We start from the raw sequence: 55,565 nt of genomic DNA, 5'->3' as shown, positions 1-55,565 counted from the left end.
CGGGCATCGGCGGCACGATGGTGTTGAGGTGCTCCGGGCGGTTGAGGGTGATGGTGGCGACCGGGCCGGCCGTCGTGTACAGCAGCGTCTCGAAGTCGGATTTGGCCATGCCCGAAGCGAAGCCGCAGCCCGACGCGGGTGTCAAGCGGCTGCGACCAAACTCAGCATTCGGCGGCCGCCCGGTGGCCGGACCGTCGCTTGAGCACCCACCCGACGAGCACGGCAAGCGCGGCTGCCGCGCCCGCGGCCAGCACGTACTTCTCGTAACGGAAAAATCCGTCGTAGATGGCTTCGATGTGGTCGCCGGCGAGATACCCGGCGAAAACCCAGATCCCGACCCACACGGCAGAACCCAACGCGTTGTAGGTCATGTATCGCCGCCAGCCCATTTGCGCCAGCCCGGCAGCGATCCCGGTGGCCTGGCGCAGCCCGTCGACGAACCGCCCGACGGGTACGACGATGTTGCCGCGCCTGGCAAAGAAGCGCTCGGTTGCGGCCAGCCGCTTCTCGGTAAGGCACACGTAGCGGCCGAAGCGCAGCACCAGCCGGCGGCCGCCGTACCGGCCGATCGCGTAGCCGACGTTGTCGCCACCGATGGCAGCCAGCAGTCCCGCCGCCAGCACCAGGAGCAGATGCAATTGGCCGACGCCGGCGTATACCCCGGCCACGATGAGGACGATCTGGCCGGGCAAGGGGATTCCCACGCCTTCCAGGCCGACCAGGACGATCACGGCCGCGTAGCCGTACCGATCGAGAAGCGGCGCAAGCGAGCCGAGGACTCCCGGCAGCGGCGACGACATGAGAACAAGGGTGCCCAAAGCACGTCGTCGCTAGACGTTACGGCGGTCACAGTCAGCCGCCCGTCTCCGCGGGGTCGATGACTTGCAGGACACCGCCGGTGACACCGGCGACGAACAGCCGCCCCGTGGTCGGGTCCACGCCCAGGGAGTACGGGTTTTGCACGGTCGGAATCCGCTGTAGTTCGCTGGGCGCCGGGCCGGACACGTTGTAACCGACGACCTCGTTGGTGCCCGAGGAGGCCACCCAGAGCCGGTCCCGAACCGGGTCGTACGCGATGCCGTACGGCGCACCGGGCTGTGCGACGTCGGCGACTTCGTGCGGCGTCGGCAGCGGGTCGAACACCCGGATCGTGTCGCCGCGGGTATCCGCGGCGATCATGTGCCCGTGCCGGTCGGCGACCAGATGAGTGGGACCGGCGCCGGCCGGAATCGAGCCGAGGATGCTGAGTTTGTCGGCGTCGTAGACGGTCAGGGTGTTCGTTCGCGCGTCCAGCACACCGACAGCGGTACCGAAAGCGGCGAGACCGGCGGGTTGGACGCGGTCGGTGAACACCTTCACGATGCGGTCGCCGCGCAGGACGCTGACCGTCCCGCCGAGTTCGTTGCCCACGAGCACCGTCCCGTTGGAGGCTGCTGCCGCGTCATGCGGGGAGGTGCCGGTGACGATCGCCGGCAACACTTTTAACTGTGGGGGTTTCCCCGTCAGCTCCACCCGCACAAGCGCGTTGTCGGTTTCCACCGGCACCAGGATCGGGCCGCCCGGCGCGGCCAACTCCAGGTGGCGCGCGGACCCGGGCAGGGGAGTACGGCTCACGATCGCGGCCGAGTCGGCATCGATCAACACGAGTTCGTCCGGGTCATGGGTGGCCACCGCAACCGTGCGGGTGACCTGGTCGACCGCGACGCCTTCCGGGCGTGCGCCAACCGGCACCATCCGCCCGGATGCCGTGGTGCTAGGCGCGTTCTGGGGTTCGGCCGCCGGTGGTAGCTGCGCGGTGGATGGCCGGGTTCCCTCGGTGGGCACCCCGGACGGCAGGATTCCCGTCGTCGTCGTGGCGGCACCGACCGGCGCGCCGGCGTGGTGACCACACGCGGCCAATGCCAGGACAACCAGAGCTGCAGCCATAGCTCGGTTCATCCGAGTGCAGTATCCGCCGATCGGGCGCCCAGCATCCGGTGCAGGAACGAGTACGTGAGCGCGGATTTGAACGCGAGCTGTTCGTTGTCGGCCGCCCCGCCGTGTCCGCCCTCGATGTTCTCGTAGTACCAGACCGCATGGCCCGCGGCCTCGAGCGCGGCCGTCATCTTGCGGGCATGGCCGGGATGCACCCGGTCATCGCGGGTGGAGGTGGTCAGCAGCACCGGGGGGTACCTGCGCCCCGCCGAAACATTTTGGTAGGGCGAGTACTTCGAGATGAACGCCCAATCGTCGGGGTTGTCCGGGTCGCCGTATTCGGCCACCCATGACGCGCCGGCCAGCAGCAGGTGGTAGCGCTTCATGTCCAGCAGCGGCACGCTGCAGACCAGCGCGCCGAATCTGTCCGGATATTTGGTCAGCATGATGCCCATCAGCAGGCCGCCGTTGCTACCACCCTGCGCGCCGAGTTGCTCGACGGTGGTAATGCCACGCTCCACCAAATCGGTTGCCACCGCGACGAAGTCCTCGGCCACCTTGTGCCGGCCCGCACGCATCGCCTGGGTGTGCCAGCCCGGCCCGTACTCGCCACCACCGCGGATGTTGGCCAGCACGTAGGTGCCGCCGCGGGCCAGCCACAACCGGCCCAACACCCCGCTGTAGCCCGGGGTGTTGGACGACTCGAAGCCGCCGTAGCCGTACAGCATTGTGGGACCGGGACCATCGCCCCCGTCTTTCGGGTCCGGTCGTACGACGAAGTAGGGAACTCGGGTCCCGTCTGCTGATGCCACGAAATGCTGTGCCACCGTGATGTTTTCGGCGTCGAAGAAGCTGGGCGCTGACTTGATCTGTTCCGGCGGCCCGTCCCCGGTGCCACGCAACAACCGCGACGGAGTGACGAATCCGCTGGAGTCGAGGAAGAATTCGTCGCCGGTATCATCGGCGGCGGCAATCACGGTGTTGGTCGAGGCGGGGATGCCGGCCACCGGTTCGCGTTGCCAGCTGCCCGGTGTGACGATTTCGACGCGGCTGGCCACATCGGCCAATGTGACCAGCAGCAGCCGGTCTCGGGTCCACGCGTAGTGGTACAGACAGGTGTGTTCGTCGGGCTCGAATACGACGTGCAGTTCCCTTGCCCCGCTGAGAAATTCGTCATAGTTGGCAGCCAGCAGCGACCCGGCACGGTAGGTGGTGGCAGCGTCGTTGGTCAAGGTCCAGTCGGTGCGCAGGTCGATCAGCAGCCACTCACGGTGCACCGAGACGCTGCTGGCGTCGGTGGGCACGTCGATCGGGATCAGTTCTGAACCCCGCAGCTCGTATCTATTCCTGTTCCAGAAGTCGACCGCACGAACCACGAAGGTGCGCTCGTAGCCCGGCGTTCGATCCCGGTAGGTTCCCGCGCTGACGTCGGTGTCCTCGCCCTCGAAGACCGTCTCCGCGTCGGCCAACGGTGTGCCGCGGCGCCACCGCTTGGAGATTCGCGGATATCCGGAATCGGTCATCGAGCCGGGCCCGAAGTCGGTGCCGACCAGGACGGTGTCCGGATCCTCCCAGCCGATCTGCGACTTGGCTTCCGGCAACTGGAACCCGTCGGAAACGAATTCGCGTGTCAGCATGTCGAATTCACGCACGATCACGGCATCCGAGCCGCCAGGGGAGAGACTGATCAGGGCGCGGGTGAGTTCGGGTTCGATGACCTCGGCGCCTGCCCACACCCATTTCCGGTTGTCAGCGCGGCCCAATTCGTCGACATCGATCAGTACGTCCCACTCGGGTGTGTCGGTGCGATAACTGTCCAGCGTCGTTCGGCGCCACAGCCCGCGCGGATTGGTGGCGTCGCGCCAGAAGTCGTACAGGTACTCCCCGCGTCGGCGCACGTAAGGAATCCGGGCATCGGTATCAAGCACCTCGAGGGCTTCGGCACGCATCCGCTCGAACTCCGCGTCGCAGAACTCGGCCTTGGTCGGTTGGTTGCGCGCGCGCACCCAATCAAGCGCGGCGTCACCGGTCACGTCCTCAAGCCACAGGTAGGGGTCCGTGCTGTCCGGGGCGGGCGCTGATGTCATTGGGGGCCGTTCGGTCGTTGGATGCCTTCGATCATGGAGGCCTTTTGGCTCGTGGAATCCTTTCGCTCGTGGAGTCCTCTCGCTCGTGGAGTCCATTGTGGCCTCGGCGGTAGTGTGAGTTGTATTACAGGACGTTGAAAAAGGAGCCAAGCCGATGACCGTCTTTGCACGTCCGGGTTCCGCCGGTGCGCTGATGTCGTACGAATCCCGGTACGGAAATTTCATCGGGGGTGAGTGGGTTGCGCCCGCCCAAGGCCGGTACTTCGAAAACCTGACGCCGGTAACCGGGCAGCCATTCTGCGAAATACCGCGTTCCGACGCGGCCGACGTCGACAAGGCGCTGGACGCAGCGCACGCGGCCGCCCCGGCGTGGGGCAAGGCCGCTCCGGCCGAGCGGGCCGCGATCCTGAACAAAATCGCCGACCGCATCGAAGAGAACAAAGCCGCGTTGGCCGTGGCCGAAGTCTGGGACAACGGCAAACCGATCCGAGAGGCGCTGGCCGCCGACATCCCGCTGGCCGCCGATCACTTCCGGTACTTCGCTGCGGCGCTCCGCGCCCAGGAGGGTTCGCTGTCGCAGGTCGACGACGACACCGTGGCCTACCACTTCCACGAACCGCTGGGTGTGGTGGGCCAGATCATTCCGTGGAATTTCCCGATCCTGATGTGCGCCTGGAAGGTGGCGCCCGCGCTGGCGGCGGGTAACGCGGTGGTACTCAAACCCGCCGAGCAGACTCCCGCGTCGGCGCTGTACCTGATGTCGCTGATCGGTGACCTGTTGCCGCCCGGCGTCCTCAACGTTGTCAACGGTTTTGGAGCCGAAGCCGGCAAGCCGCTGGCATCCAGCGACCGGATCGCCAAGATCGCATTCACCGGCGAGACCACCACCGGGCGGTTGATCATGCAATACGCCAGCCAGAACCTGATCCCGGTCACCCTCGAGCTCGGCGGCAAGAGCCCCAACGTCTTCTTTTCCGACGTGATGGCCGCCAACGACGACTTCCAGGACAAGGCGCTGGAGGGGTTCACGATGTTCGCCCTCAACCAGGGCGAGGTGTGTACCTGCCCGTCGCGCAGCCTGATTCAGTCCGACATCCACGACGAGTTCCTGGAGCTGGCGGCGATCCGGACCAAGGCGGTCCGGCAGGGCGACCCGTTGAACATCGAGACGATGCTGGGTTCGCAGGCCTCCAACGACCAGCTGGAAAAGATCCTGTCCTACATCGAAATCGGCAAGGAGGAGGGCGCCAAACTGATCACCGGCGGCGAACGCGCCGAATTGGGCGGTGACCTGTCCGGCGGCTACTACATGCAGCCGACGATCTTTACCGGCAACAACAAGATGCGGATCTTCCAAGAGGAGATCTTCGGGCCTGTGGTGGCGGTGACACCGTTTGCCGACTACGACGACGCGATGGGCATCGCCAACGACACGCTGTACGGGCTGGGCGCGGGGGTGTGGAGTCGCGACGGCAATACCGCCTACCGAGCCGGACGCGACATCCAGGCCGGCCGGGTGTGGGTGAACTGCTATCACGCCTATCCCGCCCACGCGGCGTTCGGCGGTTACAAGCAGTCCGGCATCGGCCGCGAGAACCACAAGGTGGCGCTTGAGCACTATCAGCAGACCAAGAACTTGCTGGTCTCCTACTCCGAGAAGGCGCTCGGGTTCTTCTGATGAGCGACCCCCCGGCGGGGCCGGCGGGCGCGGTGATCACCGGCGCCGCCGCCGACTTGCTGGCCCGCCTGCAGGACCGGCACGGGCCGGTGATGTTCCACCAGTCCGGCGGCTGCTGCGACGGGTCCTCACCCATGTGCTACCCGCGCGAGGACTTCCTGGTCGGCGACCGCGACGTCCTGCTCGGAATCCTCGACGTCGGTGCCGAGGGGGTGCCGGTGTGGATCTCCGGTCCCCAGTACCAGGTCTGGAAGCACACCCAGCTGCTGATCGACGTGGTCCCCGGACGCGGGGGCGGCTTCAGCCTGGAAGCGCCGGAAGGCGTCCGGTTCCTCAGTCGCGGCCGGGTTTTCACCGACGACGAGAAAGCGCTGCTCGAGGCGGTGCCGGTGATCACCGGAGCCGCGTACGAGCGGGGCGAACGGCCGTCGAATCGTGGCGGGGTGGTGGCGGTCGACGACACAGCTTCGGCGCCCGGGACGTGCCCGGCTCCACGCTGACACCGCAGTAAGGTCGGAAGGCGTGATTCCCCTTCCCCGTCCATGGCTGTTGGCCAGCGCCCTGCTCATCGGGAGCGCGGTCGGGCAGCTGGCGGGGGTGGCGTCCAGCGTGCTGGTTCACAGCCGGATCACGCCCGAAGTCATCATCACCCTGGTGGTCGGGATTCCCAGTGCGCTGGGGCTATTCGTAATCCTGTTTTCCGGGCGGCGATGGGTGACCATGGTCGGCGCGTTCATCCTGGCGTTGGCGCCCGGCTGGTTCGGGGTGCTGGTCGCGCTCCGGGTGGTGTCGGGTGCCTGACGGCGATCCACACGACCCCGCGTCCAATCCCGGTACCGCGCCGTTCGTACCCGATTTCAGTGACTCCGACGACACGGGCGAGCACTCGGTGCCGTTCGTGCCGACCTGGGATGACGACTCAGCACCCTTGGCGCCGTTGGCGCCGGCCGACGCGGGCACGAAGCCGGCCGATGAAGAGGCCGGCACGCCCGCGCCCAGGGTTGCCCAGGAATCGGCGACGGAGATCACCGCCGCGCCCGTCGCCGTTCCCGGCCGATACCAGTACGTGAAGTGGTGGAAGCTGCTGTCGGTGCTCCTCGGCGTGTGGTTCGCCGCGGCCGAGGTGGGCCTGAGTCTGTTCTATTGGTGGTATCACGCGATCGACAAGACGCCGCCGATGTTCGTGGTGCTGGTCTATGTCGTCGTGTGCAGCGTGGCCGGCGTGCTGCTGGCGATGGTCCAGGGCCGGCCATTGATCTCGGCGCTGGCGCTGGGCGTGATGTCCGGTCCGTTCGCCTCGGTGGCGGCCGCGGCACCGCTCTACGGCTATTACCACTGCGAGCGGGTGGGCCATTGCCTGGGCGGCGTGATTCCCTATTGAGCCCCGGCGTGGGAGGCCAAGCGGGTAGCGGCGGTGACCCGCGGTGTTGTTCGGTGAGAGGTTACCGCCCACTAGTGTGGGCTCGTGACTTCTCACTATGACGTCGTTGTCCTCGGGGCCGGTCCCGGCGGGTATGTCGCCGCTATCCGCGCCGCCCAGCTCGGTCTGAACACGGCGGTCGTCGAACCCAAATACTGGGGCGGCGTCTGCCTCAACGTGGGCTGCATCCCGTCGAAGGCGCTGCTGCGCAACGCCGAACTCGCGCACATTTTTACCAAGGAGGCCAAGACATTTGGCATCAGCGGCGAGGCGACCTTCGACTACGGTGTCGCATTCGACCGCAGTCGGAAGGTGGCCGAGGGGCGCGTCGCGGGCGTGCACTTCCTGATGAAGAAGAACAAGATCACCGAGATCCACGGCTACGGCAAGTTCACCGACGCCAACACCCTCGCGGTTGAGCTCAATGACGGTGGTACCCAGGAGGTCTCGTTCGACAACGCCATCATCGCCACCGGCAGCAGCACGCGGCTGGTGCCAGGTACCTCGCTGTCCACCAACGTGGTCACCTACGAGGAACAGATCCTGTCGCGCGAGCTGCCGAAATCGATCGTCATCGCCGGGGCTGGCGCCATCGGCATGGAGTTCGGCTACGTGCTGAAGAACTACGGCGTGGACGTCACCATCGTGGAATTCCTGCCGAGGGCGTTGCCCAACGAGGACGCCGAGGTTTCCAAGGAAATCGAGAAGCAGTTCAAGAAGCTGGGCATCAAGGTCCTGACCGGCACCAAGGTCGAGTCGATCTCCGACGCAGGCTCCGATGGCACCGATGGCTCGCAGGTCACCGTCGTCGTCAGCAAGGACGGCAAGTCCGAGGAACTCAAGGCCGATAAGGTGTTGCAGGCCATCGGATTCGCGCCCAACGTCGAGGGCTACGGCCTGGACAAGGCCGGCGTCGCCCTCACCGACCGCAAGGCCATCGGCATCGGCGATTACATGCAGACCAGCGTCAGCCACATCTACGCCATCGGCGACGTCACCGGCAAGCTCCAGCTGGCCCACGTGGCCGAGGCCCAGGGGGTGGTGGCGGCCGAAACCATCGCCGGCGCAGAAACTTTGGCGCTCGGTGACTACCGCATGATGCCGCGCGCGACGTTCTGCCAGCCGAACGTCGCCAGCTTCGGGCTTACCGAGGAGCAGGCCCGCGAGGAAGGTCACGACGTGGTGGTGGCCAAGTTTCCGTTCACCGCGAACGCCAAGGCGCACGGAGTGGGCGACCCCAGTGGCTTCGTCAAGCTGGTCGCCGACGCCAAGTACGGCGAGCTGCTGGGCGGCCACCTGATTGGCCACGACGTGTCCGAGCTACTGCCGGAACTGACGCTGGCGCAGAAGTGGGACCTGACGGCCAGCGAGCTGGCGCGCAACGTGCACACGCACCCGACGATGTCCGAGGCGTTGCAGGAGTGCTTCCACGGCCTGACCGGCCACATGATCAACTTCTGATGGGGAGCACGCAGGCCGGCCAGACTCTGGTCGGCGCCGTCGGCGGGCTGGCCGCGGGCTACGTCGTATGGTTGGCGGCGTTTTCGATCGTCGACGACAACGCGACGGCGGGGCAGTGGGATCCCACCCTGCTGATTCTGTCGGGTGCGCTGGCGGTCTGCGCCGTGCTGTGGGGCTTGTGGCAGCGGCGCCGTCGTCGCAATCAGTGGACGGCGTTCGCCTTCGGCGTGCCGATCCTTCCCGTGGCGCTGTCGCTGGCCGTGCTGGCAGACATCACGTTCTGACCTTGTGCCGGCTTAGTCGGCCGGCTTGTCCAACTGGATCTGGAGCGCCTTGATGGTCGCGGCCAGACCGTCGTAATGGGTTGCCAGGAAACAGAATTCGATCAACCTCGGCGGGTTGAGGTGAGCCGCCAGCCGTTGCCAGGTAGCGGCGGTGATCGAGCGGTCCAGGATCAGCTCGTCGGTCGCCTGCAACAGCGCCTGCTGCCGGGCGCTCAGCGCGTGGCCTTCCGGCACGGCGGGCCAGGCGAAGATCGCGGCCTGCAGCGCGGCGTCCAGCCCGGCCTGGCGTCCGATCCGGCGATGGTGCTGGAGTTCGTACTCGCACGATCGCAGCTGCCCGACCCGCAGGATCACCAACTCGGTGTCGGCTCGGCACAGCCGCCCCCGCAACAGCCGTGCACCATAGATCAGCCAGGCCCAGTACAGCCCCTGGCGACGGCCCAGCGTGGTGAATAGGTGCATCTCCGGCACCCGCATCGTGCGCGCACCCAACTTGGCGAACACCCAGTTGATCGGGCCCAGTTGGCGCAACCCGCCCGACGGGATGCGCGCGACATGGTCCCCGGTCACGGTTGCTTCACGAGATAGGGAGACACCGTGCTGCGGTGTTCGTCTATGTCCAGCGCGCGGCCCAACGCGGGGAAGGCGCGCTGCGGGCAGTTGTCGCGTTCGCAGACCCGGCAGCCCGCGCCGATCGGTGTCGCTGCGATGTTGGGATCCCCCGACAAGTCGAGTCCTTCCGAGTAGACGAGCCGATGCGCGTGGCGAAGCTCGCAACCCAGCCCGATCGCGAAGGTCTTGCCGGGCTGACCGTAGCGGGCCGCGCGCAGCTCGACGGTGCGGGCCACCCACATGTAGTTGCGGCCGTCGGGCATCTGGGCGATCTGGACGAGGATCTTGCCGGGGTTGGCGAACGTCTCGTAGACGTTCCACAGCGGGCAGGTGCCGCCGCTGGACGAGAAGTGAAAACCCGTGGCGGACTGGCGCTTTGACATGTTGCCGGCCCGGTCGACCCGGACGAACGAGAACGGCACGCCCCGTATGGAGGGCCGTTGCAGCGTCGACAGCCGGTGCGCGATGGTCTCGTAGCTGACCGAGTAGAACGCCGACAGCCGCTCGACGTCGTAGCGGAAGTTCTCCGCGACGTCGTGGAACTGGCGGTAGGGCAGCACGGCCGCGGCCGCGAAATAGTTGGCCAACCCGAGCCGGGCCAGGGTGCGTGACTCGTCGGACGTGAACTTGCCCTCTTCGACCATGCTGTCGATCAGGTCGCCGAACTCGAGATAAGCCAGTTCGGCCGCCATTCTGAACACCTGCTGACCCGACGAGAGGTGGTTGCCGATTTCCAGCGTCTTGGTCTTCGGGTCGTAGCGGTGCAGCACGGTATCGCCGAGGTCGACGCGCTTGTTGATGTGCACCCCGTGCACCTCGGTGAGCCGCCGGGTCAACTCGCGGGCTAGGTCCGCGTGGTGCATCCGCATCTGGATCGTCAGGTCCTCGGCGGCGGCATCCAGCTCATGTAGGTAGTTCTGGCGTTCGTAGAAGTAGTCGCGCACCTCTTCGTGGGGCATGGTGATCGAACCGCTGCCGCTGCTGCCGTCGAAGAAGCGCTCCTCGGTGGCGGCGGCCAGCTGTGCGGTGGTGATCCGGTAGCGCCGATGCAGATTGACCACCGCGCGGGCCAGGCTGGGGTGGGCGTTGACCATCTCGGCGACTTCGGTCGGGTCGACGTCGATACCGAGATCGCGGTCCATCGTCACCTCGCGCAGCTCGGCGACCAACCGGGTGTCGTCCTGGGAGGCGAAGAAGGTCGCATCCACGCCGAACACCTCGGTGATCCGCAGCAGCACGGCCACCGTCAGCGGACGGACGTCGTGCTCGATCTGATTGAGGTAGCTCGGCGAGATCCCCAGCATCTGGGCCAGTGCGGCTTGACTGAACCCGCGCTCGCTGCGCAGCTGACGCACGCGCGAGCCGACGAACGTTTTGGACACCCGACCGAGCGTACCCGGACTTGCGAAGCCGCGATTCGCAGAGTTGGCAGCACGACGCGATTGTTATTTTGCCGGTCTGGTTGGCATGATTCGCTGCGGGTACCTCGAGGAACATCCGGGTGTCCATAGGGAGGAAATGGGAGCGAAGCCGTGAGCCTGGACAAGCCATGACTCTTGACAAGACATTGATGCCCGTGCCCGACGGCCACCCCGACGTGTTCGACTGTGAATGGCCGTTGCGCATGGGGGACATCGACAACACCGGCCGGCTGCGGCTGGACGCGGCGTGCCGGCACATCCAGGACATCGGCCAGGACCAGCTGCGCGAGATGGGCTTCGAGGAGACCCATCCGCTCTGGATCGTCCGGCGCACCATGGTCGACCTGATCCGCCCTATCGAGTTCCGTGACATGCTCCGGCTGCGGCGCTGGTGCTCGGGCACCTCGAACCGCTGGTGTGAGATGCGCGTGCGCGTTGACGGGCGCCACGGCGGCTTGATCGAATCCGAGGCGTTCTGGATCCACGTCAACCGGGAAACCCAGATGCCGGCCCGCATCGCCGACGACTTCCTCGAGGGGCTGTACCGGACCACCTTCGTGGACCGGCTGCGCTGGAAGGGCTATCTGAAGGCCGGCAGCCGCGAGGACGCGTCGGAGATCCACGAGTTCCCGGTGCGGCTCACCGACATCGATCTGTTCGACCACGTGAACAACTCGGTGTATTGGAGTGTGGTCGAGGACTATTTGGCCGGCCACGCCGAGCTGCTGGCGGCTCCGCTGCGGGTGACTATCGAGCACGAGGCGCCCGTCGCACTCGGCGACAAGCTGGAGATCATCTCGCACGTCCACCCCGCCGGTTCCACCGAGAAATTCGGCGCCGGCCTGGCCGACCGCGTTGTTACAACGCTCACATATGCCGTCGGCGACGAGACGAAAGCCGTCGCCGCGATCTTCCCCCGGTAGCCGAATCGGCCCGATTCCACTCGCCCCGGCAAATGCATGTCTGACCTGCGGCTTTGCGGTTACCGATGGGTAGCTTCTGAAACGTTTAAGTTTGCGCCTAGCTTTGCAAAATTAGCAAACCACCACCGGGGCGTTGACCCAAATTTGCAATTTAAATGGGTGGACGAGCATTGGCGGCTGTGCCATCGTCGTGTTAGCACACCAGTGAAGCTGAGCCCCGAATGCCGCCTGACGGCGGTTCGCTTCGGAGGTCTCACTGCGATTTCAGCGATGAAAGACCGTTAGGAGCAACCGCATGTCTGTCGTTGGGACCCCCAAGAGCGCTGAGCAGATTCAGCACGACTGGGACACGAACCCGCGGTGGCAGGACGTCACCCGCAGCTACAGCGCCGCCGACGTCGTCGCCCTGCAGGGCAGTGTCGTCGAGGAGCACACTCTGGCCCGGCGGGGCGCCGAGGTGCTGTGGGAGGAGCTGAACGACCTCGAGTGGGTCAATGCGCTCGGTGCCCTGACCGGCAACATGGCCGTCCAGCAGGTGCGCGCCGGCCTGAAGGCCATCTATCTGTCGGGTTGGCAGGTCGCCGGCGACGCGAACCTGTCCGGCCACACGTATCCGGACCAGAGCCTGTACCCGGCCAACTCGGTGCCGCAGGTGGTTCGCCGGATTAACAACGCGCTGCAGCGTGCCGACCAGATCGCCAAGGTCGAGGGCGACAAGTCCGTGGAGAACTGGCTGGCGCCGATCGTCGCGGACGGCGAAGCCGGGTTCGGTGGCGCGCTGAACGTGTTCGAGCTGCAGAAGGCCCTGATCGCCGCGGGTGTCGCGGGTTCGCACTGGGAAGACCAGCTGGCCTCGGAGAAGAAGTGTGGCCACCTGGGCGGCAAGGTCCTGATTCCGACCCAGCAGCATATCCGCACGCTCACCTCGGCCCGGTTGGCTGCCGACGTGTGCGACGTGCCGACCGTCGTCATCGCCCGTACCGACGCCGAGGCCGCCACGCTGATCACCTCGGACGTCGACGAGCGCGATCAGCCGTTCATCACCGGCGAGCGCACCCGGGAAGGGTTCTACCGCACCAAGAACGGCATCGAGCCCTGCATCGCGCGGGCGAAGGCCTACGCGCCGTACTCCGACCTGATCTGGATGGAGACCGGCACCCCGGACCTGGACGTCGCGCGCAAGTTCTCCGAAGCGGTCAAGGACTCCTACCCCGACCAGATGTTGGCCTACAACTGCTCGCCGTCGTTCAACTGGCGCAAGCACCTCGACGACGCGACCATCGCGAAGTTCCAAAAGGAGCTTGCCGCAATGGGATTCAAGTTCCAATTCATCACGCTGGCCGGATTCCACGCGCTCAACTACTCGATGTTCGACCTGGCCTACGGCTATGCCCGCAACCAGATGAGTGCCTACGTGGAGCTGCAGGAGCAGGAGTTCGCCGCCGAGGAGCGTGGCTACACCGCGACGAAGCACCAGCGCGAGGTGGGTGCCGGCTACTTCGACCGCATCGCCACCACGGTCGACCCGAACTCGTCGACCACGGCGCTGACCGGTTCCACCGAAGAGGGCCAGTTCCACTGAGTTAGTCTGCCGAGCAGACGCAAAAGCACCCGACACGCCGACGATTCGTGTGCGTTTGCGTCTGCTCGCGCATTTGTGGAGGGCCGCGCATTTGTGGAGGGCTCGCGCATTGAGGAGGAACTGTGGCTGACGCTGTGATTCAGCGGGTGGGGGTAGTCGGGGCCGGTCAGATGGGGTCGGGCATCGCCGAGGTCTCGGCCCGCGCCGGTGTCGAGGTGACGGTGTTCGAGACCACCGAGGCGTTGATCACCGCGGGGCGTAACCGCATCGTGAAGTCCCTGGAGCGCGGCGTCAGCGCCGGCAAGGTGACAGAACGCGAGCGCGACCGCGCGTTGAGCAAGCTGACCTTCACCACCGACCTGAAGGACCTCGCGGACCGGCAATTGGTGATCGAGGCCATCGTCGAGGACGAGGCCGTCAAGGCCGCCATCTTCGCCGAACTCGACCGGGTGATCAATGATCCCGATGCGGTGCTGGCGTCCAACACGTCGAGCATCCCCATCATGAAGATCGCCGCCGCCACCAGGAACCCCCAGCGCGTGCTGGGCCTGCACTTCTTCAACCCCGTCCCGGTGCTGCCGCTGGTCGAGCTCGTCAGCACCCTGGTCACCGACGAGGCCGCGGCCGCCCGCACGGAAGAGTTCGCCGGCTCGGTACTGGGCAAACAGGTGGTGCGCTGCTCCGACCGGTCCGGCTTCGTGGTCAACGCGTTGCTGGTGCCCTACCTGCTGGCGGCGATCCGGATGGTCGAGGCGGGATTCGCCACCGTCGACGACGTGGACAAGGCCGTCGTTGCCGGGTTATCGCATCCGATGGGCCCGCTGCGGCTTTCGGATCTTGTGGGCCTGGACACCCTCAAACTGATCGCCGACAAGTTGTTCGAGGAATTCAAGGAACCGCACTACGCTCCCCCACCATTACTACTGCGGATGGTCGAGGCGGGCCTGCTGGGCAAGAAAACGGGTCGGGGTTTCTACAGCTACTGAATCCGAGAAGCGCGCTGTGCACGCGGTCGCGGCGGGTGGGTAGACCATACGATCCCCCTGGTCAACCGGGCGCGTTTTACTTCTCCAGGGTGAACTGGTCGACGTCGGTGTAGCCCGCGCGGAACAGTTTCGCGCAGCCCGTCAGGTACTTCATGTAGCGGTCGTAGACCTTCTCCGACTGGATCGCGATGGCCTGCTCCCTGTTGGCCTCCAGGGCGGCCGCCCACGTGTCCAGCGTTCTCGCGTAGTGCAGCTGCAAAGACTGGATCCGCTTCAACTTGAAGCCCGCGTCGGCCGAGTGCTCTTCAACGGTCTGGACGGTGGGCAACCAGCCGCCGGGGAAGATTTCGGCCAGGATGAACTGGCTGAAGTGCACGACTTCGCGGGTTAGCGGGAGTCCCTTTGCCCTGGCCTCTTTGAAGGTCGGGCGGACGATGGTGTGCAGCAACATGACGCCGTCGCTGGGCAGCGCTTCATAGGCCATCTTGAAGAACCGCGGATAGCGCGGCCGGCCGAAGTGCTCGAATGCGCCGATCGATACGATGCGGTCCACCGGCTCGTGGAACTTCTCCCAGCCCTCCAGCAGCACCCGCCGGGAGCGGGGGGTGTCCATCTTGTCGAACATCTTCTGGACGTGCTCGGCCTGGTTCTCGGACAACGTCAGACCCACGACATTGACGTCATATTTCTCGATCGCGCGCCGCATCGTGGCGCCCCAGCCACAGCCGATGTCCAGCAGTGTCATCCCCGGCTCAAGGCCCAGCTTGGACAGCGCCAGGTCGACCTTGGCGATCTGCGCCTCCTCCAAAGTCATCGCGTCCCGCTCGAAGTACGCGCAGCTGTACGTCTGCGTGCGGTCGAGGAACAACCGGAAGAAGTCGTCGGATAGGTCGTAATGGGCCTGCACATTGCCAAAATGCGGCGTGAGCTGCGCGGACATACCGAATTGTGCCTTTCTGTGTCCCGAGGCGCGCCCCGTGCTGACCTCAGTGCACCCTGGACTACCCCCGATGCATCCCCTGCATGCTAGTCGGTGTCAGCGGGGGAAGTTACCCGTTGGGTCGGCGTAAGCGTCACAACCGGCTCGGAGGTGTCCGCACAAATGCCAGGTTGGCGACCGTTAGCCGGGCCCCCGGGGCGGCACGATGGGCGAGGGATGGGGCTCCTCGCGAAACTTCTGCAGCGAGCCGCCGACCTCGACGATCCCGCATAATGCGTTCCAACTCAGCATGGTCAGGTAGTCGATCAGCTCGTCTTTGGTCATTCGCGGGTCCGACATCCACGAGTGTGTGGCCAATTGCACGCCGCCGACGATCAAGTACGCCCACGGCTCGGCGCCGCCCGTGTCCATGCCGGCCTCCCGCATGCGGCGCCGCATCATCACCGCGAGCATCCGGGCGATGATGCGCTCGGAGTCGGCGATCACCTTACTTTTGCTGGCCGAGCTGTTGGCCATGACGAACCGATATGGTTCCGGTTCGGCGGCCACCGTCTCGACGTAGACGCCGATGATCTTGCGGGCCAGGTCGAAGCCGTCCAGGTTGGACGACAGCGCCGCGGCCATGTTGGGAATCAGCGTGGTCTGGGTGAAGCGCATCATCACGGCCGTGGTCAGATCGTTCTTGTCGACGAAGTAGCGGTATAGCACCGTCTTGGAGACTCCGATCTCCGCCGCGATCTCGTCCATGCTCAGAAAGCGACCGTGGTGGCGAATCGCGTCGAGAGTGCCGTCGACGAGCTCATTGCGCCGCTCCACCTTGTGCTGGTGCCAGCGTCGCTTGCGGCCATCCGTTCTCGCTGCCACGGCCAGGGTGTGCTCCGCCCGTTTTGTCGTTCGAGTAAGCCGATTTTCCGATGATTGGACGCATTGATACTACGGCGTGTCCGTGCCCAGGTGGCGGATCAGCGCCCGCCGCAGCGGTGGGTCCGCCGGTGGGGGATAGCCGGTTCCGCCGATGGGGGTGCGTTGATGGCGGATGATGATGTAGTGGCACACAGAGCCGATACACCGGGGGCCCCGACACAGGCGCGCGCATCACTAGCTGAGTCGTTCGCCGGTGCCGACCCGCAGGCGGACGCCGAGCGGCTGACCGGGCTGCGCCGGATGAAAGCGGTGGCACTGAGTTTCCTGCTGGGGGCCTCCGCGCTGTTCCTCGGGTGCCGATGGGTACAGGCGCACGGCGTCGCATCAATCTGGGTGGGTTACGTCGGCGCCGCCGCGGAAGCCGGGATGGTGGGGGCGTTGGCGGACTGGTTTGCCGTCACCGCGTTGTTCAAGCACCCGCTGGGCATACCGATCCCGCACACCGCGATCATCAAGCGGAAGAAGGACCAGCTGGGCGAGGGCCTGGGTACCTTTGTGCGGGAAAACTTCCTGTCGCAGCAGGTCGTGGCGACCAAGCTGCGCGACGCGCAGGTACCCAGCCGGCTGGGTAAGTGGCTGTCCGAGCCATCGCACGCCGCGCGGGTGGCCAGCGAGACCGCGACGGTGCTGCGGGTGCTGGTGGAAATGCTGCGCGACGAAGACGTCCAGCAGGTGATCGATCGAATGATCGTGCGCCGCATCGCCGAACCCCAATGGGGCCCGCCGGTGGGCCGGATGTTGGGCACGCTGCTCGCCGAAAACCGGCAGGAAGCCCTGATCCAGTTGCTGGCCGACCGCGCGTTCCAATGGTCGCTCAATGCCGGGGAGATCATCCAGCGGGTGGTCGAGCGGGACTCGCCGAGCTGGTCGCCGCGTTTCATCGATCATCTCGTCGGCGACCGTATCCATCGGGAGCTGATGGACTTCACCGACAAGGTGCGCCGCAACCCCGATCACGAACTGCGCCGCTCGGCGACCCGGTTCCTGTTCGAGTTCGCCGACGACCTGCAGCACGATCCGGTCACGATCGCTCGCGCCGACGCGGTGAAGGAGCAATTGATGGCGCGCGACGAGATAGCCAACGCCGCCGCGACGGCGTGGAAGACCCTGAAAAGGCTGGTGCTCGAGGGTGTGGACGACCCGTCCAGCACGCTGCGCAGCCGGATCGCAGACACGGTGGTTCGCGTCGGTGAATCCCTGCGCGACGACGCCGACCTGCGCGACAAGGTTGACAACTGGATGGTGCGCGCGGCGCAGCATCTGGTTTCGCAGTACGGGGTGGAGATCACCGCGATCATCACCGAGACGATCGAGCGGTGGGACGCCGAAGAGGCCAGCCGGCGCATAGAGCTGCACGTCGGCCGCGACCTGCAATTCATTAGGATCAATGGCACTGTGGTGGGCGCACTCGCGGGCCTGGTGATCTACGCCGTCGCGCAACTGCTGTTCTGAGCGGGTGCTAACAGGTGCTTGCAAAAGCAAGCACCTGTCCGTAAGCTGGGGCAAACAGCAGTATTCCAAGCATCCGGCCCGAGGAGCATGCAATGGCACCCGAGGAGAAGCTCTCCGAAAAGGTGTCCAGCGCGGCCTCCGACATCGGCGCTTTCATCAGGGCCCAGCGGGAGACGGCGCAGGTGTCGGTGCGACAGCTCGCCGAGCGCTCGGGTGTCAGCAATCCCTACCTGAGCCAGGTGGAGCGCGGATTGCGCAAACCATCCGCCGACGTCCTGGCCCAGATCGCCAAGGCGCTGCGAGTTTCCGCCGAAGTGCTCTACGTGCGGGCCGGAATTCTGGAGACCAGTGAGACCAGCGAAGTGCGCGACGCCCTCATCACCGACACGGCGATAACCGAGCGTCAGAAACAGGTTCTGCTGGATGTGTACGCATCATTCGTCCAGCAGAACGAATCCCAGAAAAACGAGACCCAGCAAAACGAATCCCAGCAAACCGAATTCACCAGAGAAGAGTGTCCGACTCAATCCGATGTCCACGGTTGAGCAGGTCGTGACACCGGGTAACAGGAGAAGAAGGGAGCCCCTCTAGCGGGTCGGTTGGCACTCATTCAGTCGATCCGAGGCATGACTTCCAGGTAAGGAGATATGCAGTGACCACACGTTCGATGACCGATCCCTACCGGATGCGGCCCGTGGGTTCTAGCTGCGCCTGACGCCTGTTCGAGCGCGATGCCGCGCCCGATCTCAAAGAACGCCGGTGAGCGTAAGCCAATGCCGGTGACAAATCCAACAAACCTGCCCATCAAGAACTCGATCCGAAAGTCGACCCGACGAATCAGGAGGTTCCCCGCAAGTCGCGTGCCACGTCAATCCGCGGGTCTTGACTCTCCTCTACGAGGAGCCGACGCTTGCCCTACCTTCCACACAGACACTCATATCGCCAAGGAATTGCGAAACGTCCATACCTGACAACGATTTACGAAAGGAAAAAAACCATGGCTGAAAATTCGAACATCGAGGACCTGCGCGCTCCGTTGCTCGCGGCGCTGGGTGCGGCCGACTTGGCCCTGGCCACCGTGAACGACCTCATCGCCAACTTGCGTGATCGCGCCGAGGAGACCCGCACCGACACCCGCAGCCGGGTGGAGGAGGGCCGTGCCCGCCTGACCAAGCTGCAGGAAGACCTGCCCGCTCAGGTGACCGAGTTGCGCGAGCGTTTCACCGCCGAGGAGTTGCGCGACGCGGCTAAGGGCTACCTGGACGCCGCTACCGCCCGCTACAACGAACTTGTCGAGCGGGGCGAGGCGGCCCTGGAGCGGCTGCGCAGCCAGCAGGGCTTCGACGATGTCTCGTCGCGTGCCGAGGGCTACGTCGACCAGGCCGTCGAGCTCACCCAGGAGGCGCTGGGCACGGTTGCATCGCAGACCCGCGCCGTCGGTGAGCGTGCCGCCAAGCTGGTCGGCATCGAGCTGCCGACCAAGACCGACAAGACGGCCAAGAAGGCTCAGAAGGCGGTGGCCAAGAAGGCCGCCCCGGCCAAGAAGGCCGTGCCGGCCAAGAAGGCGCCTGCCAAGAAGGCGGCTAAGAAGGTCACCCAGAAGTAGCACCGGCTAGACACGCGACTCCGGGTTGCCCTGCGGGGTGGCCCGGAGTCGTCGTTTCCGGGCTCACACGCGGGAAGAACCCAGCGAAGTCGACGTTTTGGCCGATGCCCGCTTACCCTTTAGGCGTGAGCCAGGTCGTGGGTATCGTCATGTTGGTCATCTGGATCGCCATCCTGGTGATGGCGGTGTACGCGTTCGTGCATGCGGCGATGCAGCGGCCCGACGCCTATACCGCCGCCGACAAGCTGACCAAGCCGGTGTGGCTGGTGATCCTGGGCGCCGCCGTGGCGCTGAATGCCGTTCGCGTTTTTGGCGTGCTCGGGATGGCGATCGCCGCCTGCGCGGCAGGCGTTTATCTGGTCGATGTTCGGCCCAAGCTCCTCGAAATTCAGGGCAAATCGCGCTAGCGGATGAAAGCTCTGGCGGCCGTGACGGCCGCGACGGCCGCGGCGTTCGTTGGGCTGCTCGGTGTGGCGCCGGCCTGGGCCGATCCCGCGGCCGCGGATCCTGGCGGTAACGGCTATTCGCCACCTTTCATCGATCACACCGAATGGGCGCAGGTCGGGGGCCTGGCCAGCCTGCGGGTATATCCGAGCCCGTCCGGACGCGGCGCCGCGCGCCAGCCCGGGAGCGCCGCCCTGCAGTCCGAGCAGGCCGACGAGGCCTGGGCTGAGGTCCTCGCACTGTCGCCCGACGCCGACACCGCCGGCATGCGCGCACAGTTCATCTGCCACTGGCAGTTCGCCGAGCTCGTGCAACCGGGAAAACCCAGCTGGAACCTGGAACCGTGGCGCCCGGTCGTCGACGACTCCGAGATGATCGCGTCCGGCTGCAATCCCGGCGGCTCAAGTAGCCCGGAAGGGCCGTTCTAGTGTCCAAGCGGTACGACCGTACCCAGGTGGCGGCGCTGATCGACCACACCCTGCTCAAACCCGAAGCCACCCGGGCCGATGTGGCGGCCGTGGTCGACGACGCGGCCGAGTTGGGCGTCTACGCGGTCTGCGTCTCGCCGTCGATGGTGTCCGCCGCGCTCGACGCCGGTAGCAACGCCGGTGCCGTGCGGATCGCGGCGGTGGCTGGCTTTCCCTCGGGCAAGCACCTGCCGTCGATCAAAGCGCAGGAGGCGGCCCAGGCCGTCGGGGCCGGTGCCGCCGAAATAGACATGGTCATCGACATAGGGGCCGCCCTGGCCGGAGATCTGCTCGCGGTGCGGACCGAGATCGAGGCGGTGCGCGCCGCCGTGCCCGAAGCAGTACTCAAGGTCATCGTGGAGTCCGCGGTCCTCCTGGCCCTCGCGGACCCCGGCACGGTGGTGAGCGTGTGCCGGGCCGCCGAAGACGCCGGCGCGGACTTCGTCAAGACCTCGACCGGATTTCACCCCGCCGGCGGGGCCACGGTGCGTGCCGTCGCACTGATGGCCGGTGCGGTGGGCGGGCGGCTCGGCGTCAAGGCCAGTGGCGGCATCCGCACCGCCGCCGACGCGGTGGCGATGCTCGACGCCGGCGCCACCCGGCTGGGTCTGTCCGGCACCCGGGCGGTGCTCGAGGGGCTGGGCGTTAGCTGACGTCAGAGGTCGGCGAAGCAGGGGTCCTGGTTCTGGCCGCCGCCGGTGCCGCCACCGGGGAGGTCAGCGTTGCGGGTGGCGAGGTGGACCCCCACGCCGCTGGTCGTCACCTCCGTGTTGTCCGCCTTGATGCCCAACGGCAGTTGCTTGGTCAGGTTGGAGATGTAGTCGTTCAGCGTCGTCTGCACGGTCTCCTTCGGGACCGAAAAGCCCAGCGTGTTGAACGTGATGATCTGCAGCTCCAGGTTGCCATCCGACGCGATCGCCGGCTTCAGCGTGAGGTCGTTCAGCATGCCCTTCAATTCGATCGTGCCGTCGGTGGGGTGAGTAATGACGCTGCTGGTGACGAAAGCCCCCAACACCGGGATGGCGTTCTGAATCCACTGCCTGATGCCATCCGACGACCAGGTGATGGTGGCATCCAGGGCGCCTACCGTGCCCTGGGACGTCGGGGTGTCCCTGAGCTGGACATTCTGCAGGGTGAATTGAAGCTTCGCGCCCTTGAACTCGCGGATCTGGTTGCCCGCCGTCTCGACGCTGATGTTGGTGAAGTGTTGGGTGGCCAGCTGGTACAGCAACAGGGGCGCCACCCCGAACCTGGCGGTGGCCTGGTCCTTGACCTCGCACGCCACCACCCGGGCGACCGTGTTCTCCGCGGCGTGCCGGGCGTACAGCTCGCCGCCGATCACTGCGGAGAAGAGCAGCGCGATCACGATGATTACCACCAACATGATCGACAGCGGATCGCGCAGGAAACGGCGCTTCTTTTTCGCCGGCGCCGGCTCTTCGTCCGGGGCCGCGGGCCGGCGACTCGGCAAAGCCGGCGGCGTGGGTGGCGGCGGGTGGCCGGGTTGCCGCGTGGCGGCGCCGGCCGCGGTCGGCGCGGAGATCTGTTCGGTCGCCTGCGGCAGCGCACCGGCCTCCGTGGGCGCATCTGCCGAGGGGCCACCTTGCGGCTCGCTGGAGCGCTGGGGGGGAGGGCTGAACGGATCGCGGCCGCCGGGACGAGCCCACGTCGAGGGCCCTTCATTCGGTGGTCCTTGTGGGTTCGTCACCCCCGCGATTCTGCCCTATCTTGCCGAGCAAAGTTTGACTGGTTCCGCAGGACGGCGATGCTTTCCCGGGCCTTTGCGACCTCGTCGACATCGATGTCGGCAACCACCAATTGTGGTTGTGCGCCAGCTGAGGTCACCACCTCGCCCAGCGGCGAGGCCAGCAGGCTGCCGCCCACGCCCCTCGGCGCTCCGGAACCGGAGTCCGGGCCGGTCAGCGCGCCGGGGTCGGCCTGGCCGGCCGCGGCGATGTAGGTCATCGAATCCAATGCCCGCGCGCGGGCGAGCAATGTCCACTGTTCGAGTTTGCCGGGACCGGAACCCCAGGACGCGCCTACGGCGATCACCTGGGCGCCGCGGCTGGCCAGCTCGGTGTAGAGGGCCGGAAACCGAACGTCGTAGCAAACGCTCAGACCGACCCGGACATCGTCGACCATGATCACCACCGGCTCGCGTCCGGGCGCGACCGTGCGCGATTCGGCGAACCCGAACGCGTCGTAGAGGTGGATCTTGTCGTAATGGGTGTCGGTGCCCGGCCCGACCGCGAGCAGCGTGTTGGTCACCCGCCCGTCATCGGCCGGGCTGAACATTCCGGCGAGAACCGTGACGCCAGCGTGCGCCGCGATTTGCCGAACGCCGTCAGCCCAGCGCGCATCGGGGCCGTTGACGGGCTCGGCGATCGGTGCCAGCGGGATACCGAATCGGCACATCGTCGCCTCCGGAAACACCACCAGTTTCGCGCCGGCCTCGGCGGCCCGCGTGGTGTAGTCGCGCACCACGCCCAGATTCGCCGTCGGATCGGTGCCACTGAGGATCTGCGCCAGGGCAACTCGCATGCAGCCAGCTTAGAAGGCGGCCCTGCGGGATCAGGCGTTGTCGGTAATCCATGAGGTGGTGAAGCGCTGTTCGGCCGCCACCAGTTCGGCCAGGTGCGAGCCGATGAACCGCTCCACCTTGCCGCCGATGATGGGAACGCGCACGTGAATGGTGACCCGGACCGTCAGGCGGGAACCGCCGCTATCCCCGATAGGGCACAGGGTGGCGGTGCCGGTCAGATTGACCGGGGCGTGCAGAATCACGCCGGTCACCGCGGCCGTCGCGACGCCATCGCTGACCGCGCTCCACGATTCTTCGCGCCGGATACACAGGTCCCCGCGGTGCAACTGGGTCACCACGGCCGGGAGGTTCCGGCTGAGCACCGTCTGCAGGGTCGTCACCTTGATGGTGTCGTCGACTCCGGATTCCCCGCCCACCTTCAGCGACTCCAGCGTCGCGATGTCGACTCCCGAGCCGGCCAACCTGGCCACCCAGTAATCCTCCTCGCGGAAAACCCGATGGACCTCTTCGACGCTGCCCTCGTAGTCGGCAGACATGTCGAATGAACGCGGCATAGCTAGCCACGCTACCGTTACGGGCCGTGGTCGGTTCGCGGTTTGCCGGTGCTCATGTCGCCGAGGCGGTGCCGCTGGCGCCGCTGACCACACTGCGGGTCGGACCGGTTGCGCGGCGCGTAATTACCTGCGCCAGGGCCGAACAGGTGGCCGCCACGCTGGGCCAGCTCGACGCCGCGGTCAGGAACGAGGGTGCCGCTCCGCCGTTGCTGTTTGCTGGCGGTTCCAACCTGGTGGTCGCCGAGACGTTGACCGACCTGACGGCCGTGCGGTTGGCGAATGACGGCGTCGTCATCGACGGCAACCTGCTGCGCGCAGAGGCGGGCGCGGTGTGGGACGACGTCGTGGTCAGCTCCGTTGAGCACGGCCTGGGCGGGCTGGAATGCCTGTCGGGCATCCCCGGATCGGCTGGAGCCACCCCGGTGCAGAACGTGGGGGCCTACGGCGCCGAGGTGGCCGACACCCTCACGCGGGTCCGGCTGCTGGACCGCCGCAGCGGCGAGATGGGCTGGGTACCCGCGGCCGAGTTGCGCTTCGGCTACCGCACCAGCCTGCTCAAAGAAGCCGACCCACTGGATCTGCCCGCCGTGGTCCTGGAAGTGGAGTTCGCGCTGAATGCCGACGGCCGCAGCGCGCCGCTGCGGTACGGCGAGCTGACGGCGGCGCTCGGTGTGGCCAGTGGCGAGCGCGCCGACCCGCGCCGGGTCCGCGAGGCCGTACTGGCCCTGCGTGCCCGCAAGGGCATGGTGCTGGACGCCGCCGACCACGACACCTGGAGCGTGGGGTCATTTTTCACCAACCCGGTCCTCGCCCCCGACGTCTACGAACGGTTGCTCAACCAGATCGAGGGGCCGGTGCCGCACTACCCCGCGCCGGACGGCGTCAAGCTCGCCGCTGGGTGGCTGGTCGAACGGGCGGGCTTCGGCAAGGGCTATCCGGGGCCCCAGGCCCGCTGCCGCTTGTCCACCAAGCACGCTCTTGCCCTGACCAACCGCGGCGGGGCCACCGCGGAGGACGTGATCGTGCTGGCCCGGACGATCCGCGACGGGGTTCGTGATGTGTTTGGTATCACACTGAAACCCGAACCTGTCCTGGTCGGGTGCGTACTGTAGCGGCTAAATTCGCGGCAACTCGTCCCTGGCGTGAGCCGTGGAGGCGGCTAGGATGCCTTCCCGCCCGGTATCTTTGACTGTTGTGAACCCATCCAGCGGCCCGCTAGGGCAGGGGCCGATCAACCGGCGCCTGGCCCTGACAGCTCTTGGGGTGGGTGTGTTCGCTCCGAATGTACTGGCCGCTTGCTCGCACAATCCGAGCACGCAGGCCGAGAAGAAACCACCGCCGGCGGCGTCGCTGAAGTTCCTGCCGGCCGACGCTGCGTCAGACGTGGTGCCGATCTCGCCCATCAGCGTCCAGATCTCGGAGGGCTGGCTGCAACGGGTGGTCTTGACGAACTCGGCGGGCAAGGTCGTCGCCGGGGTGTTCAATCAGGACCGCACGGTGTATACCACCACCGAGCCGTTGGGTTACGGCACGACCTACACGTGGAGTGGTTCGGCCGTGGGGCACGACGGAAAGTCCATTCCGGTCGCGGGCAAGTTCACCACCGTGACGCCCAAAAAGAAGATCGACGGTGGTTTCCAGCTGGCTGACGGGCAGACCGTCGGGGTGGCGGCGCCGATCATCATTCAGTTCGATGCGCCGATCAGTGACAAGGCGGCCGTCGAGCGGGCGGTGACCGTGACCACCAACCCGCCGGTGGAGGGCAGCTGGGCGTGGCTGCCGGACGAGCAGCAGGGCGCCCGCATGCACTACCGCCCCCGCGAGTACTACCCGGCGGGCGCCACGGTCAACGTGGACGCGAAGTTCTACGGGCTGCCGTTCGGTGACGGTGCCTACGGCCTGCAGGACATGTCCTTGAAGATTCAGATCGGTCGGCGGCAGGTGGTCAAGGCCGAGGTTTCATCACACCGCATCCAGGTGGTCACCGATGCCGGGGTCATCATGGATTTCCCGTGCAGCTATGGCGAGGCCGACAAGGCGCGCAACGTGACCCGCAATGGCATCCACGTGGTCACCGAGAAGTACGCCGACTTCTACATGTCCAACCCGGCCGCCGGTTACAGCAATGCGCACGAACGCTGGGCGGTGCGGATCTCCAACAACGGCGAGTTCATCCACGCCAACCCGGCCAGCGCCGGCGCGCAGGGCAACACCAACGTCACCAACGGCTGCATCAACCTGTCGACAGGAGACGCCCAGCAGTACTTCAGCACCGCGGTGTACGGCGACCCGGTCGAGGTGACCGGCAGTTCGATCCAGCTGTCTTACTCCGACGGCGACATCTGGGACTGGGCCGTCGATTGGGACACCTGGTTGTCGATGTCGGCGCTGCCGCCTCCGACGGCGCACCCGCCGTCGACGCAGATCCCGGTCACCGCGCCGGTCACGCCGTCGAACGCGCCCAGCCTGTCGGGCACACCGACAACGACGACCACGGCGACTAGCCCCGGTCCTGGTGGTTGAACCGGCGGCTGGCTGATGCCTGGTCGCGCGGCCGGATGATGATCTGGTCCAGGTTTACATGCGATGGCCGGGACGCCACGAACCCGATCACCTCTGCGACGTCGTCGGCGGTCAGCGGCGTCATCCCCGTGTAGACCGCGCCCGCACGGTCCCGGTCGCCGTCGAAGCGGACCAGGGAGAACTCGGTCTCAACCGCACCTGGCGCAATCTCGGTGAGCCGCACGGGTTTTCCCAACAATTCGCCGCGCAGCGTGCGGTGCAGCGCGCCCTGGCCATGCTTGGCCGACGTGTAGCCGGCACCGCCGTCGTACACCTCCATGGCGGCAATCGAGGTGACGGTGACGATCAGGCCGTCGCCGGAATCGATCAGCTTGGGCAGCAGCGCCCGGGTGACCCGCAGTGTGCCCAGCACGTTGGTCTCCCACATCCAGCGCCAGTGCTCGAGATCGGCGTCGGCGACGGATTCCAGTCCCCTGGCACCGCCGGCGTTGTTGACCAGGATGTCGACCCGGCTCAACCCGTCGGCCAGGGCGGTGACGTCCGCGTCGGCTGTGACATCGGCCACAACAGCGGTCCCGCCGATCTCGCTGGCGAGGGCGGTCAGCCGGTCCGCCCGGCGTGCCACCGCGACCACGTGAAAACCTTGGGCGGCAAGGGTTTTGGCGGTGGCCTCGCCGATTCCGGAACTGGCACCGGTTACGACGGCCACCCGCTGTTGGCCGGGTTCGTCTGTCATCGGGGATAACTCTAGTAAACGTGCTAAATTTTCCGGGTGTCCTTTTGCGCCCCGCTCAGCACGACGTCCGCGTGTCGTTTCGCGGACTGTGCGTGTTGTTGCCGCGCACTTTGCCGCGCCTGACCAAATACACGTCGGCAGGTGTGGCCAAAGACCGGCCATCGGAACTCGGATAAGGACACCCCGTGCGTAGTACTTCTCTTTCCCACCATTCCCTCAGCCGCAAGGCCCCGACACGTTCCCACCGCCAAGTCGTGCCGTCGTCACTGCATCTGTCTGACTCCGCGGCGGCCTCCGTCTTCCGCGCCGTGCGGTTGCGCGGTCCGGTCGGTCGCGACGTCATAGCCGAAGTCACATCGCTGAGCATCGCGACGGTGAACCGCCAAGTCATCGCGCTGCTCGACGCCGGTCTGCTGCGCGAGCGCGCCGATCTGGCGGTGTCCGGGGCGATCGGTCGGCCGCGCGTGCCGGTGGAGGTCAACCATGAACCGTTCGTGACGCTTGGCATCCACATCGGCGCGCGCACCACCAGCATCGTGGCCACCGACCTGTTCGGCCGCACCCTGGACACGGTCGAGACACCGACGCCGCTCAATCCGTCGGGGCCCGCGCTGGCGTCGCTGGCCGACAGCGCTTCCCGCTACCTGAGACGCTGGCACCGGCGCCGTCCACTGTGGGTCGGCGTCGCCACGGGTGGCGCCGTGAACAGTGGCACCGGCCACGTGGACCACCCGCGGCTGGGCTGGCGGCAGGCGCCCGTCGGACCGGTGCTGGCCGACGTGCTGGGCCTGCCGGTGTCGGTTGCCTCGCACGTGGACGCCATGGCCGGCGCCGAATTGCTGCTCGGCCTGCGGCGTTTCGCCCCCAGCTCGCCGACCAGCCTCTACGTGTACGCCCGCGAGACCGTGGGTTATGCGCTGGTAATCGGCGGTCAGGTGCACTGCCCGGCCAGTGGGCCGGGCACCATCGCCGGCTTGCCGGCCCAGTCCGAGCTGCTCGGCGGTACCGGTCAGCTGGAGTCCACCGTCAGCGACGAGGCGGTGCTGGCCGCTGCCCGCCGGCTGCGGATCATTCCGGGCATCAGCCCCGTGACCCGCAACGGCGGCTCGGCCACCGCCGTCACCGACCTACTGCGGATCGCGCGGTCCGGCAATCAGCAAGCGCAGGAACTACTCGTCGAGCGGGCCCGGGTGCTGGGTGAGGCCGTGGCGCTGCTGCGAGACATGCTCAACCCCGATGAGCTGGTGGTCGGCGGCCAGGCGTTCACCGAGTACCCGGAGGGCATGGAGCCCCTCAGGGACGCTTTCGCGGCGCGCTCGGTGCTGCCACCGCGCGATATCCGCGTCACCGTCTTCGGGAACCGGGTGCAGGAGGCCGGGGCGGGCACTGTGTCGCTGAGCGGTATCTACGCCGATCCGCTGCCGGCGATGCGGCGCTCGGGGGTGCTGAGTCCCCGGCTGCCGGCCGCGGAGCCATCCGCCTGACCCGGTTTGTATCGGGGCCGGACGCCGGTCCTGTAAAGATGAAGTGTGCGGTACGACAACTCGGCAGTGAATAGCCCGCGCCGGGTTGCGTTGTTGGCGGTGCACACTTCGCCGTTGGCCCAACCGGGCACCGGGGACGCCGGGGGCATGAACGTCTATGTTCTACAAAGCGCGCTGAACCTGGCGCGCCGGGGCATCGAGGTGGAGATCTTCACCAGGGCCACCGCCTCCGCCGACCCGCCGATCGTGCGGCCCGCGCCCGGTGTGCTGGTGCGCAACGTGGTGGCCGGGCCGTTCGAGGGGCTGGACAAATACGACCTGCCCACCCAGCTATGCGCGTTCGCGGCCGGGGTACTGCGCGCCGAGGCCGCCCACGAGCCGGGCTACTACGACATCGTGCACTCGCACTACTGGTTGTCCGGTCAGGTCGGCTGGCTGGCGCGCGACCGTTGGTCGGTGCCGTTAGTACACACCGCCCACACGCTGGCCGCAGTGAAGAACGCGGCGCTGGCCGACGGTGACGCGCCCGAACCGCCGCTGCGCACGGTCGGCGAGCAGCAGGTGGTCGACGAGGCGGATCGACTCATCGTCAACACCGATGATGAAGCGCAACAATTGATTTCGATTTATCGCGGCGACCCGGCCAAAATCGACGTGGTGCATCCCGGCGTCGATCTGAACGTCTTCTGCCCGGGTGACCGCCGCGCGGCCCGAGCGGCGCTGGGCCTGCCGCCCTGCGAGCAGCTGATTGCCTTCGTCGGACGCATCCAGCCGCTCAAGGCGCCCGACATCGTGCTGCGTGCCGCGGCGAAGCTGCCAGGGGTGCACGTCGTCGTGGCCGGTGGACCGTCGGGCAGTGGCCTGGCCGCGCCGGGCGGACTGGTTCGCCTGGCCGACGAACTCGGCATCGCCGAACGGGTGACCTTTCTGCCGCCGCAGTCGCGGCCGGACCTGGCCACCCTGTACCAGGCCGCCGACCTCGTTGCCGTGCCGAGCTATTCGGAGTCGTTCGGGTTGGTCGCCGTCGAAGCACAGGCCTGCGGCACGCCGGTGGTGGCCGCCGCCGTCGGCGGGCTGCCGGTGGCGGTACGCGACGGGATCACCGGCACGTTGGTGGCCGGGCACGACGTCGGCCAGTGGGCCGATGCGATCGACGATCTGTTGCGGATGGATGCCCCACGTGCCGATTGGCTGAGTCGGGCGGCGGCAGCGCACGCGGCCACGTTCTCCTGGGAGAACACCACCGACGCGCTGCTGGCCAGCTACCGGCGCGCGATCGGCGACTTCACCGCCGAGCGGCAGCGCCGGGCGCGCGACCGGGTGGCGGCCCGCAAGCCGCGGCGCTGGGCGCCGCGCCGCGGGGTGGGCGCGTGACGTCCGAGGTCCACCGGGTGATCGAGGAGGCGCTCGACGCCAGTGGGCTGACGTACTCGAAACATGCTGGCGCACATGGCGGTCCGGCGGGCCTGGTGGTGGAGCTGCCAGGCGAGCGCAAGCTCAAGACCAACACCATCCTGAGCATCGGCGAGCATTCGGTGCGCGTCGAGGCGTTCGTCTGCCGGCAACCCGATGAGAACCACGAGGGTGTCTATCGGTTCCTGCTGAAACGCAACCGCCGGCTGTATGGGGTGTCCTACACGCTGGACAACGTCGGCGACATCTATCTGGTCGGTCGGATGTCACTGGGCTCGGTCGACGCCGACGAAATCGACCGCGTGCTCGGACAGGTGCTCGAAGCGGTGGATTCGGACTTTAATACGTTGCTGGAGTTGGGTTTTCGGTCGTCGATCCAAAAGGAGTGGGACTGGCGGGTTTCGCGCGGCGAATCCCTGAAGAACCTCGAGGCGTTCGCCCATCTCATCGAGGACGACGACGATGCAGAGCGCGCAGCGCGATGAGGAGGAGTCGGCCACTTGATCGAGACGACGACGATGCAGAGCGCGCAGCGCGATGAGGACCGCGAGCGTATCGCAGCTGCGATTCGCCAGCTGGGAATTCGCAGTGGCGGTACGCTCGCGGCCGGGTCGGCAATCCGGAGCGGCAGTGACGTCACGCTCGACGCCGAGTAGGCCGTGCGTGAGAGACTGGCCGGCATGGGAGAAACTGCCACGCTCGTGTTGCTGCGTCACGGCGAGAGCGAGTGGAATGCCCTCAACCTCTTCACCGGCTGGGTGGACGTCGGACTGACCGAGAAGGGCCGGGCCGAGGCGGTGCGCGGTGGCGAACTGCTGATCGAGCACGACCTGCAGCCCGACGTGCTCTACACGTCGCTGCTGCGCCGCGCGATCACCACCGCGCACCTGGCTTTGGACGCCGCCGACCGGCTGTGGATCCCGGTGCGGCGCAGCTGGCGGCTCAACGAGCGTCACTACGGCGCGCTGCAGGGCCTGGACAAGGCCGAGACCAAGGCACGCTACGGCGACGAGCAATTCATGGCTTGGCGGCGCAGCTACGACACGCCGCCGCCGCCGATCGAGCAGGGCAGCGAGTTCAGCCAGGACGCCGACTTGCGCTACGCGAACATCGGTGGTGGTCCGCTGACCGAATGCCTGTCCGACGTGGTGGCCCGATTCCTGCCCTATTTCACCGACGTCATCGTGCCCGACCTGCGCACCGCCAAAACGGTGTTGATCGTTGCGCACGGCAACTCGTTACGCGCCCTGGTCAAACACCTGGATCAGATGTCCGACGACGAGATCGTCGGACTGAACATCCCGACCGGCATTCCGCTGCGTTACGACCTGGATTCCGAGCTGCGACCGCTGGTCTCCGGCGGCACTTATCTAGACCCGCAGGCCGCGGCCGCGGGCGCCGCCGCGGTAGCCAGCCAAGGGGCCGGTCGAGGGGTTGGTTGACCCGTGCTAGCCCAGCAAGCCAACGGCGCGTGAACGGCAGCCGAACACATGTTGCGCAGGATGTGACTTGTCCGATTTTAGCCGCGCTCCGCTAGGGCAGCGTTCAGGAAGATTTGTAGGATTTTCAACGTGACCGTGTATTCGGCACTGGTAATGACCGGGGTTTTATCCGCGCTGGCGTTGGCTGTAGGGATTGCGGCCGGTGCCCGGCTGTTGCCACGGGTCGTCGAGCGCCGTCAGCGCGTGGCCACCGAGTGGGCGGGGATCACCGTATCGCAGATGTTGCAGCGCATCGTGGCATTGATGCCGTTGGGCGCCGCGGTGGTGGATACGCATCGCGACGTCGTCTACCTAAACGACCGCGCCCAGGAACTGGGCCTGGTGCGCGACCGGCAGCTCGACGACCAGGCCTGGCGCGCCGCGCAGCAGGCGCTGAGCGGTGAGGATGTCGAGTTCGACCTGTCACCGGGCAAGCGGCCCGCGGGCAGGTCCGGGCTTTCGGTGCACGGGCACGCCCGGTTGCTGAGCGAAGAGGACCGCCGGTTTGCCGTGGTCTTCGTGCACGACCAGTCGGACTACGCGCGCATGGAAGCGGCCAGGCGCGACTTCGTGGCCAATGTCAGCCACGAGCTCAAGACACCGGTCGGCGCCATGGCCCTGCTCGCCGAGGCGTTGCTGGCGTCGGCCGACGACTCCGAAACCGTGCGGCGGTTCGCCGAGAAGGTGCTCATCGAGGCCAACCGGCTGGGTGACATGGTCGCGGAGTTGATCGAATTGTCCCGGCTGCAGGGCGCGGAACGGCTGCCAAACGTTACCGATGTCGACGTGGATACCATTGTGTCCGAGGCGATTTCGCGCCACAAAGTGGCGGCCGACAATGCCGAAATCCAGGTGCGCACCGACGCGCCGAGCAAGCTGCGGGTACTCGGCGACCAGACCCTATTGGTAACGGCGCTGGCCAACCTGGTGTCCAACGCGATCGCCTACTCGCCGCGGGGGTCGCTGGTCTCGATCAGCCGCCGGCGCCGGGGCGACAACGTCGAGATAGCCGTGACGGACCGGGGCATCGGGATCGCCCTGGAAGACCAGGAGCGGGTGTTCGAGCGGTTCTTCCGAGGCGACAAGGCGCGCTCGCGGGCCACCGGCGGCAGCGGGCTGGGGCTGGCCATCGTCAAACACGTCGCGGCTAACCACAACGGCAGCATCGGCGTGTGGAGCAAGCCGGGCACCGGGTCGACGTTCACCCTGTCCATTCCGGCGTCCGCGGCGACGGGCTTCGACGACGGCACGCAAACTGAACTTCCGCGGGGCCGCGACGTGCGGCCCACCAGATCGCAACGAGAGGAAGAGCTAAGTCGATGACCCGTGCAGAGCACGACGATGCAGAGCGCGGCGATGAGGAGGAGTGGCGCCAATGACGAGTGTGCTGATCGTGGAGGACGAGGAATCGCTGGCCGATCCGCTGGCCTTCCTGCTGCGCAAGGAAGGCTTTGAGGCGACGGTGGTGACCGATGGTCCGTCGGCGCTTGCCGAGTTCGAGCGGGCCGGTGCCGACATCGTGCTGCTGGACCTGATGCTGCCCGGGATGTCTGGCACCGACGTGTGCAAGCAGCTGCGTGCCCGGTCCAGCGTCCCGGTGATCATGGTGACCGCACGCGACAGCGAGATCGACAAGGTGGTCGGCCTGGAGTTGGGCGCCGACGACTACGTCACCAAGCCGTATTCGGCGCGGGAGTTGATCGCCCGGATCCGGGCGGTGCTGCGCCGCGGCGGCGACGACGACTCCGAAATCAGCGATGGGGTGCTGGAGTCCGGGCCCGTCCGGATGGATGTCGAGCGGCACGTCGTCTCCGTCAACGGCGACACAATCACATTGCCGCTCAAGGAATTTGACCTGCTCGAGTACCTGATGCGCAACAGCGGACGGGTGCTGACCCGCGGACAGCTGATCGATCGGGTCTGGGGCGCCGACTACGTTGGCGACACCAAAACCCTCGACGTTCACGTCAAGCGCCTGCGCTCCAAGATCGAGGCCGATCCCGCCAACCCGGTGCACCTGGTGACGGTGCGCGGGCTGGGCTACAAGTTGGAGGGTTAACCGCAAGCGTGGCCTGGGCCGTTCAGGTGACGATGGCTCCTACGGGGAACGGGTTATTTCAGCTGCTATGCCCAACGCCAGGGCCATGATCGAGAGCTGCGGGTTCACCTCCGGGCAGCTGGGCAGGATCGACGCGTCGGCAACCCACACGCCGTCGACGCCGCGCAGCCGGCCGGTTGGATCGACGGGGCAGCGCTGCTCGTCGGCGCCGGCGGCCGCCGTGCCCGTCGGATGGAAGGCGGCCAGGTGCAGGCTGCGCGGGTTGCACCGGCCCAGCTGCTCGCGCAGTGCGGGCAACGACGTCACGGTCCCCGCGCCGGGCAGACCGGTCAGCACCTCGACCGCACCGGCGGCGAACAGCAGCCGGCCCATCGCCTCGATCGCGACCACCAACTTGGCGATGTCGGCCCGGTCGATGTCGTAGCGCACCAGCGCCTCACCGCGCACCGGCAGCACCGAGCCGACCCCACGGTCGGCCACCATCGCCCCGAATGTCGCCACCTGAGGGGCGCGTTCGAGCCAGCCGAGCAGCTCGGCGCCGTAGCCGGGGAACACCATCGAGCCCATGCCCGGGGGCGTGGAGGTCGCTTCGATCAGCACGCCGTCCGACTCGTGAAACTCGTGCACGGCGGCGCTTTGCAGCACGCCTTCCCAAGCGACGACGTCCTGGTCGAAGCGGCCGGCAAGAATAGTCGCCGGATGCAGCGCGAGGTTACGGCCCAGCCGCGGATGGGCGCCAAGGCCGCTGCGCCGCAACAACATTGGCGTCTCGGTGGCCCCCGCCGCGATCACGATCGTGTCGGCGAGCACGTCCAGCGCCGTGCCGTCGGGCCGGCGGGCCCGCACGCCCCGGGCGCGCCCATGCCGGTGCAGCACCCGTTCGACGCGGGCATCGGCGACGATGTGCGCTCCGGCCGCGCAGGCCTGGGGCAGTGCGTTGAGGTGTACGCCGAATTTGGCGTTGCGCGGGCAGCCGATCGCGCACTGGCAACAGCCTCCGCAACCCGGCGCGTTGCGCGGAATCGGCGCCGCCCGCCAGCCCAGCTCGGCGGCTGCGTCGAGCAGCAGACGCCCATTGCGGCCCATGATGTCCAGCGCCACCGGCGCCACCCGCAGCGTGCGCTCGACATCGTCGAGGTGCTCGGTCAGCCGGGCGGGATCCGCGATGCCCAAACCGAATTCGTCGCGCCAGCGTTGTTGTACGGCCAGCGGCGGCCGATAGCAGGTGCCGGAGTTGACGACGGTGGTGCCGCCGACCGCTCGGCCGATGGGCAGCACCACCGACGGCCGCCCCAGCGCGACGGTGGTCCCGGCGCCGCGATACAGGCCGGCGTAGCGGTCCAGCGGGTGGGTGGTGCGGAACTCCTCGACCGTCCAGCGTCGTCCCTCCTCGAGCACGACGGTGTCCAGGCCGGCCCGCGCCAGGGTGCGGGCCACCATCGCACCGCCCGCGCCCGACCCGACGACCACCGCGTCGGCCGTGACGACGGACGGGCTGTGCATCGACGAGGTGATCCGCAACGCCGCGTCGGGCCGCGCCACGTCGTGCTGCTGGGCACGCGAAAGCAGTTCCGGCGCATAGGTTTCGGCGCCGTTGGCCAGCAGCACTATCACCTTCATGGTCTCCACGGCCGCCGCGGCGTCGGGATTGAGCGCGGCGACGCGTCGCAGCACCCGGTCGCGCTGGCCGGGGTCGAGGCGCGTTAGCGAGCGCCCGGTGGTGAGGTAGCTCGCCGCGGCCAGGGACAGCAGCCCGGCCCGCAGCGCCAACCGCGTCGTCGAGGGCATTCGCGTGACAAATCGGTCGACGCGGTCGACGAGCTGGGCCGGCGTCGGGCCGCCGTGCTCCTCAGGTAATAGCGCGGCGCCGAACGAGGCCAGTAGGCTCATGCCCGGCTTCCGAGGCCGCGGCCCAGCTTGCGGCCGAATTTGAGGAAAAAGGGATAGGTGGCGAAGATGCCGGCCGCCGCGGCGTGCAGTGGCCAGTTCGCCTGTTCGGTCTGCACTCTGAAAACCCCGCTGTTCCACATGAAGTCGCGGCCGTTGCGGGAGCGGAACGGGCGCCACAGCAGCCCGAGGCCGGGCACGTTGTTGTACAGCCCGAACGAACCACCGAAGAACACGCCCAGGGTGGCGGCCTCGGCGGTATCCCGTTGTTCGGCGGGCAGGCTGCGCTCGATCAGCAGTCCGGCGACGAACAGCAGCGGTGGGTCCAGGAGAAAGCTCATGCGGGCGTCCTTTCGTTGACGGCGGGTGCCTGGGTTCCGCGCAGGCCGACTTCGGCATGACCGGCGCCCAGCACCGACCACTGTCGGTCATCGACCTCGACGTGGATGTCGGCCTGCTCGGTGTTGGTGCAGACCGCTCTGCCGCCGTCGGGGTCGATGTACTGCAGGCTCACGCACCGCTGAGGCGGCTGGTCCACCCGGATGAGTACGTCGCGGCCGCCGACGCGGCCCTCCAGCTGCCAGTGCCGCAGACCCAAGGTCGTACGGATCCGCAGTGACGGCAAAATGCTTGTGGGCCAATCCTTTCCATCGATCCGGAAACGAATGAAGGCCAGCGGCGCCAGTCGGCGGAGTCCGGGCTTGTGGGACACCGCGGTGACCGCTTCCACGACGTTGCCGTCGCCGAGATCGGCGTGGATCCACCCCCAGCGCTTGGCGTTGCCGTGGCCGTAGATGTGGGCGATGTTCCCGCGCCAGCCCTCGACGCGGTGGGTGGCATTGTCGATCCTCAGCGATCCGGTGAAGGCGGCGGTGGGGGCGAGCACCACCTGGGCGCCGGGCAGCAACTCGCGTTCCCACGCGACGCGCGGAAACGTCCACAGCGGGGCGGAGGTGTCTGTCCAGGACAGCTCCCAAGCCAGCGACCCGGCGCGCCCCGTCAGCTGTTGGTGGCGCACGTGGACGCCGGCGGCGTCAAACCAGGCCGTGCCGTCGGCAGCCTGCGTGGGCTGGACGGGTTGCGGGCCGAACCGCTCGGTGCGCGGCGGTCCTTCGGCGGGAAACCACGTCGTCCAGCCGTGGGCGTAGGCCGGGCCCCGGCTCGGCGCCACCGTCTCGCAGTGGATCCACAGCCCGGCGCGGGTCACCGGATCCGACAGGGTGGCGTACCAGACTTCCAGCCGCCCGGCCTTGCCCCGCCAGCGCGGGGCCGCGGCCGAGCGCATTTCGTCGTCCACTTCGTGTTCCTCCCCGCTCGAGCCTGCGCTCATGGCGTCGAGCCTGCGTAGAGGGCGCCAAATCGCGCCGTTTTTCGCCCTGCGCGCAGGGTCGACGCCCGATACGCCGTGCCGTGGAGCCGCGTAGGCCATCCCGTCCACTATATTGGTTGAGCCAATGAACCAGTCAAGTGCGATCGAGCCGCCCGAGCGTCACCGGGTGGACGAACAGATCGCCGCCTCGATTGCCGACGCGATCCTCGACGGCGCGTTTCCGCCGGGCTCGACGCTGCCGCCCGAGCGGGAGCTGGCCGGGCAGCTCGGCGTCAACCGCACCTCGTTGCGGCAGGGTTTGGCCCGGCTGCAGCAAATGGGCCTGATCGAGGCCCGGCACGGCAGCGGCAACGTGGTCCGCGACCCCGAGGGCCTCACCCATCCCGCGGTGGTCGAGGCGCTGGTCCGCAAACTTGGCCCGGAATTCCTGGTCGAGTTGCTGGAGATCCGCGCGGCGCTGGGCCCGCTGATCGGGGGACTGGCGGCCGACCGGCACACGCCCGCGGATGCCGAAGCGCTAAATGCCGCGCTGGCGGCGGTGCGGCGGGCGGACTCATCCGCGGCGCGCCAAGCTGCCGACCTCGTCTACTTCCGGGTGCTCATCCACAGCACCCGCAACCGCGCCCTGGGATTGCTGTATCGCTGGGTCGAGCACGCCTTCGGCGGTCGCGAGCACGAGCTCACCGGCGCCTACGACGACGCGGATGCGGTGCTGGCGGACCTGCGGTCGATCACCGAGGCCGTACTGGCGCGCGACGCGGTAGCGGCCGCCACGGCCGTCGAGGCCTATCTGCGGGCCAGCGCGCTGCGGATGGTTCTTTCCTACGAACGGTTACTTGGCGGCCCTGGTCGCGGGGTGAACCGCGACGAGCCCTAATCGACTGCGGCGCTTGCACATTGCCGCCAGCTCACCGTAGGCCTTCTCGCCCAGCAGCTCGCTCAGTTCGTCGGCGAGGCTCTCCCAGACCTGCTTGGCGCCGGTGTGGGCGGCCGGGTCGCCGGTGCAGTACCAGTGCAGGTCGGCGCCACCAGAACCCCAGCCGCGGCGATCGTATTCGGTGAGGGTGGTCTTGAGGATCTCGGAGCCGTCGGGGCGCGTGACCCATTCCTGGCTGCGCCGGATGGGCAGCTGCCAGCACACGTCGGGCTTCATCGTCAGCGGCGGCACACCCAGCTTGAGGGCTTTGCTGTGCAGCGCGCAGCCGGCGCCCGCGGCGAACCCGGGCCGGTTCAAGAAGATGCACGCGTCCTTGTGCTTGCGGGTGCGGTACTGGGGTTGGCCGTCGTATTCATCGAGCTCCAGATAACCCTTGCGGCCCAGGCCTTTTTCGCGGAACTGCCAGTCCTTGTCGGTGAGCTTTTGCACCGAGTCGTCGAGCCGGGCCCGGTCGTCGTCGTCAGACAGGAATGCGCCGTGCGAGCAACAACCGTCGTCCGGCCGGCCGGCCACGGTGCCCTGGCAGGCCGGTGTGCCGAAGACGCACGTCCACCGCGACAACAACCAGGTCAGGTCGGCTGCGATCAGGTGTTCGGGATTGTCCGGGTCGTAGAACTCCACCCACTCGCGGGCGAAATCCAATTCGACTTCTCTTCCTGGTTGTTCGCCAGGCTGTTGCGCCGCCTCGGGGCGCGAATTTGCCACGAAAACAACGTTAAACCACGCACGGCGCCGGGTCGCGCTATGTCCCCGCGGTCGCCCGGTAGTTTATTTTCGTGCGATTAGGCGTGCTCGACGTGGGCAGCAACACGGTCCATCTGCTGGTGGTTGACGCCCACCGCGGCGGGCATCCGACGCCGATGAGTTCGACGAAAGCCACCCTGCGGCTGGCCGAAGCGACCGACAGCTCGGGCAAGCTCACCAGGCGCGGCGCCGACAAGCTGGTTTCCACCATCGACGAATTCGCCAAGATCGCGGTCAGCTCCGGCTGCTCCGAGCTGATGGCCTTCGCCACCTCCGCGGTCCGCGATGCCGAGAATTCCGACGACGTGCTGGCCCGGATCCGCAAGGAGGCCGGTGTGGAGCTGCAGGTGCTGACCGGCGTCGACGAGTCGCGGCTGACCTTCTTGGCGGTCCGGCGGTGGTACGGGTGGAGTGCGGGGCGCATCATCAACCTCGACATCGGCGGCGGCTCGCTGGAACTGTCCAGTGGCGTGGACGAGGAGCCCGACGTGGCGTTGTCGCTGCCGCTGGGCGCCGGGCGGTTGACCCGCGAATGGCTGCCCGACGACCCGCCAGGGCGGCGCCGGGTGTCGATGCTGCGGGATTGGCTGGACGCCGAGCTCGCCGACGCCAGCGAGACGCTCCTGGACGCCGGCGCCCCCGACCTCGCCGTGGCGACGTCGAAGACCTTTCGCTCGCTGGCTCGGCTGACCGGCGCGGCGCCGTCCGCCGCCGGACCCATGGTGAAAAGGACCCTGACGGCCAACGGCTTGCGGCAGCTCATCGCATTTATCTCTAGGATGACGGCGGTTGACCGTGCCGAACTGGAAGGGGTGAGCGCCGAGCGAGCGCCGCAAATCGTGGCTGGTGCTCTGGTGGCGGAGGCAAGCATGCGAGCGCTGTCGATAGATACCGTGGATATCTGCCCGTGGGCATTACGGGAAGGTCTCATCTTGCGCAAACTCGACAGCGAAGCCGACGGAACCGCCCTCGTTGAGACCTCGGTGCGAGATGCTAGAGGCCAGGTAGTTGATCGGAACGCGGCGAACCGATCGAGAGGCGACAAACCATGACTGGAACCGACACGGGGAGCTCTGAGAGCCCTAGCTCCCGGCCGATCTCGGTAGCTGAGCTGCTGGCCAGAAATGGCACCATCGGCGCCCCGGCCGTCACCCGGCGCCGTCGCCGCCGGCGCGGCGACGCCGATTCGGTCACCGTCGCCGAACTGACCGGTGAGATTCCGGTTTACCGTGACGAGGACCACCAACGACACAAAGACCACCAAGACCATGCCGAGTCCGCGGAGCCCACCCCGGAAGCCCCCGCGGCCGACGCCGAAAGCCAGGTGGCCGAACCCGCCGAACCGGAAGTGGCGCCCGAGCCAACGCCCGCCCCGGAGGCCAAAGACGCCGGCGAAGCGCAGGGTCAGGCCGGATACCAGGCCGCCTACTGGTCGGCACCCGAGCCGCGCTGGCCCAAATCCGCTCCACAGGTGCGGCGTCCGTCGGGGCCCGAGCGCAGCGAGTACCCGCGGCCCTTGCGCCAAACCGAGCGTGAGACCGACCAGAGCGGCGCCGAGCACATGAGCCCGGACCCGATGGACGACTACGCCCACGAGCCCGTCGACGTGATGGACACCGAGGTGCGTGAGGCCGAACCGCCGGCAGAGGATTCCGCCTACGTGCGCTCCTACCTGCAGGCTTCGGAAGACACGCTGTTCGGCGGCGATACCCTCGCGGACGAGGTGGCTCGGCGCCGCAGCGAGCCGGCCCCGCCGGCGCTCCACGAGGCGCAACCCGACGCCGACCGGGCCGCCAAAGCCAAGCAGCCGCGCCGCTCGACGGGCGTGCTTTCGGCAGTGTGGCGCGGCATCCTGGTCGTGCTGCAGTCGATTTTGGCGGTGGCCTTCGGTGCCGGGCTGTTCATCGCCTTCGACCAGCTGTGGCGCTGGAACCCCGTTGTGGCGCTGGTGCTGTCGGTGCTGGTCATCCTCGGGCTGGTGGTCGGGGTGCGGGTGGTCCGCAAGACCGAGGACATCGCCAGCACGCTGATCGCGGTGGCGGTAGGGGCGCTGATCACCCTGGGACCTTTGGCGCTGTCGTTGCAAACGGGCTAGGCATCAACTGCGACTGTGCGCCCATCCATCAAAGTCGGCCTGTCGACGGCCTCGGTGTACCCGTTGCGGGCCGAGGCCGCGTTCGACTACGCGGCCAGGCTCGGCTACGACGGGGTCGAGCTGATGGTGTGGAGCGAGTCGGTCAGTCAGGACATCGATGCCGTCCAGAAGTTGTCCCTGCGCTACCACATGCCGGTGTTGTCGGTGCACGCTCCCTGTCTGCTGATCTCGCAGCGGGTGTGGGGGTCAAACCCGATTTCCAAGCTGGACCGCAGCGTGCGGGCCGCCGAGCAGTTGGGTGCGCAAACGGTGGTGGTGCATCCACCGTTCCGGTGGCAGCGGCGCTATGCGGAGGGCTTTAGTGAGCAGGTTTCCGCCCTGGAGGCGTCCAGCGACGTGACCGTGGCGGTGGAAAACATGTTCCCGTTCCGCGCGGACCGGTTTTTCGGGGTCGATCAATCGCGGGAACGGATGCGTCGGCGTGGTGGCGGCCCGGGCCCGGCAATCTCGGCGTTCTCGCCGTCCTACGACCCACTGGACGGCAACCACGAGCACTACACGCTGGACCTGTCGCATACTGCCACCGCGGGCAGCGATTCGTTGCAGATGGCGCGACGGATGGGCCCTGGGCTGGTGCACCTGCACCTGTGCGACGGCAGCGGCCTGCCCGCCGACGAACATCTGGTGCCCGGGCGCGGCACGCAGCCCACCGCCGAGGTGTGCCAGATGTTGGCCGCCGGCGACTTCGCCGGACACGTCATCTTGGAGGTCTCCACCTCGAGCGCCCGCTCGGCCACCGAGCGTGAGGCCATGCTGGTCGAGTCGCTGCAGTTCGCCCGCACCCACCTGCTGCGCTGAACTATGGGGACCATGGACGCGCCATTTACCACCGCGATGTCGCTGCGTGAGGTCGAAACCCGTTCCGGCGGTGCGGTATTCGAGGCAGAGCTGAATAATCATTGGACCATCGGGCCCAAGGTGCACGGCGGTGCGATGGTGGCGCTGTGTGCCAACGCCGCCCGCGCCGCCAGCGCGGCGCCCGGGCGGCAACCCGTCCTGGAACCGGTCGCCGTATCGACGAACTTCCTGTCGGCGCCCGATCCTGGTGTGATGCGGTTGATCACCTCGATCCGCAAGCGTGGCCGCCGGATCAGCGTGGTCGATGTCGAGCTTTTGCAGGGCGATCGGGCCGCGGTGCATGCCGTGGTCACCCTGGGCGAGCCGGAACACCAGCACGCGCCGTTGTTGTCGGCGAACCCGGTGCTGGATCTGATGGCACCCGAGCCGCCCGACGACGTGGCACCGATCGGGCCGGGCCACCCGCTGGCCGGTCTGGTGCACCTGGGTGAGGGTTGCGACGTCCGGCCGCTGCTCTCGACACTGGGACCGCCGCCTGACGGGGGGCCGCCGGTGATCCAGATGTGGGCGCGACCACGGGGCGCCGCCCCGGACACCCTGTTCGCGCTGATGTGTGGAGATTTGTCGGCGCCGGTGACCTTTGCGGTGGACCGCACCGGCTGGGCGCCCACCGTCCAGCTGACCGCGCTGCTGCGCGCGCTGCCCGCCGACGGCTGGCTACGGATCGTCGCCACCTGCACCGAGATCGGGCAGGACTGGTTCGACGAGGACCACATCGTGGTCGACAGCCAGGGGCGCCTGATCGTGCAGGCGCGTCAACTGGCGATGGTGCCTGCCGCCCGCTAGCCTCCGAGGCGCGCGTGCCGCTGGCCCGGTCCGGCCGCCGGTCTCGAAAGCGCGGGAGGCGGCAACATGGCTTTTCCCCGAACATGGCTTTTCCGGCAATGGGCCTGGTCGATCCCGGCCAGCGACGATACGCTTTGCTCGTCCTGGACTGGCTCGAACTGATCTCGGGAATCGCCGGGGCCGCCAGCTAGCTCTTCCAACGAAAGGGTTCAGATGTCGTTTGTCTCGGTGGCGCCGGGAGTTGTGACAGCCGCGGCCGCGGATTTGGCGAATGTCGGTTCGGCGATCGGCTCGGCCAACTCGGCGGCGGCGGTGCCGACATCGAGCGTGACGGCAGCCGCCGCCGACGAGGTGTCGGCGGCCATCGCCTCGGTGTTCGGAGCGCACGGGCAGGCCTATCAGGCGCTTAGCGCCCAGGCCGCGGCTTTTCATCAGGACTTCGTCCAGCTTTTGGGTGGCGGTGCCCAGCAATACGCCACCGCCGATTCGGCCAACGCCAACCCGCTGCTGTCCGCGATCAATGCTCCGTTCGAGGCGCTGCTGAATCGCCCGCTGATCGGTGACGGCGCAAACGGAGCGACGCCGGGGGCCAATGGTCAAGACGGCGGGATTCTGTGGGGTAACGGCGGCAGCGGGGCGGCCGGAGGCACCAATCAAAGCGGTGGGCGGGGCGGGGATGCCGGCCTGTTCGGCAACGGTGGCTCCGGCGGGGGTGGCGGGCTCACGGCCGGTCCCGACCCCGCCGGCAGCGGCGGCGGCGGCGGCAACGGTGGCTTTTTCTACGGCAACGGCGGGGGCGGTGGTGCCGGTGGCATCAACATCATCGGCGGCAGCGGTGGGGCCGGTGGCAACGGGGGCAACGCCTTCTTGATCGGCGACGGCGGCAACGGCGGTGCCGGCGGTATCGGCTTTCCCAGCACAGACATCGGGCCAGGCGGAAACGGTGGCCAACGCGGGTTACTGTCCGGGAACCCCGGGGCCCACGGCTAACCGAACCTTGCGGGGCACACGGCCCCGGTGCCGGGCGGTCTGCGATGCTTTGCGACATGGCACGAATCGCAATCGTGGGCGGCGGCAACATCGGTGAGGCACTGCTGTCGGGTCTGCTGCGGGCCGGACGCCGGGTGAAAGACCTGGTGGTGGCCGAACGGGTGCCGGAGCGGGCCAAGTACCTGGCGGAAACCTATTCGGTGTTGGTGACGTCGCTGAACGAAGCGGTGGAGAACGCGACGTTCGTGGTCGTCGCGGTCAAGCCCGCCGACGTCGAGTCGGTGATCGGGGAGCTGGCCCGGGCGGCCGCGGCAGCCGAAAACGACAGCGCCGAACCCGTTTTCGTCACCGTCGCGGCCGGTGTCGGAATCACCTACTTCGAGTCCAGGCTGCCGGCCGGGACCCCGGTAGTGCGGGCAATGCCGAACGCGGCGGCACTGGTGGGCGCGGGCGTTACCGCGCTGGCCAAGGGTCGGTTCGTGACCGCCGAACAGCTCGAGGAGGTCTCGGCGTTGTTCGATGCGGTGGGCGGCGTGGTGACGATTTCCGAGCAGCACCTGGACACGGTGACCGCGTTGTCGGGTTCGGGTCCGGCGTACTTCTTCCTGATGGTGGAGGCAATGGTGGATGCCGGCGTGGCGGCTGGGCTGACCCGTGACGTGGCCTCAGACCTGACCGCTCAGACAATGGCCGGCTCGGCGGCGATGTTGCTCGAGCGTATGGATGCCGACCGGCGAACGGCCGACGCCGAGCCTCAGGGCATGCGCCCGGACACCACGGCCGCGCAACTTCGCGCGACGGTGACGTCGCCGGGCGGCACTACCGCCGCTGGGCTGCGCGAACTCGAGCGGGGCGGGCTGCGGGCGGCTGTCGATGCCGCCGTCCAGGCCGCCAAAAGGCGTTCTGAGCAGCTAAGAATTACATCGGAATAATTTAAAAATTCCAAAATGATTATCCCCCACCAGTACCAGTAACCCCACTGGTCCCGCTATTCTCCTCTTTGTATGCACGCGTTGGTGCCAGCGGAGGGGAAGCCGCTGGGGTTGCGGGTGCCTGACACGATTGGGTTGCGATGACGTCTACGAACGGGCCATCGGCGCGAGAATCCGCAGGTAAGGCGCGGGATACCGGCTCCCTGGAGGGCCAGCAGGCCAGGACACAGTTTCTCACCGTGGCTGAGGTGGCGGCGCTGATGCGGGTGTCCAAAATGACGGTGTATCGGCTGGTGCACAACGGCGAGCTGCCCGCGGTCCGGGTCGGGCGGTCGTTCCGGGTGCATGCCAAGGCCGTCCACGACATGCTGGAAACGTCCTACTTCGACGCCGGCTGACTCAGACCCGCCCCGACCGCGCGGCCCGCTGCGCGGCTGGTTTGGTGTTCTGCGCTGCCGGCCGGGTATTGTGGCTGAGTCCTTTTGCAGTCAGTGAGAAGCGGTCACAGGTCAGATAGCGGAGTTCATGGGTTCTGTAATCAAGAAGCGGCGCAAGCGCATGTCGAAGAAGAAGCACCGCAAGCTGCTGCGTCGCACCCGGGTTCAGCGCAGAAAACTCGGTAAGTAACCCCCGCACCGACCGTCACCCACCGTAATGCCGCCGTTTCGCCTGGCGGCTAGGCTGTCCAAGTGGATGCCACGAATACGGGGAACGGCCCGGGAGACTCCGCAACAAGCGACACCGTGCACTACCCCAAGGTGGTGCTGGTCACCGGCGCCTGTCGGTTTCTGGGGGGCTACCTGACCGCCCGGCTGGCGCAGAATCCCTTGATCAACACCGTCATCGCGGTGGATGCGATAGCCCCCAGCAAGGACATGCTGCGGCGCATGGGCCGAGCCGAATTCGTTCGTGCCGATATTCGTAACCCCTTTATTGCCAAGGTGATTCGAAACGGCGACGTCGACACCGTGGTGCACGCGGCGGCGGCGTCGTACGCGCCGCGATCGGGCGGCAGCGCGGCGCTGAAGGAAATCAACGTGATGGGTGCGATGCAACTGTTCGCGGCCTGTCAGAAGGCGCCCTCGGTGCGTCGGGTGGTGCTCAAGTCGACCTCCGAGGTTTACGGATCCAGCGCACACGATCCGGTGATGTTCACCGAGAACAGCAGCAGCCGGCGCCCGCTGCGCGGGGGGTTTGCCAAGGACAGCCTCGACATCGAGGGTTACGTGCGCGGGCTCGGTCGGCGCAGGTCCGACATCGCGGTAACCATCCTGCGGCTGGCCAACTTGATCGGTCCGGCGATGGACACCACATTGTCCCGTTATCTGGCTGGGCCATTGGTGCCGACGATGTTCGGCCGCGACGCGCGGTTACAGCTGCTGCACGAGCAGGACGCGCTGGGTGCGCTGGAGCGCGCGGCCATGGCCGGCAAGGCCGGCACCTTCAACATCGGCGCGAGCGGGATCATCATGCTGTCGCAGGCGATCCGTCGGGCGGGCCGGATTCCGCTGCCGGTACCCGGGTTCGGGGTGTGGGCCCTTGATTCGCTGCGGCGAGCTAATCGTTACACCGAAATCAATCGAGAGCAATTTAATTACCTCAGTTATGGCAGGGTAATGGAAACCAGTCGAATGGTCTTGGAACTGGGCTACCAGCCTAAGTGGACTACGGCTGAAGCCTTCGACGACTACCTCCGCGGCCGCGGCCTCACTCCCATAATCGACCCACATCGGGTACGCTCCTGGGAGGATCGTGCCGTCGCGCTGGCGCAGCGCGTGGGAAGCAGAAATCCAATTCCATGGGTCGGGGCAGATAGATTTGAGTAGATGACGTGGCGGGTGAATCCAGAGCGAATGTCATTCCACTGCACACGAATCGGAGTCGGGTAGCTGCCCGTAAGCGTGCTGACCAACGGTCATCGAAGTCCCGTCAGCATCCCTCGCTGCTTACTGATCCGCAGGGTCGCGCTTCGTCCGAACAGGTCGCTGCAGTCGTCCGCGAAATCGATGAGCACCGACGTGTCGCGGGTGCGTCGACAGCTGGCGCTGCGCCGCTGAACGATCTCGCCCAGCGGGTCGCCGCGGTTGCCGGATTTCTCCGCCAACGGCTGACCGGCGACTACAACGTAGACGAATTCGGGTTCGATCCGCATTTCAACGACGCGATCGTTCGGCCTTTGCTGAGGTTCTTCTTCAACTCGTGGTTCCGGGTCGAAGTCAGCGGCGTCGAGAACCTCCCGGAGGACGGTGCCGCACTGTTGGTCGCCAACCACGCCGGTGTGTTGCCATTCGACGGGCTGATGCTGTCGGTGGCCGTGCACGACGAGCATCCGGCGCACCGTGACCTGCGGCTGCTGGCCGCCGACATGGTGTTCGACCTGCCCGTGGTGGGCGAAGCCGCCCGGAGGGCGGGACACACCATGGCCTGCACCACCGACGCCCACCGGCTGCTCGCCTCCGGGGAACTGACCGCCGTCTTCCCGGAGGGTTACAAGGGGCTGGGCAAGAAGTTCGAGGACCGTTACCGGCTGCAGCGGTTCGGTCGCGGCGGCTTCGTATCGGCGGCGTTGCGCACCAAAGCGCCGATCGTGCCGTGCTCGATCGTCGGCTCGGAGGAGATCTATCCGATGCTGACCGACGTCAAACTGCTGGCGCGGCTGTTCGGCCTGCCCTACTTCCCGGTCACGCCGCTGTTCCCGTTGGCCGGCCCGGCCGGGCTGGTGCCGCTGCCGTCGAAGTGGCGTATCGCGTTCGGTGAGCCGATCCAGACGGCGGACTACGCGCCCGGCGACGCCGAGGACCCGATGGTCACCTTCGACCTGACCGACCAGGTTCGCGAGACGATTCAGCAAACCCTTTACCGGCTATTGGCCGGCCGTCGCAATATTTTCTTCGGCTGACGACAGAGCGCCCCGCCGCCTTTCTGGCACCGGGGCGCTGCGTCAAAAACTATTTGACCAGGGTGAACTGGCAGACGTTCGTGTAGCCGTCGCGGAACAGGTCCGAGCAACCCCGTAAATAGTGCATGTAGATGTCGTAGGTCTCCTGCCCCTTCAGGGCGATGGCCTCTTCCTTGTGGGCCTCGAGCGCGTCCGCCCAGGCGGTCAACGTCGGAACGTAGTTCGGTCCGATCTTGTGATGGCGCTCGATCTTGAAACCCGCCTGGGTCGAGTAGTGGTCGACCTGGTCGATCTGGGGCAATTTACCGCCCGGGAAGATCTCCTTGAGGATGAAACTGATGAACCGCAACAGGGTCATCGTCGTCTTCAGGCCGCGCTCTTTGGCCTCCTCGGCGGTGGGCACCACGATCGTGTGCAGCAGCATCCGGCCGTCGTCAGGCAGCAAGCTGTAGAACTTCTTGAAGAACGTCGCGTAACGCTCGTATCCCGCGTCCCCCGCGCCGTCCGCGAAGTGCTCGAACGCCCCCAGCGACACGATGCGGTCGATCGGCTCGTCGAACTCCTCCCAGCCTTGGATCCGCACCTCTTTCCGCCGGGAGCTGTCCACCTCCTTGAACTTCTCCACATCGTGGGCGTACTGGTTCTCGCTCAGGGTCAACCCGATCACGTTGACGTCGTACTCCTGCACCGCGTGCCGCATGGTCGAGCCCCAGCCGCAGCCGATGTCGAGCAGGGTCATGCCAGGCTCGAGGTTCAGTTTGTCCAACGCGAGCTTGCGCTTGGCGTACTGCGCCTCCTCCAACGTCATGTTCGGACGCTCTTCGAAGTACGCACAGCTATAGGTCATCGACGGGTCGAGCCAGAGCTTGAAGAACTCGTTCGATTTGTCGTAGTGAGACCGAACTGCTTCGACAGGTGGCTTGAGTTGTACTCCGGTGTCCTCAGCCGGTTGGCTCTTCGCAGCCATATATTTCGCCTTTCATATCGATGCGATCGCGGCGACGGTTTCTTCAGCGCCGGCATCCTGGTGCGCGGCCTCACCCAGCATCGTAACGACGCTGGTGACCACCGGTTTGCCCGCGGCGTCTGTGACTTCGCTGCGAATTTCAGCGATCACGGTGCCGTGGGATTCGATCACCGAATCCAGATAGGTGTCGAAGTGTAGCTTATCGCGCGCCACGATCGGCCGGTGGAACCGGAACTTCTGGTCCCGATGAACGACGCGGGCGATGTTGATTGGGATGTTGAACTTGGTGAAGATCTCCAGCTGCACGCGCCTGCCGGCGACGGCCAAGAAAGTCAGCGGAGCCACGACGCCGGCGTAGCCCGCGTCGATGGCCTCAGCCTCGCTGTAGTGCATCGGGTGATCGTCCTGAATCGAGGCTGCGAACTCACGGATTTTCTCGCGTCCGACCAAGAAGTGGTCCTGCTGCCGGTAGTGCTTGCCGATGAGTCCTTGGGCTCCTTCGGGAGTTGTCATGCGCCTGCCGCTCTCCGCTCGAATGGTCGCTAGCGGCGCAGCTTATCAGCGTGATTGGCGGCGGGACGCCAGCGCCGCCAGCGCGCCGCCGGCCGCGCCGAGCGCCAACGCCGACGGCACCCCGATCCGGGCCGCCTTGCGGGCGGTTCGGAAATCGCGGATCTCCCAGCCCCGTTCCCGCGCCAGGCTGCGCAGACGCGCATCCGGATTGATGGCGACGGCGGTGCCCACCAGCGAGAGCATGGGAACGTCGTTGTAGCTGTCGGAATACGCCGTGCAGCGCTTAAGGTTCAGGCCCTCTCGTATTGCCAGCGACCGCACCGCGTGAGCTTTGCCGCTGCCGTGCAAGATCTCGCCGACCAACCTGCCGGTGAACACCCCGTCGACCGACTCGGCGACCGTGCCCAGGGCGCCGGTCAGCCCGAGCCGGCGCGCGATCGTGGCCGCGAGTTCGTAGGGCGTGGCGGTGATCAGCCAAACCTGCTGGCCGGCATCGAGATGCATCTGCGTGAGCTCGCGGCTGCCGGCCCAGATCTTGTCGGCGATGATTTCGTCGTAGATCTCTTCGCCCAGCGCGATCAGTTGTTCGACAGAGCGGCCCTCGATGAACGCCAGCGCTTTGCGTCGGCCGGCGGCGACGTCGTTGCTGTTCTCCTTTCCGAGAAGCTGAAACTTGGCCTGCGCGTAGAGGAATCCGAGCACATCGCGATACGTGAAATAGTCGCGCGCGGCCAGCCCGCGGCCGAAATGCACCGCCGACGAACCCTGCACCAGGGTGTTGTCCACGTCGAAGAATGCTGCGGCGGTCAGGTCGACCGGCGGTTGCGCTGGACTCTCGTCGGCGGCGGCCGCCGCCTGCAGGTCGGCGAGCGCACGGCTGGCGCTGGCATTGTCGGCCAGCGACTCCAGGTCGATGCGACCGGTGGTATCCGCACTGCCTGGGTCAGAGGAAGCCATCTACAAACCTCCGTAATCGCTGTAGCCCGGTAATCAACCCTATCGGTCCTGGGCGGCTGCCAGCGCCGGCCGCGCGCCCGTCACGCGTGGGGAGTCAACAGGACCGCCAAGGCCTCGCGCATCAGTGCCTCACCGCGGGCCCAGTGCCGGTGCGCTTCCGCATGGGCCGCCGCCCGTCGGCCTGACCGCGCCGCATCGAGATTGGTTACCAGAGCTTCGATTTCGCCGAGCATGGTTTCGGCGCGGCGGTGCAGCTCGGTCATCCGCGCGACCGCGTCGGCCAGCGCTTCGGGATCGACCCGAAACGACTCACGCATGGTCGCCGCGCCGCCGCGCCTGCCCGCCCTGGGGGACCAACCTGGCCAGCATCGACAACCCCACCTCCAGCTCGCCGGCAGCGCGGTGCCACAACTCCCGCGCGCCGCCGCAGGCACCCCCTCCCGTGCCGCTCAGCATGTGCCTGATCTGGTCGTCGAGCTCGGCCAACAGGCCTTGTACCCGGACCAGGTCGTCGTCAGCGGCCACGGCCGCAACCTAACGAGGCCAGCGCGGGGTCACAACTCACCTTCTGGGTGACTTGGATGCCACACTGGTGGCCATGACACGACCCGTGGTGGAGCTGTTGACCCGCGCCGGGTGCACGATCTGCGAACGGGCGCACTTTCGGCTGGCCGAATTGGCCGCTGAGCTGGGATTCGACTTGTCTATGACCGATGTCGACCAGGCGGCCACGATGGGAAACCCCCGGCTGCGGGCCGAGTTCGGCGACCGGCTGCCGGTGATCCTGCTGGACGGCCGCGAGCACAGTTACTGGGAGATCGACGAGCCCCGGCTGCGCGCCGATCTGGCGGCGCCGACGGCACCGTGAGTGGACCTGGACTGGACCACAGCCCGTTATTTGGTGGCCCACCAGCTCAACGATTACCGTAGACAGCAGTTCACTGATGAAAGCAAGGGAGCTGGTCAGGTGATGCTGCCGTGAGCATCCTGCTCTTCGGGGTTTCGCACCGCAGTGCGCCGGTCTCCGTCCTGGAGCAACTCAGCATCGACGAATCCGATCAGGTCAAGATCGTGGACCGGGTTATGCAGTCGCCGCTGGTCACCGAGGCCATGGTGCTATCGACGTGTAACCGGGTCGAGGTCTATGCCGTGGTGGACGCCTTTCACGGCGGTCTTTCGGTGATCGGGCAGGTGCTGTCCGAATACTCCGGGATGTCGATGGGCGATCTGACGCAATACGCCTACGTCCGCTACAGCGAGGCCGCCGTCGAGCACCTGTTTGCCGTTGCCAGTGGCCTCGATTCGGCGGTGGTCGGCGAGCAGCAGGTGCTCGGCCAGGTGCGGCGCGCCTACGCGGCGGCCGAGGCCAACCACACCGTCGGTCGGGTGCTGCACGAGCTGGCCCAGCGAGCGCTGTCGGTGGGCAAGCGGGTGCACTCCGAAACGGCCATCGATGCCGCCGGCGCCTCGGTGGTGTCGGTCGCGTTGGGGATGGCCGAGCGCCAGCCGGGCGGCCTGGCGGGTAAGACCGCGGTGGTGATCGGCGCCGGAGCGATGGGCGCGTTGTCCGCCGCGCACCTGACGCGGGCCGGCATCGGGCGCGTGCTGGTGCTCAACCGCTCGCCGTCCCGGGCCCAGCGGCTGGCCCACAAGATCCGCGAATCCGGGGTCCAGGCCAGCGCTTTGACGCTGGACCGCATGGCCGACGCCCTGCGGGATGCCGATCTGGTGGTCAGCTGCACCGGCGCGGTGAGCCCCGTGGTCTCGCTGGCCGACGTGCACCACGCGTTGGCCGCCGCACATCGCTCGAGTGTTGATGAGAGCGCCCACCCGCTGGTGATCTGCGACCTGGGCATGCCCCGCGACGTCGATCCCGCGGTGGCCGGACTGCCCGGTGTGTGGGTCATCGACGTGGACCGCGTGCAGCACGAGCCGTCGGCCCACGCCGCCGCTGCCGACGTCACCGCCGCCCGCCACATCGTGGCGGCCGAGGTTGCCGGCTACCTGGCCGGGCAGCGCATGGCCGAGGTCACTCCGACGGTCACGGCGCTGCGCCAGCGCGCCGCCGACGTGGTCGAAGCGGAGTTGCTGCGCCTGGACAACCGGCTCCCCGGTTTGCAGAGCACCGAGCGCGAAGAGGTGGCGCGCACCGTGCGGCGGGTGGTTGACAAGCTGCTGCACGCGCCCACCGTGCGGATCAAGCAGCTGGCCAGCGCGCCCGGCGGTGACAGCTACGCCGAGGCGCTGCGCGAATTGTTCGAACTCGACCAGACCGCCATAGACTCCGTAGCTGCCGTCGCCGCGGGTGAATTGCCAGTCGTGTCAAGCGAATTCGATGCGAGCGCGCACGACACCGGTGGCGCGCAGGGCAGCCCTGAGCAGTCCGCCGAGTAGTCCGATTGGTTCACGTGATCCGGATAGGCACCCGGGGCAGTCTGCTGGCGACCACCCAAGCCGCGATGATCAGGGACGCCCTCATCACCCGCGGCCACCCCGCGGAGCTGGTCACCATCAGCACCGTCGGTGACCGGTCCTCGGCACCGATCGAAACGCTCGGCGTGGGGGTGTTCACCACGGCGCTGCGGGAAGCCATCGAAGACGGCCGCGTCGACGTGGCTGTGCACTCGCACAAGGATTTGCCGACTGCGCCGGACCCGAGGTTCACGATCGCGGCGATGCCACCGCGCGATGACCCCCGTGACGCGGTGGTCGCGCGCGACGGGCTGGTGCTCGGGGAGTTGCCGGCAGGTTCGGTGGTGGGCACGTCCTCCCCGCGGCGGGCCGCACAGCTTAGAGCATTGGGTCTCGGTTTGGAAATCCGCCCCCTACGAGGCAACCTAGATACCAGGTTGAACAGGGTAAGTAGTGGTGATCTTGACGCCGTCGTGGTGGCCCGGGCCGGTCTGGCCCGGCTGGGCCGTCTCGACGATGTCACCGAGACGCTGGAGCCGGTGCAGATGTTGCCAGCGCCCGCCCAAGGCGCGCTCGCGGTCGAGTGCCGCGCGGGGGACGCCCGGTTGGCGGCCGTGCTGGCGCAACTGGACGACGCCGACACCCGCGCGGCGGTCACCGCGGAGCGTGCCCTGCTCGCCGAACTGGAGGCCGGTTGCTCCGCACCGGTGGGCGCGATCGCCGAAGTGGTCGAGTCCATCGATGAGGACGGCCGCGTCTTCGAAGAGCTGTCGCTACGCGGCTGCGTGGCGGCGCTGGACGGATCCGACGTGATCCGCGCATCCGGCATCGGCAGTTCCGGTGGGGCACGGGAGCTGGGGCTCTCCGTCGCGGCGGAGCTGTTCGAACTGGGCGCTCGGGAGCTGATGAGGGGAGCGGGGCAAGACCCCGCAGAGATTGAGTGACGAGTAGATACGTGGGAGCGACAATGATGACGCGAGGGCGCAAGCCGAGGCCGGGCCACATCACCTTCGTGGGCTCCGGCCCGGGCGACCCGGGTCTGTTGACCGCACGGGCCGCCACGGTGTTGGCGAACGCGGCCCTGGTGTTCACGGACCCCGACGTGCCCGAGCCGGTGCTGGCCTTGATCGGCAAGGACCTGCCGCCCGTGTCCGGGCCGGCGCCCGCCGTCGACGAGAACGCGACGACCGCCGACGCCGGACCAGCGGTGGTACCCAGCGGCCCGGACATCCGTCCGGCGCTGGGCGATCCCACCGAGGTGGCCAAGACGCTGACCGCCGAGGCCCGAACGGGCGTCGACGTGGTGCGACTGGTGGCCGGTGATCCACTGTCGGTCGATGCGGTGATCACCGAGGTCAACGCGGTCGCACGCGCCCACCTGCACCTCGAGATCGTGCCCGGCCTGGCGGCCACCAGCGCCGTGCCGACCTACGCGGGGCTGCCGCTGGGCTCCTCGCACACGGTTGCCGACGTGCGCGGCGACGTGGATTGGGAGGCGCTGGCCGCGGCGCCCGGTCCGCTGATCCTGCAGGCCAGCGCGTCCCATCTGGCCGAAGCCGCCCGCACCCTGATCGACCACGAGCTGGCGGAGACCACCCCCTGCGTGGTGACCGCGCAGGGCACCACCTGCCAGCAGCGCTCGGTCGAAACGACGCTGCAGGGACTGACCGACCCGGCCGTGCTGGGTGGCACCGATCCGGCGGGTTCGTCGGCGATCGGGTCCGACCCACAGGCCGGACCCCTGGTGGTGACCATCGGCAAAACCGTGGCCAGCCGCGCGAAGCTGAACTGGTGGGAGAGCCGGGCGCTGTACGGCTGGACGGTGCTGGTGCCACGCACCAAGGACCAGGCCGGTGAGATGAGCGAGCGGCTGACGGCCTACGGCGCGCTGCCGATCGAGGTGCCGACCATCGCCGTCGAGCCGCCGCGCAGCCCCGCGCAGATGGAACGCGCGGTCAAGGGCCTGGTCGACGGCCGCTTCCAGTGGGTCGTGTTCACCTCCACCAACGCGGTGCGCGCGGTGTGGGAGAAGTTCGGCGAGTTCGGTCTGGACGCCCGGGCGTTCTCCGGGGTCAAGATCGCCTGCGTCGGCGAATCGACCGCCGACCGGGTCCGGGCCTTCGGGATCAGCCCCGAGCTGGTGCCGTCCGGCGAACAGTCCTCGCTGGGCCTGCTTGACGAATTCCCGCCCTACGACAGCATTTTCGACCCGGTGAACCGGGTGCTGCTGCCGCGTGCCGACATCGCCACCGAAACCCTGGCCGAGGGACTTCGCGAGCGCGGCTGGGAGATCGAGGATGTCACCGCCTACCGGACGGTGCGTGCCGCCCCCCCGCCGGCCACCACCCGCGAAATGATCAAGACCGGGGGCTTCGACGCGGTGTGCTTCACGTCGAGCTCCACGGTGCGAAATCTGGTGGGCATCGCCGGCAAGCCGCACGCGCGAACGATCATCGCCTGCATCGGTCCCAAGACCGCCGAAACCGCCGCCGAGTTCGGCTTGCGGGTTGACGTCCAGCCCGACACCGCCGCGGTCGGACCGTTGGTTGACGCGCTGGCCGAACATGCCGCGCGATTGCGCGCCGAGGGAGCGCTGCCGCCACCGCGCAAGAAGAGCCGCAGGCGCTAGTGGCGCCCTGGGTCGCCGCCATGAGACCTAGCCCCTACCCGCGGCAGCGCCCGCGTCGGCTCCGCTCCACCCCCGCGATGCGTCGCCTGGTGGCCCAAACCACCTTGGAACCAAGGAATTTGGTGCTGCCGATGTTCGTCGCTGACGGTATCGACGAACCGCGGCCGATCCCGTCTATGCCGGGCGTGGTGCAGCATACCCGCGACTCGCTGCGCAACGCCGCCGCCGATGCCGTCGCCGCCGGCGTCGGCGGGCTGATGCTGTTCGGTGTGCCTCGCGAACAGGACAAGGACGAGATCGGTTCGGCCGGTGCCGATCCCGACGGCATCCTCAACGTCGCGCTTCGCGATCTGGCCAAGGATCTGGGCGACGCGACGGTGCTGATGGCCGATACGTGCCTCGACGAGTTCACCGACCACGGCCACTGCGGCGTGCTCGACGAACGGGGCCGTGTCGATAACGACGCTACCGTGGCGAGCTACGTGAAGCTTGCTGTCGCACAAGCGGAATCGGGTGCCCACGTGGTCGGTCCGAGCGGGATGATGGACGGCCAGGTGGGTGCGATCCGCGACGGCCTGGACGCCGCCGGCCACACCGACGTGGTGATCCTGGCCTACGCGGCGAAGTTCGCCTCCGCGTTCTACGGCCCGTTCCGGCAGGCGGTGAGCTCGAGCCTGTCCGGGGACCGGCGCACCTACCAGCAGGAGCCGGGCAACCGGCGCGAGGCGCTGCGCGAGATTGCACTGGACCTCGACGAGGGCGCCGACATTGTCATGGTCAAGCCCGCCCTGGGTTACCTGGACGTGGTAGCGGCCGCCGCGACGATGTCCTCGGTTCCGGTGGCCGCCTATCAGGTGTCGGGCGAGTACACGATGATTTGTGCGGCGGCCGCGAATAACTGGATCGACGGGCAAGCCGCGGCTTTGGAAGCGTTGACCAGCATCCGGCGTGCGGGAGCCGACATCGTGCTCACCTATTGGGCCGCGGATGTGGCGAATTGGCTTGCGTGACGGAGGCTTCACATGACACGAGGCGGCACATGACACGAGCGGGCACATGACACGAGCGGCGGGCGCCGGGGATACCGAGGACCGGCCGTTGTTTCGCGAACCCGGCGCCAGCTGGTGGTGGTTGCTGGCCGGCCCGGCCGCGGCCGTGACGCTGATCCTGATCGAGAGGTCGGGCGGGCACGGCGTCGATCTCGTGGTCCCGGCGCTCTTTCTGGTGCTGGTGACGGTGTTTTTGGGGATTCAGGTCAAGGCCGCGCGGATCCACACGTCGGTGGAGCTGACCGAAGACGCGCTGCGGGAAGGCACCGAGACGATCCTGGTGCGGGAGATCGTGAGGGTCTACCCGGAGGCGGAAAATTCGGTGGAATCCGGCCTGCCGCTGCAGAACTGGCAGACGGCCCGCACACTGGGCGAACTGGTCGGCGTACCGCGGGGTCGAGTCGGAATCGGCCTGAAGCTGACCGGGGGGCGCACCGCGCAGGCCTGGGCCCGTCGGCATCGTCACCTTCGGGCGGCGCTGACCCCGCTGATCCAGGAGCGCGTCGGTCCCGCCCGGGCCGAGGCCG

At 67.4% G+C, this 55,565-nt stretch carries 59 protein-coding genes and 3 pseudogenes (1 of these 62 running past the window's edge); 41 read left to right on the top strand and 21 right to left on the bottom strand.

The window, feature by feature from the left end:
• The 4 genes in view from JO236_RS19765 to JO236_RS19750 are tightly spaced (at most 52 nt apart) and all read right to left on the bottom strand, a layout consistent with a single transcriptional unit that may run on beyond the window.
• Positions 1-109, bottom strand: partial view of a crotonase/enoyl-CoA hydratase family protein gene (locus tag JO236_RS19765; protein ID WP_293334393.1) — the start only. 806 nt of this gene lie to the left of the window's left edge; 109 of the gene's 915 nt are visible here — the first part of the coding sequence; its start codon is at positions 107-109; its stop codon lies off the left edge, out of view.
• A gap of 52 nt (positions 110-161) precedes the next feature.
• Positions 162-800, bottom strand: coding sequence for a DedA family protein (locus JO236_RS19760; RefSeq protein WP_293334390.1), 639 nt, complete (start codon positions 798-800; stop codon positions 162-164).
• A gap of 52 nt (positions 801-852) precedes the next feature.
• On the bottom strand, positions 853-1,926 hold the full coding sequence (locus JO236_RS19755; RefSeq protein ID WP_293334387.1) for a YncE family protein: 1,074 nt from the start codon (positions 1,924-1,926) through the stop codon (positions 853-855).
• A gap of 8 nt (positions 1,927-1,934) precedes the next feature.
• On the bottom strand, positions 1,935-4,001 hold the full coding sequence (locus tag JO236_RS19750; protein ID WP_293334384.1) for a prolyl oligopeptidase family serine peptidase: 2,067 nt from the start codon (positions 3,999-4,001) through the stop codon (positions 1,935-1,937).
• Positions 4,002-4,155: 154 nt separating this feature from the next.
• Between JO236_RS19750 and JO236_RS19745 the strand changes: the two genes are divergently transcribed.
• The 6 genes from JO236_RS19745 (at position 4,156) to JO236_RS19720 (ending at position 8,844) form a co-directional block, all read left to right on the top strand.
• The gene (locus tag JO236_RS19745; RefSeq protein WP_293334381.1) at positions 4,156-5,679 is read left to right on the top strand and encodes an aldehyde dehydrogenase family protein; all 1,524 of its coding nucleotides are present in this window, start codon (positions 4,156-4,158) and stop codon (positions 5,677-5,679) included.
• Positions 5,679-6,179, top strand: a complete 501-nt coding sequence (locus JO236_RS19740; protein WP_293334378.1) for a DUF779 domain-containing protein — start codon at positions 5,679-5,681, stop codon at positions 6,177-6,179. The genes JO236_RS19745 and JO236_RS19740 overlap by 1 nt, the downstream gene beginning before the upstream one ends.
• A gap of 22 nt (positions 6,180-6,201) precedes the next feature.
• A complete protein-coding gene (locus tag JO236_RS19735; RefSeq protein ID WP_293334375.1) occupies positions 6,202-6,480 on the top strand; it encodes a putative holin in 279 nt (92 codons plus the stop codon).
• Complete coding sequence (locus JO236_RS19730; protein ID WP_293334372.1) at positions 6,473-7,060, top strand: hypothetical protein; 588 nt, start codon at positions 6,473-6,475, stop codon at positions 7,058-7,060. Before JO236_RS19735 ends, JO236_RS19730 begins: the two co-directional genes overlap by 8 nt.
• Before the next feature lie 84 nt (positions 7,061-7,144).
• Positions 7,145-8,560, top strand: coding sequence for a dihydrolipoyl dehydrogenase (gene lpdA / locus JO236_RS19725; RefSeq protein ID WP_293334369.1), 1,416 nt, complete (start codon positions 7,145-7,147; stop codon positions 8,558-8,560).
• On the top strand, positions 8,560-8,844 hold the full coding sequence (locus JO236_RS19720; RefSeq protein WP_293334366.1) for an MHYT domain-containing protein: 285 nt from the start codon (positions 8,560-8,562) through the stop codon (positions 8,842-8,844). The genes lpdA and JO236_RS19720 overlap by 1 nt, the downstream gene beginning before the upstream one ends.
• 12 nt (positions 8,845-8,856) lie before the next feature.
• Here the strand turns inward: JO236_RS19720 and JO236_RS19715 are convergent, their stop codons facing one another.
• Both JO236_RS19715 and ramB read right to left on the bottom strand, forming a co-directional pair.
• Positions 8,857-9,414, bottom strand: a complete 558-nt coding sequence (locus tag JO236_RS19715; RefSeq protein ID WP_293334363.1) for a carboxymuconolactone decarboxylase family protein — start codon at positions 9,412-9,414, stop codon at positions 8,857-8,859.
• Positions 9,411-10,838, bottom strand: coding sequence for an acetate metabolism transcriptional regulator RamB (ramB, locus tag JO236_RS19710; protein ID WP_293334360.1), 1,428 nt, complete (start codon positions 10,836-10,838; stop codon positions 9,411-9,413). Before ramB ends, JO236_RS19715 begins: the two co-directional genes overlap by 4 nt.
• A gap of 167 nt (positions 10,839-11,005) precedes the next feature.
• Between ramB and JO236_RS19705 the strand changes: the two genes are divergently transcribed.
• From JO236_RS19705 to JO236_RS19695, 3 genes are all read left to right on the top strand, one after another.
• Positions 11,006-11,800: an acyl-[acyl-carrier-protein] thioesterase gene (locus tag JO236_RS19705; protein ID WP_293334357.1), complete on the top strand. Its 795-nt coding sequence runs from the start codon at positions 11,006-11,008 to the stop codon at positions 11,798-11,800.
• 295 nt (positions 11,801-12,095) lie between these two features.
• Positions 12,096-13,382 (top strand): isocitrate lyase, encoded by a 1,287-nt coding sequence (aceA, locus tag JO236_RS19700; RefSeq protein WP_293334354.1) that lies wholly within the window; start codon positions 12,096-12,098, stop codon positions 13,380-13,382.
• Positions 13,383-13,504: 122 nt separating this feature from the next.
• Positions 13,505-14,368: a 3-hydroxybutyryl-CoA dehydrogenase gene (locus JO236_RS19695; RefSeq protein ID WP_293334351.1), complete on the top strand. Its 864-nt coding sequence runs from the start codon at positions 13,505-13,507 to the stop codon at positions 14,366-14,368.
• 76 nt (positions 14,369-14,444) lie between these two features.
• On the opposite strand, the gene pcaA is transcribed toward JO236_RS19695, so the two are convergent.
• On the bottom strand, positions 14,445-15,308 hold the full coding sequence (gene pcaA / locus JO236_RS19690; RefSeq protein WP_293334348.1) for a cyclopropane mycolic acid synthase PcaA: 864 nt from the start codon (positions 15,306-15,308) through the stop codon (positions 14,445-14,447).
• A 180-nt stretch (positions 15,309-15,488) separates the two neighbouring features.
• Positions 15,489-16,178 carry a TetR/AcrR family transcriptional regulator gene (locus JO236_RS19685; RefSeq protein WP_416362295.1) on the bottom strand — a complete coding sequence of 230 codons (690 nt, stop codon included), beginning with the start codon at positions 16,176-16,178 and terminating at the stop codon, positions 15,489-15,491.
• A gap of 159 nt (positions 16,179-16,337) precedes the next feature.
• On the opposite strand from JO236_RS19685, the gene JO236_RS19680 reads away from it, so the two are divergent.
• From JO236_RS19680 to deoC, 6 genes are all read left to right on the top strand, one after another.
• Positions 16,338-17,684 (top strand): DUF445 domain-containing protein, encoded by a 1,347-nt coding sequence (locus JO236_RS19680; protein WP_293334342.1) that lies wholly within the window; start codon positions 16,338-16,340, stop codon positions 17,682-17,684.
• A 92-nt stretch (positions 17,685-17,776) separates the two neighbouring features.
• Positions 17,777-18,229 carry a helix-turn-helix domain-containing protein gene (locus JO236_RS19675; protein ID WP_293334339.1) on the top strand — a complete coding sequence of 151 codons (453 nt, stop codon included), beginning with the start codon at positions 17,777-17,779 and terminating at the stop codon, positions 18,227-18,229.
• Positions 18,230-18,681: 452 nt separating this feature from the next.
• Positions 18,682-19,290: a heparin-binding hemagglutinin HbhA gene (hbhA, locus tag JO236_RS19670; RefSeq protein WP_293334336.1), complete on the top strand. Its 609-nt coding sequence runs from the start codon at positions 18,682-18,684 to the stop codon at positions 19,288-19,290.
• A 125-nt stretch (positions 19,291-19,415) separates the two neighbouring features.
• The gene (locus JO236_RS19665) at positions 19,416-19,697 is read left to right on the top strand and encodes a DUF2516 family protein (protein ID WP_293334333.1); all 282 of its coding nucleotides are present in this window, start codon (positions 19,416-19,418) and stop codon (positions 19,695-19,697) included.
• Between the two features lie 3 nt (positions 19,698-19,700).
• The gene (locus JO236_RS19660) at positions 19,701-20,162 is read left to right on the top strand and encodes a DUF2599 domain-containing protein (protein ID WP_293334330.1); all 462 of its coding nucleotides are present in this window, start codon (positions 19,701-19,703) and stop codon (positions 20,160-20,162) included.
• A complete protein-coding gene (gene deoC / locus JO236_RS19655; RefSeq protein ID WP_293334327.1) occupies positions 20,162-20,854 on the top strand; it encodes a deoxyribose-phosphate aldolase in 693 nt (230 codons plus the stop codon). The genes JO236_RS19660 and deoC overlap by 1 nt, the downstream gene beginning before the upstream one ends.
• Positions 20,855-20,856: 2 nt before the next feature.
• Here deoC and JO236_RS19650 read toward each other — a convergent pair whose 3' ends face one another.
• From JO236_RS19650 to JO236_RS19640, 3 genes are read right to left on the bottom strand one after another with little or no spacing between them, the layout of a single operon-like run.
• Positions 20,857-21,909, bottom strand: a complete 1,053-nt coding sequence (locus tag JO236_RS19650) for an LmeA family phospholipid-binding protein (protein WP_293334324.1) — start codon at positions 21,907-21,909, stop codon at positions 20,857-20,859.
• The gene (locus JO236_RS19645) at positions 21,906-22,742 is read right to left on the bottom strand and encodes a carbon-nitrogen hydrolase family protein (protein WP_293334322.1); all 837 of its coding nucleotides are present in this window, start codon (positions 22,740-22,742) and stop codon (positions 21,906-21,908) included. Before JO236_RS19645 ends, JO236_RS19650 begins: the two co-directional genes overlap by 4 nt.
• A 30-nt stretch (positions 22,743-22,772) precedes the next feature.
• The gene (locus JO236_RS19640) at positions 22,773-23,297 is read right to left on the bottom strand and encodes a DUF2505 domain-containing protein (protein WP_293334319.1); all 525 of its coding nucleotides are present in this window, start codon (positions 23,295-23,297) and stop codon (positions 22,773-22,775) included.
• A gap of 26 nt (positions 23,298-23,323) precedes the next feature.
• Between JO236_RS19640 and JO236_RS19635 the strand changes: the two genes are divergently transcribed.
• Positions 23,324-24,409 (top strand): UDP-N-acetylmuramate dehydrogenase, encoded by a 1,086-nt coding sequence (locus JO236_RS19635; RefSeq protein ID WP_293334316.1) that lies wholly within the window; start codon positions 23,324-23,326, stop codon positions 24,407-24,409.
• A gap of 52 nt (positions 24,410-24,461) precedes the next feature.
• Positions 24,462-25,820: a L,D-transpeptidase gene (locus JO236_RS19630; protein ID WP_293334313.1), complete on the top strand. Its 1,359-nt coding sequence runs from the start codon at positions 24,462-24,464 to the stop codon at positions 25,818-25,820.
• Here JO236_RS19630 and JO236_RS19625 read toward each other — a convergent pair.
• On the bottom strand, positions 25,798-26,556 hold the full coding sequence (locus tag JO236_RS19625) for an SDR family oxidoreductase (protein WP_293334310.1): 759 nt from the start codon (positions 26,554-26,556) through the stop codon (positions 25,798-25,800). The two genes, JO236_RS19630 and JO236_RS19625, sit on opposite strands and share 23 nt — an antisense overlap.
• A 185-nt stretch (positions 26,557-26,741) precedes the next feature.
• Between JO236_RS19625 and JO236_RS19620 the strand changes: the two genes are divergently transcribed.
• The 7 genes and pseudogenes from JO236_RS19620 to regX all read left to right on the top strand — a co-directional run bounded on the left by JO236_RS19620 (position 26,742) and on the right by regX (position 32,993).
• Positions 26,742-28,040, top strand: coding sequence for an ROK family transcriptional regulator (locus JO236_RS19620; RefSeq protein WP_293334307.1), 1,299 nt, complete (start codon positions 26,742-26,744; stop codon positions 28,038-28,040).
• A gap of 45 nt (positions 28,041-28,085) precedes the next feature.
• Positions 28,086-29,414, top strand: coding sequence for a D-inositol-3-phosphate glycosyltransferase (gene mshA, locus JO236_RS19615; RefSeq protein ID WP_416362293.1), 1,329 nt, complete (start codon positions 28,086-28,088; stop codon positions 29,412-29,414).
• A pseudogene (locus JO236_RS19610) lies at positions 29,411-29,957 on the top strand (YbjN domain-containing protein). The gene mshA and the pseudogene JO236_RS19610 overlap by 4 nt, the downstream one beginning before the upstream one ends.
• A complete protein-coding gene (locus JO236_RS19605) occupies positions 29,954-30,109 on the top strand; it encodes a hypothetical protein (RefSeq protein WP_293334304.1) in 156 nt (51 codons plus the stop codon). Before JO236_RS19610 ends, JO236_RS19605 begins: the two are co-directional and overlap by 4 nt.
• Positions 30,110-30,133: 24 nt before the next feature.
• Positions 30,134-30,895 (top strand): phosphoglyceromutase, encoded by a 762-nt coding sequence (locus JO236_RS19600; protein ID WP_293334301.1) that lies wholly within the window; start codon positions 30,134-30,136, stop codon positions 30,893-30,895.
• 129 nt (positions 30,896-31,024) lie between these two features.
• The gene (locus tag JO236_RS19595; RefSeq protein ID WP_293334298.1) at positions 31,025-32,257 is read left to right on the top strand and encodes a sensor histidine kinase; all 1,233 of its coding nucleotides are present in this window, start codon (positions 31,025-31,027) and stop codon (positions 32,255-32,257) included.
• Between the two features lie 52 nt (positions 32,258-32,309).
• Complete coding sequence (gene regX / locus JO236_RS19590; protein WP_293334295.1) at positions 32,310-32,993, top strand: two-component sensory transduction protein RegX; 684 nt, start codon at positions 32,310-32,312, stop codon at positions 32,991-32,993.
• A 39-nt stretch (positions 32,994-33,032) separates the two neighbouring features.
• Here regX and JO236_RS19585 read toward each other — a convergent pair whose 3' ends face one another.
• The 3 genes from JO236_RS19585 to JO236_RS19575 are packed head-to-tail and all read right to left on the bottom strand — an operon-like array spanning position 33,033 to position 36,177.
• A complete protein-coding gene (locus JO236_RS19585; RefSeq protein ID WP_293334292.1) occupies positions 33,033-34,883 on the bottom strand; it encodes a GMC family oxidoreductase N-terminal domain-containing protein in 1,851 nt (616 codons plus the stop codon).
• Entirely contained in the window at positions 34,880-35,221 is a 342-nt protein-coding gene (locus JO236_RS19580; RefSeq protein ID WP_293334289.1) for a hypothetical protein, read from the bottom strand. The genes JO236_RS19585 and JO236_RS19580 overlap by 4 nt, the downstream gene beginning before the upstream one ends.
• The gene (locus tag JO236_RS19575) at positions 35,218-36,177 is read right to left on the bottom strand and encodes a hypothetical protein (RefSeq protein WP_323802182.1); all 960 of its coding nucleotides are present in this window, start codon (positions 36,175-36,177) and stop codon (positions 35,218-35,220) included. The genes JO236_RS19580 and JO236_RS19575 overlap by 4 nt, the downstream gene beginning before the upstream one ends.
• Positions 36,178-36,334: 157 nt before the next feature.
• Here JO236_RS19575 and JO236_RS19570 point away from each other — a divergent pair, with 157 nt between their 5' ends.
• Entirely contained in the window at positions 36,335-37,087 is a 753-nt protein-coding gene (locus tag JO236_RS19570) for a FadR/GntR family transcriptional regulator (protein ID WP_293334283.1), read from the top strand.
• Here the strand turns inward: JO236_RS19570 and JO236_RS19565 are convergent.
• Positions 37,043-37,852: a hypothetical protein gene (locus tag JO236_RS19565; RefSeq protein WP_293334280.1), complete on the bottom strand. Its 810-nt coding sequence runs from the start codon at positions 37,850-37,852 to the stop codon at positions 37,043-37,045. The two genes, JO236_RS19570 and JO236_RS19565, sit on opposite strands and share 45 nt — an antisense overlap.
• A gap of 71 nt (positions 37,853-37,923) precedes the next feature.
• On the opposite strand from JO236_RS19565, the gene JO236_RS19560 reads away from it, so the two are divergent.
• The 10 genes and pseudogenes from JO236_RS19560 to JO236_RS19515 all read left to right on the top strand — a co-directional run bounded on the left by JO236_RS19560 (position 37,924) and on the right by JO236_RS19515 (position 46,511).
• Positions 37,924-38,943 carry a Ppx/GppA phosphatase family protein gene (locus JO236_RS19560; protein WP_293334277.1) on the top strand — a complete coding sequence of 340 codons (1,020 nt, stop codon included), beginning with the start codon at positions 37,924-37,926 and terminating at the stop codon, positions 38,941-38,943.
• A complete protein-coding gene (locus JO236_RS19555) occupies positions 38,940-39,986 on the top strand; it encodes a hypothetical protein (RefSeq protein WP_293334274.1) in 1,047 nt (348 codons plus the stop codon). Before JO236_RS19560 ends, JO236_RS19555 begins: the two co-directional genes overlap by 4 nt.
• 15 nt (positions 39,987-40,001) lie before the next feature.
• The gene (locus JO236_RS19550) at positions 40,002-40,844 is read left to right on the top strand and encodes a sugar phosphate isomerase/epimerase family protein (RefSeq protein ID WP_293334272.1); all 843 of its coding nucleotides are present in this window, start codon (positions 40,002-40,004) and stop codon (positions 40,842-40,844) included.
• A gap of 12 nt (positions 40,845-40,856) precedes the next feature.
• Positions 40,857-41,690, top strand: a complete 834-nt coding sequence (locus JO236_RS19545) for a thioesterase family protein (protein WP_293334270.1) — start codon at positions 40,857-40,859, stop codon at positions 41,688-41,690.
• A 213-nt stretch (positions 41,691-41,903) separates the two neighbouring features.
• Positions 41,904-42,677: pseudogene (locus JO236_RS19540) on the top strand (PE family protein); the annotation flags it as partial.
• A 59-nt stretch (positions 42,678-42,736) separates the two neighbouring features.
• Positions 42,737-43,612 carry a pyrroline-5-carboxylate reductase gene (proC, locus tag JO236_RS19535; RefSeq protein WP_293334267.1) on the top strand — a complete coding sequence of 292 codons (876 nt, stop codon included), beginning with the start codon at positions 42,737-42,739 and terminating at the stop codon, positions 43,610-43,612.
• Between the two features lie 140 nt (positions 43,613-43,752).
• The gene (locus JO236_RS19530) at positions 43,753-44,010 is read left to right on the top strand and encodes a cell division/environmental response transcriptional regulator (protein ID WP_293334264.1); all 258 of its coding nucleotides are present in this window, start codon (positions 43,753-43,755) and stop codon (positions 44,008-44,010) included.
• A 127-nt stretch (positions 44,011-44,137) separates the two neighbouring features.
• A complete protein-coding gene (locus tag JO236_RS19525) occupies positions 44,138-44,239 on the top strand; it encodes a 30S ribosomal protein bS22 (RefSeq protein ID WP_003402602.1) in 102 nt (33 codons plus the stop codon).
• Between the two features lie 62 nt (positions 44,240-44,301).
• Entirely contained in the window at positions 44,302-45,438 is a 1,137-nt protein-coding gene (locus JO236_RS19520; RefSeq protein ID WP_293334261.1) for an SDR family oxidoreductase, read from the top strand.
• A 5-nt stretch (positions 45,439-45,443) separates the two neighbouring features.
• Complete coding sequence (locus JO236_RS19515) at positions 45,444-46,511, top strand: lysophospholipid acyltransferase family protein (protein ID WP_293334258.1); 1,068 nt, start codon at positions 45,444-45,446, stop codon at positions 46,509-46,511.
• 49 nt (positions 46,512-46,560) lie between these two features.
• Here JO236_RS19515 and cmaA2 read toward each other — a convergent pair whose 3' ends face one another.
• The 5 genes and pseudogenes from cmaA2 to JO236_RS19490 form a co-directional block, all read right to left on the bottom strand.
• Positions 46,561-47,478 (bottom strand): cyclopropane mycolic acid synthase CmaA2, encoded by a 918-nt coding sequence (gene cmaA2 / locus JO236_RS19510; RefSeq protein WP_293334255.1) that lies wholly within the window; start codon positions 47,476-47,478, stop codon positions 46,561-46,563.
• Between the two features lie 12 nt (positions 47,479-47,490).
• The gene (locus JO236_RS19505; RefSeq protein WP_293334252.1) at positions 47,491-47,991 is read right to left on the bottom strand and encodes an FAS1-like dehydratase domain-containing protein; all 501 of its coding nucleotides are present in this window, start codon (positions 47,989-47,991) and stop codon (positions 47,491-47,493) included.
• Positions 47,992-48,036: 45 nt separating this feature from the next.
• The gene (locus JO236_RS19500; RefSeq protein ID WP_293334249.1) at positions 48,037-48,948 is read right to left on the bottom strand and encodes an HAD family hydrolase; all 912 of its coding nucleotides are present in this window, start codon (positions 48,946-48,948) and stop codon (positions 48,037-48,039) included.
• 98 nt (positions 48,949-49,046) lie between these two features.
• A pseudogene (locus JO236_RS19495) lies at positions 49,047-49,265 on the bottom strand (WXG100 family type VII secretion target); the annotation flags it as partial.
• Positions 49,258-49,473, bottom strand: coding sequence for a hypothetical protein (locus JO236_RS19490; RefSeq protein ID WP_293334246.1), 216 nt, complete (start codon positions 49,471-49,473; stop codon positions 49,258-49,260). The pseudogene JO236_RS19495 and the gene JO236_RS19490, both read right to left, overlap by 8 nt.
• Before the next feature lie 73 nt (positions 49,474-49,546).
• Between JO236_RS19490 and JO236_RS19485 the strand changes: the two genes are divergently transcribed.
• The 6 genes from JO236_RS19485 to JO236_RS19460 form a co-directional block, all read left to right on the top strand.
• Complete coding sequence (locus tag JO236_RS19485) at positions 49,547-49,816, top strand: glutaredoxin family protein (protein WP_293334243.1); 270 nt, start codon at positions 49,547-49,549, stop codon at positions 49,814-49,816.
• A gap of 110 nt (positions 49,817-49,926) precedes the next feature.
• The gene (locus JO236_RS19480; RefSeq protein ID WP_293334240.1) at positions 49,927-51,342 is read left to right on the top strand and encodes a glutamyl-tRNA reductase; all 1,416 of its coding nucleotides are present in this window, start codon (positions 49,927-49,929) and stop codon (positions 51,340-51,342) included.
• A gap of 14 nt (positions 51,343-51,356) precedes the next feature.
• Positions 51,357-52,304 (top strand): hydroxymethylbilane synthase, encoded by a 948-nt coding sequence (gene hemC, locus JO236_RS19475; protein ID WP_293334453.1) that lies wholly within the window; start codon positions 51,357-51,359, stop codon positions 52,302-52,304.
• A 26-nt stretch (positions 52,305-52,330) separates the two neighbouring features.
• Positions 52,331-53,989 (top strand): uroporphyrinogen-III synthase, encoded by a 1,659-nt coding sequence (locus JO236_RS19470; RefSeq protein WP_293334450.1) that lies wholly within the window; start codon positions 52,331-52,333, stop codon positions 53,987-53,989.
• A gap of 20 nt (positions 53,990-54,009) precedes the next feature.
• On the top strand, positions 54,010-54,999 hold the full coding sequence (gene hemB, locus JO236_RS19465) for a porphobilinogen synthase (RefSeq protein WP_293334237.1): 990 nt from the start codon (positions 54,010-54,012) through the stop codon (positions 54,997-54,999).
• A 46-nt stretch (positions 55,000-55,045) separates the two neighbouring features.
• Positions 55,046-55,565: DUF3093 domain-containing protein (locus JO236_RS19460; RefSeq protein ID WP_293334234.1), on the top strand; the 520-nt coding region annotated here is incomplete at its 3' end.

The sequence above is a fragment of the Mycobacterium sp. genome (assembly GCF_019247635.1).
Lineage (GTDB): Bacteria > Actinomycetota > Actinomycetes > Mycobacteriales > Mycobacteriaceae > Mycobacterium.
The sequence above is the reverse complement of the archived record's forward strand: the minus strand, read 5'-3'. Positions and strand labels throughout refer to the sequence as shown.

Excerpts from the sequence above, each read along its gene's own strand:
- JO236_RS19555 (WP_293334274.1), top strand. The coding sequence starts at position 38,940 with ATGACTGGAACCGACACGGGGAGCTCTGAGAGCCCTAGCTCCCGGCCG.
- JO236_RS19530 (WP_293334264.1), top strand. The coding sequence starts at position 43,753 with ATGACGTCTACGAACGGGCCATCGGCGCGAGAATCCGCAGGTAAGGCG.
- hemB (WP_293334237.1), top strand. The coding sequence starts at position 54,010 with ATGAGACCTAGCCCCTACCCGCGGCAGCGCCCGCGTCGGCTCCGCTCC.
- JO236_RS19760 (WP_293334390.1), bottom strand. The coding sequence starts at position 800 with ATGTCGTCGCCGCTGCCGGGAGTCCTCGGCTCGCTTGCGCCGCTTCTC.
- JO236_RS19570 (WP_293334283.1), top strand. The coding sequence starts at position 36,335 with ATGAACCAGTCAAGTGCGATCGAGCCGCCCGAGCGTCACCGGGTGGAC.
- JO236_RS19500 (WP_293334249.1), bottom strand. The coding sequence starts at position 48,948 with ATGGCTTCCTCTGACCCAGGCAGTGCGGATACCACCGGTCGCATCGAC.
- JO236_RS19660 (WP_293334330.1), top strand. The coding sequence starts at position 19,701 with ATGAAAGCTCTGGCGGCCGTGACGGCCGCGACGGCCGCGGCGTTCGTT.
- JO236_RS19750 (WP_293334384.1), bottom strand. The coding sequence starts at position 4,001 with ATGACATCAGCGCCCGCCCCGGACAGCACGGACCCCTACCTGTGGCTT.
- aceA (WP_293334354.1), top strand. The coding sequence starts at position 12,096 with ATGTCTGTCGTTGGGACCCCCAAGAGCGCTGAGCAGATTCAGCACGAC.
- JO236_RS19580 (WP_293334289.1), bottom strand. The coding sequence starts at position 35,221 with ATGAGCTTTCTCCTGGACCCACCGCTGCTGTTCGTCGCCGGACTGCTG.
- JO236_RS19640 (WP_293334319.1), bottom strand. The coding sequence starts at position 23,297 with ATGCCGCGTTCATTCGACATGTCTGCCGACTACGAGGGCAGCGTCGAA.
- hbhA (WP_293334336.1), top strand. The coding sequence starts at position 18,682 with ATGGCTGAAAATTCGAACATCGAGGACCTGCGCGCTCCGTTGCTCGCG.
- JO236_RS19585 (WP_293334292.1), bottom strand. The coding sequence starts at position 34,883 with ATGAGCCTACTGGCCTCGTTCGGCGCCGCGCTATTACCTGAGGAGCAC.
- JO236_RS19705 (WP_293334357.1), top strand. The coding sequence starts at position 11,006 with ATGACTCTTGACAAGACATTGATGCCCGTGCCCGACGGCCACCCCGAC.
- regX (WP_293334295.1), top strand. The coding sequence starts at position 32,310 with ATGACGAGTGTGCTGATCGTGGAGGACGAGGAATCGCTGGCCGATCCG.
- JO236_RS19625 (WP_293334310.1), bottom strand. The coding sequence starts at position 26,556 with ATGACAGACGAACCCGGCCAACAGCGGGTGGCCGTCGTAACCGGTGCC.
- JO236_RS19740 (WP_293334378.1), top strand. The coding sequence starts at position 5,679 with ATGAGCGACCCCCCGGCGGGGCCGGCGGGCGCGGTGATCACCGGCGCC.
- JO236_RS19680 (WP_293334342.1), top strand. The coding sequence starts at position 16,338 with ATGGCGGATGATGATGTAGTGGCACACAGAGCCGATACACCGGGGGCC.
- proC (WP_293334267.1), top strand. The coding sequence starts at position 42,737 with ATGGCACGAATCGCAATCGTGGGCGGCGGCAACATCGGTGAGGCACTG.
- JO236_RS19720 (WP_293334366.1), top strand. The coding sequence starts at position 8,560 with ATGGGGAGCACGCAGGCCGGCCAGACTCTGGTCGGCGCCGTCGGCGGG.
- JO236_RS19600 (WP_293334301.1), top strand. The coding sequence starts at position 30,134 with ATGGGAGAAACTGCCACGCTCGTGTTGCTGCGTCACGGCGAGAGCGAG.
- JO236_RS19525 (WP_003402602.1), top strand. The coding sequence starts at position 44,138 with ATGGGTTCTGTAATCAAGAAGCGGCGCAAGCGCATGTCGAAGAAGAAG.
- JO236_RS19505 (WP_293334252.1), bottom strand. The coding sequence starts at position 47,991 with ATGACAACTCCCGAAGGAGCCCAAGGACTCATCGGCAAGCACTACCGG.
- cmaA2 (WP_293334255.1), bottom strand. The coding sequence starts at position 47,478 with ATGGCTGCGAAGAGCCAACCGGCTGAGGACACCGGAGTACAACTCAAG.
- JO236_RS19675 (WP_293334339.1), top strand. The coding sequence starts at position 17,777 with ATGGCACCCGAGGAGAAGCTCTCCGAAAAGGTGTCCAGCGCGGCCTCC.
- JO236_RS19630 (WP_293334313.1), top strand. The coding sequence starts at position 24,462 with ATGCCTTCCCGCCCGGTATCTTTGACTGTTGTGAACCCATCCAGCGGC.
- JO236_RS19545 (WP_293334270.1), top strand. The coding sequence starts at position 40,857 with ATGGACGCGCCATTTACCACCGCGATGTCGCTGCGTGAGGTCGAAACC.
- pcaA (WP_293334348.1), bottom strand. The coding sequence starts at position 15,308 with ATGTCCGCGCAGCTCACGCCGCATTTTGGCAATGTGCAGGCCCATTAC.
- JO236_RS19645 (WP_293334322.1), bottom strand. The coding sequence starts at position 22,742 with ATGCGAGTTGCCCTGGCGCAGATCCTCAGTGGCACCGATCCGACGGCG.
- JO236_RS19755 (WP_293334387.1), bottom strand. The coding sequence starts at position 1,926 with ATGGCTGCAGCTCTGGTTGTCCTGGCATTGGCCGCGTGTGGTCACCAC.
- JO236_RS19745 (WP_293334381.1), top strand. The coding sequence starts at position 4,156 with ATGACCGTCTTTGCACGTCCGGGTTCCGCCGGTGCGCTGATGTCGTAC.
- JO236_RS19470 (WP_293334450.1), top strand. The coding sequence starts at position 52,331 with ATGACGCGAGGGCGCAAGCCGAGGCCGGGCCACATCACCTTCGTGGGC.
- JO236_RS19485 (WP_293334243.1), top strand. The coding sequence starts at position 49,547 with ATGACACGACCCGTGGTGGAGCTGTTGACCCGCGCCGGGTGCACGATC.